Origin of the sequence: Lunatimonas sp. (assembly GCF_020832325.1) — a bacterium.
Taxonomy (GTDB): Bacteria; Bacteroidota; Bacteroidia; order Cytophagales; family Cyclobacteriaceae; genus Lunatimonas.
Genome location: NZ_JAFIEU010000020.1, coordinates 57,672 through 104,711, shown reverse-complemented (window position 1 = coordinate 104,711; position 47,040 = coordinate 57,672). Strand labels below are relative to the sequence as shown.

Here is a 47,040-nt window from a genome sequence, read left to right as displayed (position 1 = left end):
ATCGGGTGATTAAGTCGGAAGTCATTCCGATGTACAGCCTATCGGCCGAGAAGGAATAAAGTACGTAGACGGTGAACATACAAAGAAAAGAAGCCCCAATTTAGGAGCTTCTAAGTAGCGAGGACGGGAGTTGAACCCGTGACCTCAGGGTTATGAATCCTGCGCTCTAACCGACTGAGCTACCTCGCCAAATTACCTAATTTATTAAAACCAACTATATTCGTTGAGTTGCACCCGTGTCCGCCTAGGCGGATATGAATCCTGCGCTCTAACCGACTGAGCTACCTCGCCAAACTATCTAATTTATTAACACCAACTATATTCGTTGAGTTGAACCCGTGTCCGCCTAGGCGGATATGAATCCTGCGCTCTAACCGACTGAGCTACCTCGCCAAATTACCTAATTTATTAACACCAACTACATTCGTTGAGTTGAACCCGTGTCCGCCTAGGCGGATATGCATCCTGCGCTCTAACCGACTGAGCTACCTCGCCAGATTAACTGGTATTTAGATATATCAGGTTAAACCCTTCTATCTATTTTAGTTAAATTATTCGTACCTTCATGCACCGGGCTGCTCTCCTATTTGTCAGTGAAAATTCCCTAAAATATCAGGTTTGAAGCACGGGGAGAATGGTTTGAACGATAGCCCCTCGTTTGGGAATGCAAATATGTGCGTATAAATATTGAATTCCAAGTGGGAATCCTAAAAAAAATGGTTACTTTTTGTCAATTAAAAGCTTTGAGCCATGGTTAAAAATAAATTTATATCTGACTATCAGATAAATACTTCTAAAAAGGTGATTTATCCCTATTTGAGTACAGCCAGTGGGCTTTCGCAGTGGTTTGCAGATGATGTGGTTATCAATGAGGACAAGATTTACAATTTCATCTATGATGGAGAGGATCATTTTGCCCGGCCAACCATCATGAGGATCAACCATCACGTCAAATTTGAGTTTTTTGACCCCAAAGACGAGGACGATGTTGAGGACGATCCATCTTTTATCGAGTTCAAGCTAGACGAGAATGAACTAACTCAGACATTTTATCTGCGGGTGATCGATTACGGTGATACCTATGATAATCAAGAACAAAAGGATATTTGGGAGGGTTTAATCACAAACCTAAAAGAGATAATTGGGGGATAGACTCGGATAATTCCTAAATTTGTCGGACGCTAGCGTAGCAAAGGACGGTGGTCAGTAGCGTCTATTAATTCTATGAAAAAACTCGATAAATTGATATTAGGCTCCTTTATTGGGCCATTTTTATTAACGTTTATTGTCGTGGATTTTATCCTACTCACAGTAAACATGCTCAAGTATTTTGATGAGATTTTTGGCAAAGATTTGCCGTTCATGGTTTACATGGAGCTGATTAGCTATTTTGTCATCAGCATTTCACCAATGGCTTTGCCCTTAGCTGTTTTGTTATCTTCGTTAATGACCTTTGGCAATTTAGGAGAGCACTTTGAATTGACTGCAATTAAAAGCAGCGGCATATCACTGCTTCGGGCTTTGCTGCCTATAGGTGTATTCGTAGCCTTCCTCACCGTGTTTGCATACTTGTCCAATAACTATTTGGTTCCAAGGGTTAATTTGAAGACGTTCAGCTTGCTCTATGATATCCGCATGAAATCGCCTGCTTTGGACATCAAAGAAGGGGTTTTTTATAACGGGATTCCAAATTACAGTATAAAAGTAAATCAAAAGCTAGACGAGGTACGCCTGCGGGATGTGCTAATATATGATCATACTGCCGGTCAGGGGAATATTCATGTAATTACCGCTGATTCGGGGAGGATGGAGCCTTTTTTTAACGACCGGTATATGATGCTTACACTCTATAGCGGTAGTAGCTATCAGGAGGGGCAGAACCAACGGGGTATAAATGAAAAGCCTCCGACCTTTAATCGAACGAAGTTCAGCACCAATGAGATGGTTTTTGATTTGGAGGCTTTTGAGATGAATCGTACACCTGAAAACCTTTGGTCGAACAACCGGTCTATCAAAAATATAGATGAAATCCGGATTGATCTGGATTCCATGGACAGGGAGATCAGTCAGAAGTTGTTTTTTAACTATGCTACGACAGAAGCGTCCTATCCATACTTCGGGAGGGATCGTAAAATTCTGCCGCCTGCGGACCTGGTAAGGAAAAAGCAGGTAGCTGATTCGATTCGAAACTTAAAGTACCAAGAAGAATACGAGCTTACCCATGGGGTAAGACTGGAGGGTGCGGACCTGAACGAACAGAGTGAAGCAGCCCGCCTGCTTGCTGCGGAGAAGCGAGAGGCAGTTACGGACTCAATGGACAGCCGACTAGCGGATGAAGTACCTCCCTTAATCACCTCCGATTCCATTACGGCTAAAGATTCTGTACTTGCCATGGTAGATACGATGGCACCCGTGCCCGCTCCGGAAATTGAAACACCTGTAATCGTTCATTCCAAGGAGACAGAGGTACAGCCCATTGTATTGACTCCAGCCCAAAGAGCCAAGTTGGACTCACTTCGAGGAACCCAGCGCCAAATGGTCTCTGCGGCAGCCAGCGCACTGACAAGTGCACGAAATCTGAAGAATAATTTCACAACGAACCATAATCAAATAGATGCACTGGAAAGGGAGTTCAGGAGGTTCCAGATATCTTGGTTTCAAAAGTATACCCAAGCGCTGGCCTGTTTTGTGATGTTTATGATTGGCGCTCCGCTGGGAGCGATTATTAAAAAAGGAGGGCTCGGTATGCCGGTTTTGGTATCAATCATTTTCTTTATTGTCTATTATATGCTTACAATCACTGGTGAAAAGTGGGCGAAAGAAGGGGTGACAGGGACGCTGTTTGGCACTTCCTTTTCCATATTGGCTTTGATACCATTCGGTTTGTTTTTTCTACGCCAAGCCAGAAAGGACGCAAGGATCTTTGAGGCCGATTTTTATTATGGGTTCTTCCAGAAATTAAAGGCCCTCCTGCCGAAAGTATCTAAGCGGGAAAAGTTGAAGGAAGAATTTTCATAACTTAAAAAATATTTGTACCTTTGTGTCTGTTTTATTAAAATAGCCGTATTAACTTGACTAAGCATGTATTTAAGTAAAGAAAAAAAATCAGAGTTGTTTAAGAATCATGGTCGGTTGAAGTCTGAAAAGGATACGGGTTCTCCTGAAGCGCAGATTGCGTTGTTCACGTATAGAATCCAACACCTTACAGAACACCTAAAGACTAACAAGAAAGACCATTCATCCCGCTTAGGATTGTTGAAGCTGGTAGGTAAAAGAAGGAGCCTGTTGAACTACCTTGTCAAGAATGACATCGAGAGATACCGGTCAATTATTGCCGAGCTGGGAATCCGTAAATAAGATTACTGTAAGGTTCTTCGCATGAGGGACCTTACTTTTTTTGCTTATCCTTTAGTAAACCTTACTTTTAAGACTATTCACCTTACAGAATCATTAGATTTTATGTTACCAAACGTTATTAGTAAATCTATCATATTAGAAGATGGTAGAGAGATCACCATTGAGACCGGAGCGCTTGCTAAGCAGGCGGACGGCTCTGCAGTTGTAAAAATGGGGAAAGCCATGTTATTGGCAACCATAGTCACGAAGAAAGAAGCGGGAGATGGGGTTGACTTCCTTCCGTTGTCTGTTGACTATCAAGAGAAATTTGCCGCATCCGGAAAAATACCGGGCGGATTTTTGAAGAGAGAGGGTAGATTGTCTGATTACGAGGTCCTGATCAGCCGCTTGGTAGACCGTGCGGTACGCCCTTTGTTTCCAGATGATTACCATGCCGATACCAACATAACCATCACATTGATGTCGTCCGACGAAGAGGTATTGCCGGATGCGTTGGCAGGCTTGGCTGCATCTGCCGCTATAGCGGTTTCTGACATACCTTTTAATGGACCGATCTCTGAGGTACGTGTTGCCAAGGTAGACGGAAAATTGATTATCAATCCGAAACCACAGGAGCTAAAGGTAGCCACGTTGGAGTTTATTGTTGCCGGTTCCGAGGAATTTATCTTAATGGTAGAGGGTGAAGCCGATGAGATTGCCGAAGATGAGATGGTAGAAGCGTTGGAGTTAGCCCATCAGGAAATCAAGAGGCATTGTGCCGTTCAAAAGGAACTCACCAAAGAGCTAGGAAAAGAAGTTAAGCGGGAGTATTCCCATGAAAATCATGACGAGGCCTTGCTTGAGCGAATGAAGGGGGAACTTTATGATGCCTGCTACGATGTAGTGAGCCGTCAGATTCCCAACAAGAATGAACGATCTGATCTGATCAAGGCGATCAAGCAAGGGTTTGTAGAAAGCCTGGGTGAGGATCACGGATACGACAGCTTTTTAATTGGCAAGTATTTTGCTAAAATACACAAGGATGCAGCCCGTAACTTCACACTCCATGAAAAAAAGAGACTGGATGGCAGGAATCCGGATGAAATACGTCCTATATGGTCGGTAGTAGACTACTTGCCTTCGGCCCATGGGTCTGCTGTATTCACAAGGGGAGAAACCCAATCCATCACCACTTGTACCTTGGGTACCAAGTTAGATGAGCAGATGGTAGACGGGGCGGTACATTCTGGATACAATAAGTTCTACTTGCATTATAACTTCCCCGGTTTTTCTACTGGTGAGGTAAAAATTAACCGAGGACCAGGCCGTCGAGAGATCGGGCACGGAAATCTGGCGATGAGGGCATTGCGGAGGGTTTTGCCACCTGATGCAAAGAATCCTTATACCATCCGGGTAGTTTCTGATATTTTGGAGTCAAACGGCTCGTCCTCTATGGCTACTGTTTGTGCAGGATCTTTGGCTTTGATGGATGCGGGTGTGCCTATTAAAGCGCCGGTCACCGGGATAGCCATGGGCATGATTTCGGATGCTTCCACAGGAAAATATACCATTCTTTCCGACATTCTTGGAGACGAGGATCACTTGGGCGATATGGACTTTAAAGTGACCGGTACCGAAAAAGGTATCACAGCTTGTCAGATGGACCTAAAGGTGGAGGGATTGGACTACGCAGTGCTGAAGGAAGCATTGTATCAGGCAAAAGACGGCAGGTTACATATATTGAATGAGATCAAAAAGACATTGGCAGCTCCTAGAGAGGATTATAAGCCACATGCACCTAGATCTCAGAACATGGAGATCCCTAAAGAGTTGATCGGTGCCGTAATCGGACCCGGAGGCAAGGTAATTCAGGAAATCCAGAAAGACACGGGAGCGACGATCATCATCGAGGAAGTAGACAACATGGGCAAGATCAATATTTTCGCCAATAACCAGACATCGATGGATGGTGCGATACAAAGAATCAAAGCGATCGTAGCCCAACCCGAAATTGGTGAGGTATATACTGGAAAGGTGAAGAACATCATGCCGTTTGGTGCATTTGTCGAATTCATGCCAGGTAAAGATGGCTTGCTCCATATTTCAGAAATCAAATGGGAGAGATTGGAGTCCATGGATGGCGTGCTGGAATCAGGCGAGGAGATCACCGTTAAGTTGATCGATGTGGATAAGAAGACCGGTAAATACAAGCTTTCGCGTAAGGTGTTGCTTCCAAAGGCGGAAAAATCTGACAAACCGGCTCAAAAATCTTAATTTAGGTTTAAACAATAATCGTTGAATGAACTTATTTTAAAGATAGTTCTGTTATATAAGGCGTTTAAAAAATCAGATACTTGAATGAGGCAGCTTAAAATTAGCAAACAGATTACCAACAGAGAAAGTCAGTCTCTAGACAAATACCTACAGGAAATCGGCAAAGTAGACCTGCTTACCGCAGATGAGGAAGTGGTCTTGGCAAAGCGGATCAGAGAGGGGGACCAACTTGCTCTTGAAAAGCTCACCAAAGCCAACCTGAGGTTTGTGGTTTCTGTTGCCAAACAGTATCAAAATCAGGGATTGTCCTTGGGTGATTTGATCAACGAGGGTAACCTTGGGCTTATCAAGGCTGCGCAGCGTTTTGACGAAACCAGGGGCTTTAAGTTCATCTCATATGCCGTGTGGTGGATTCGCCAGTCCATTCTGCAAGCACTTGCCGAACAATCCCGCATCGTTAGACTACCGCTAAACCGGGTAGGGTCTTTGAATAAGATCAGCAAGACCTTTTCCGAGCTAGAGCAGAAGTTTGAACGGGAGCCCTCTCCAGAAGAGCTTGCAGAGGTTCTGGAGGTTACTGCGGGTGAAGTAGTTGATACCATGAAAATATCTGGACGCCATGTTTCCATGGATGCTCCGTTCGTTCAGGGAGAGGAAAACAGCCTTCTGGATGTATTGGAGAATGATGGGGAAACAAAGCCAGACGACGGCCTGATGAATGACTCGCTTCGCAAGGAGGTACAACGAGCGCTCTCTACGCTAACCCAACGTGAGGCAGATGTAATCACCCTGTATTTTGGATTGAATGGCGAGCACGCGATGACACTGGAGGAAATAGGTGAGAAATTTAACCTTACCCGGGAGCGAGTGCGGCAAATAAAAGAAAAGGCTATTCGCAGATTGCGTCATACATCACGAAGCAAGACTTTGAAGCCTTATCTGGGTTAGAGTTTGGTAGACATATAATAGTTTAGAGGGGTTTAGATACCCCTCTTTTTTTACCTTCATATTGTTAATTTAGGTTAAAAGGCATTTCCTTCTGTGACATTGTTCCTTTGTTTATTAGGTAAAAATGCCAAAATTTGCCCTTCGAAATGACTATAACGCTCATGAATAAAGACATAGAACACGTAAAAGTACTTATAATCGGCTCGGGACCAGCAGGGTATACCGCCGCAATATATGCCGCAAGGGCAGGATTAAATCCAGTTTTATATACAGGGGCACAACCTGGCGGTCAACTCACAATTACCACAGATGTGGAAAATTACCCGGGCTATCCCGATGGAGTAATGGGGCCGGAGATGATGGAAGACTTTCGAAAGCAAGCAGAGCGCTTTGGAACACAGGTTCGTTATGGGCTGGTTACTCAAGTGGATTTCAGCAAAAGGCCACACAGGGTGACCGTAGACGATTCCGTCCAAATTATTGCAGACACGGTGATTATCTCTACAGGGGCTTCGGCTAAGTGGCTTGGGTTGGAGAGCGAATCCAGACTTAACGGCAGAGGCGTGTCAGCCTGTGCAGTGTGCGATGGGTTCTTTTTCAGAGGGCAGGAGGTGGCCATCGTAGGTGGTGGCGATACAGCTTGCGAGGAAGCATCGTATTTGTCCAATATTTGTAAAAAAGTGTACATGATCGTTCGAAGGGATGAGCTGCGAGCGTCGCAGATTATGCAGAAGCGAGTCCTTTCTAACCCCAAAATAGAAATGTTGTGGAATCATGAAACCGTGCAGGTACTCGGAGATGAGGAGGTCAATGGAGTAGAGCTTAAAAATAACCTGACGGGAGAGCATAAGACATTACCTGTCGCGGCCTTTTTTGTCGCCATCGGTCATCAGCCGAATACAGATGTATTTAGTGGGTTTATCGATATGGATGAAAGTGGCTATATACAGACGAAGCCGGGTACTACTAGAACCAATGTTCCGGGGGTTTTTGCCTGTGGAGATGCCCAAGATAACATTTATAGGCAGGCAGTTACGGCTGCTGGGACGGGTTGCATGGCCGCCCTTGATGCGGAAAGGTTTTTGGCTGAGTATGAATTAGCCTAACCATCTCGATGACTAAAGTTCGGATTTGCTGCTTGTTGGGATTGGTATGGTTGCTCCTTTCCCAAGTGTCGGAAGCGCAGGTAAATCCCAGACTGATCAAGCGGTCTCCATCCAAAGATTCGGTTATGCCGGATCAGAAAAAAATCCAGCCTTTCGATGTGCAGGAGTACTTGTCAAACCTGCAGCGAGGAACCGATTCCCTGATATTCAGTGGAGGTGTAGACCTCAAAAAAAGGCTTTCGATTGTCAACGAGGATACCCTTTCTATCGTCTGGGCGCCAACTAATCAGTTGGTTCAGGTGTCTGAAAAGACCATGATCGATAGTATCTGGGTGACCGCTTACGAGTATTTTGCCTCTTGGGACAGTAAGAAAATAGATATTTACGACTTCAACCCAAAGGACTTCAAAGACACTATTCCCGTTAGGTTGTTTGATCCCTATTACGGATCGCTTTGGAGTATGCCTTTAAAAGATAGTCGGGTGAGTTCAGAATTTGGTTTTCGTCGGTACCGGTGGCACCATGGAATAGATTTGCGTCTCAGTGTAGGTGATTCTGTGTATTCGGCTTTTGATGGTATCGTTCGAATGGCCAGCTATGACCGCTATGGATACGGGTATTTTGTTTTGGTGAGGCACAGGAATGGACTCGAGACTCTATACGGGCATTTGTCCAAGATTCTGGTAGAGGTAGGGCAGGAGGTAAGGGCCGGGTCTGTGATAGGGTACGGAGGGAGTACCGGCAGGAGTACTGGCCCTCACTTGCATTTTGAAGTTAGGTACAAGGGGCTTTCTATAAATCCCCAGAATCTGTATGATTTCGAAGGTCATAAAATCAGAAGTCCGCTTTATACGATCACCTCCTCCAGCTTTGATCATGTAATTAAAATGCAGGAGGCAGTAATTCACCGCGTTCGCAGCGGCGAAAATCTTTCCGTAATAGCCCGAAAATACGGCGTGTCTGTTTCACATATTACACGAATGAATAATATTACTACCAGTACCGTCCTACGGGTGGGTATGAGGTTGAAAATACGATGAGCATGATAAAACTGGATATTTTAGCGATAGCGGCCCACCCAGATGACGCGGAGCTTTCCTGTTCTGGAACCATTGCCTCCCATGTGGCTAAAGGCTATAAAGTAGGTATATTGGACCTTACACAGGGTGAAATGGGAACTAGAGGTACTCCGGCGATCCGTCTGGAGGAGTCGGATGCCGCGGCAACGATTTTGGGTCTTAGCGCAAGGGAGAACTTAGCATTCGAAGATGTTTTTTTTTCGGAGGAGAAGAGATATCAGGTCGAAATCGCCAAGATTTTGAGGAAATATCGTCCTGAGATCGTGTTGGCCAATGCGGTCACAGACCGCCATCCGGACCATGGAAAGGGAGGTAGTTTAGCCACAAAAGCCTGTTTTCTAAGCGGACTCCGTCGACTGGAGACAGAATTGGACGGAGTGCCCCAAGAGGCCTGGAGACCACAGGCCGTGTATCATTATATTCAAAATAACTACATTGAGCCAGATTTGGTCGTAGACATTTCCGATTATTGGGAGATCAAAAAGGAAAGTATCCTAGCATTTAAGTCGCAGTTTTTCGACGCAACTAGCCAGGAGCCGGAAAGTTTTATCTCTCGCCCAGGTTTCTTGGACTTTATCGAAGCACGGGCTCGCGAGATGGGACACAAGATTTCTGTCAGGTACGGAGAGGGGTATACTGTGGAGCGAGTTCCCGGCGTGGACAATCTCTTTCACCTTCTTTGATGTATTCGGAAACACTATCTCTTTACAGTAGGGTTTAATTTACTGTTAACTAAGCCTACTTAAGGTGCAAGGCGGGTTATTCTCCACAACTCGTCTTCCAAGGTATACTTTATCCGGTCGTGAAGCCGTCCGGGCCTTCCTTGCCAAAACTCGATTCGATCTGCCAATAGGCGGAACCCGCCCCAGTGAGGGGGCCTTTGGAGCGGCTTTTCGCTGAATTTTCCTTCGTAGTATTTCCGCTGTTCCTCCAGAAATCCGCGGCTTGGTATCTCTTGGCTTTGAGGAGATGTCCAAGCGCCTATCTGACTTTCGGTCGGTCTGGAGAGGAAGTACTCGTCGGATTCTTCTTCGCTCGTTTTTTCCGTCCTGCCCTCTATCCGTACCTGTCGTTCCATTTCTGGCCAAAAAAACGTTAGAGAAGCGTAGGGATGTTCTATCAGCTCTTTGCCCTTTTTACTTTCGTAGTTGGTAAAAAAGACAAACCCGTGGTCGATTCCTTTGAGCAGTACAATACGGGCTGAGGGGCGATTATCCAAGCCGATGGTAGCTAGATTCATCGCATTTGGCTCCATTACTTCAGCTTCCAATGCCTCCATCATCCAGCGTTTGAATTGTTCTATAGGACTTTTTTCGACCTTGTTAATTTCTAATATTTTGGAAGAATACTCCTTTCTGATGTCTGATATTTTCATTTTGTGGTTTTATGAGCGTAAAACTAAATTTAGAAGGTCAAGAAGGTTGGATTTAATTTTTTTTGATTTATATTGAAAGCCCCATACCAAAATGATTTTTGATGTATTTGGATTCTACTATACCGCCACACTCAGGATGCCTGCTTATTTCTGAGCCGTTTCTTCAAGATGAAAATTTTGTTAGGTCGGTGGTACTATTGTGCGAAAATAACGATAAAGGTTCTTTTGGTCTTGTTTTGAACAAACTTTCTTTGTTTAAACTCGGAGACCTGTTGGATGGTTTGCTCAATTTTGATAGCGATGTGTATGTCGGAGGTCCGGTGGAGCAGAATACCTTGCATTTCATTTACTTTGGTGAAAAGAAACTTCAGGACAGCATTTCCCTTCAGGGAGATCTTTGGTGGGGTGGCGATTTCAACGAGCTCATTCAAAAATGCAACAGCGGATCCCTCGACCTAGAAACCTTTCGTTTTTTTATTGGGTATTCAGGATGGACCGGAGGACAATTAGATGAGGAACTAGAGGAAAAAACCTGGATTGTCTGCAAAAATGACTTTACCGACCATATTTTTTTTTCCGATCCGGACGAATTGTGGCGGGTGATATTAAAAAATATGGGAGGAGACTATCAAGTTCTGGCAAATTATCCGATAGACCCAAGATTAAATTAAACCAAAATTACTACTTTTGTTTAGACACCGTTAAGTAGTCAGCACGTTTAGCATATTATGGAGAATGACAAAGAAATGTCTGAAGAAGGCAACAAGGAGACCCAAGAGGTTAATGAAAATCCTGAATTGGGTAAAAAGCAAGAAGTAGAGGATATAGGTTCGGAAGCTGAAGAGGAGCAAAGTGAGGATGGTCAGGAAGAGGAAGTCGTTGATTTTAGCGGCTATTCCAAACATAAACTGCTACATGCGATCAAAGAGATCTTAAAGGATGATCACTATATCAAGCATGATCCACAGGTGAATGATATAAAAAGTCATTATGACGAAATCTACCATAAAGAAAAGGAATCCGCTTTAGAGCAGTTTCTAGCCGATGGTGGCGCTGAAGATGATTTTGAATATAGAGATGCGGAGGAAGACAAGGAATTTTTCGTTTCCTACCACGAATTTAAATCAAGAAGGTCAAAGCAGATTAAAGAAAACGAAAAGGCCAAAGAGCGCAATGCGTACGCTAAAAATGCCGTACTGGATAAACTTAGGGAGCTAGTAGATAGCGAAGAAACCACCTCAAGTATAGACGCTATCAAGTCCATTCAGCATGAATGGAAAACCATAGGTCCTGTTCCTGCCAATCAGAATAAAAATCTATGGGCGTCCTACAATGCCCTGATGGATCGCTTTTATGACAACCGAAGCATCTACTTTGAGCTAAAGGAGCTTGACCGAAAGAAGAATCTGGAAAGCAAGCTGGAAATTTGCGAAAAAGCGGAAGCCCTGAGTTCGGAATCTGATCTGAAGGAAGCCATTAAGCATCTCAATGAATTGCATGAGGAATTTAAGCACATAGGTCCCGTGCCTAGGGAGGAGCAGGAGCAAGTTTGGCAACGGTTTAAGGCCGCTTCTGATGCTGTCTATTCCCGACGCAAGGAATTCTACGAAGAGCAAAAGTCCGTATACAAGGGGAATTTGGAATTGAAATTGAAGCTTATCGAAAAACTGGAGCCCTTCCGGGATTTCAAAGCCGATAGAATTAAGGAGTGGAATGCCAAGACCAAAGAAATGCTTGCCATTCAAAAGGAATGGGAAGTCATAGGGCCCGTTCCCAAGGAAAATGGAAGAGAAGTCAACAAAACTTTTTGGGGCCTTTTCAAGCAGTTTTTTAACCATAAAAACCAGTTTTTCAAGGAACTGGATGAAGTTCGCAAGCAGAATAAGGATAAGGCGGAGCTTTTGATTTTGGAGGCTGACAAACATAAGGATAGCACGGATTGGAAAAGTTCAGCGGACGAGCTGATACGCCTGCAGAAAGAATGGAAGGAGTTAGGGCCTATGCCGGAGAAGAGTCGGGATGATCTGTACGGCCGGTTTAAGGCAGCCTGTGATACTTTCTTTCAAAACCGAAGAAGTTCCAATAAGGAAGCAAACAAGGAGTATGAGGATAACCTGGCCAAGAAGAAGGAGCTTTGCGTTCAGATATCCGATGAAGCAAAACGGGGTACAGATCTGAGTGAGGAACAACTGGAGAGATACATTCAGGAATTTAATGCCATAGGGTTTGTTCCCAGAAAAAATTTGAAGGAAATCGCTTCGACGTTTTCGGATGTAGTGGATACGTATATCGAAAAGTTAGGAGTAAATGGTTCCGATAAAGAAGAGTTTCTATTCAGACTTAATTTGAATAAAATACAAGCTGACCCCAACAGCGCCCGAGTACTGAACAAAAAGGAACACGGTATCCGAAAGCAGATTGCAGATTTAGAAAATAACATCACGTTGTGGAAAAATAATTTGGAGTTCTTTGCTGCATCCAAAACAGCAGAAAAATTGAAGGATCAGTTTGAAGAAAAAATTGAAAAGGCGGAGCAGGAAGTTGACAGACTCAAGAAGAAGCTTTCGATCATCCGTGAATTTTAATGGGCTCATTTATAGGGGGATTTGGATATCCTCCTAAATTTCCTGATTAATTGTTTGAACTTCACCTGTCCAAATTCTATATTTGCACTCGCATTAAGGGAAAAAACGTTTCTCAACCATGTAGGCAACCTAAAGATTAGTTTGGGTTGTGTAAGAAACATCAAATAGTAGGCCTCCTTAGCTCAGCTGGTAGAGCAACTGACTTGTAATCAGTAGGTCGCTGGTTCGATCCCGGCAGGGGGCTCATTCGGGCAGCTATTTTAGCTGCCCGTTTTTTTTTAGTCATTCGAATACGAAAATCACCGTGTCCTTATTTTTTGATCATACAGTTGCTAGCCCTATCCACCTCCGATTCTTTCCTGTCAAGTGTAATTTTCAAAAGCAAATTGACCAAAAAACTTCGTGTCAATTTGCTTTATTGGAATCTTTATTTACATTTGTAATATCTAAAATGCTTTTCAAAATAACTAAACTGTATTTCAATGATAAATATTGTGCTGATTGACGATGATGTGGTGAGCAGTTTTGTGACAGAGAAGTTTATCCAGCGGCATATTCAACAGCCGTTTCGGGTTTTCAAGTTTTCCAGTGCTGCAGATGCGTTGAAGGAAATTTATGCCATCAACCCCAACTATATGTTCGTGGATTTACTGATGCCGCAGATGACTGGATGGGATTTTATTGAAAATCTGGATTCAGTGGCACTTAAATCTGAGATCTATGTACTGAGTAGTTCGGTAGATGAACGAGATATTGAACGGGTAGACGAATCGGGTAAAGTGGTGCGTTTTTTGCCCAAGCAACATGTGCAAAAATCCATACGGGAAATTTTTTCCTGCTAAGCATCTCGTGTATCAGGTCTTTTTAACTTAGTTACTCCAGGAGTTTTAAGAGAAAGTTTCAGCTTCCCTTTTGTCTGACAACCAAATACCAATCATTTTCGAGGGCTAGGTATCCGTAGTCATAGCAATACCCGTACACATTTCCTTTTTTATTTGTATAGGTATGGGTGATGTATTTAAATTGAAACCCTTCCTCCAACAATTTTTGCTTGGTCGTTTTGGCAATCTCCCCCTGTTCACTTAACAGTCCTGCTAAAATGTTTCTGTTTTTCTTTAGGGCGTTGTTAATGTTTCGTACGATTTTGGTGCTAGCTGCCGTACGGAGATTGTTGTAGGCATTCCTGCAATAATCATCACAGAACCTTTTATCCACTCGGCCCTGTAGTGGCTTGCCACAACTCTGACAGGTTCTTTCTATCCCGTTTTCCATAAAAGTGTGTGTTAGCTTAAAAATCACAGGGAATTTACATAAATAATCAGATTTTACAAACGTTTGTAAACGTTTTTAATCGGATAGAAACGAAAAACATACGGTAAAGGGCGATCTTGAGGTGCAACTTTGTAGTGTTCGTTTTAGACGGATGACATCGAAAATTAATTACTAAACCTTTAACGTTAACAAATATGAACGCTCTAAAAAACAAAGTACAGTTGATCGGACGCTTAGGCGCAAAGGCTGATTATCGCACATTGAACTCAGGTACCACCATGGCAAGGTTTAGGTTGGCGACAAATGATTCCTATAAAAACGCAAAAGGCGAACGGGTGGAAGAAACCTACTGGCATTCTTTGGTTGCATTCGGTAAGGCAGCCGATATCATTCACAAATATACCGATAAGGGCTCTGAGATCGGTATAGAGGGCAAGCTGGTAAACCGGTCCTACGAGGACAAAAGTGGTGAAAAAAAATACGTTACTGAGGTGCAGGTCAGCGAAGTTTTGCTGATGGCTGATAGGTCTGTCAAATCTTGATAAATACTTTTTTTCTCGCTATCACCTTCATGGTATTTTGGCGATTTCAGCAAGCGAGCTTTGTCGACCATGTAGGAGGTCAAACCAAGCCCCTGGAATTTATTCCGGAGGGCTTGGTTCCATATAACCTTACCACAGGTGATGGATTTCTTTTTTTATGTATTTTTCATAGATGGCTTTAACTGCATCCATTTGGTACGGTTTAAGTGCGGGGAGTTCCGCTGCTGCTATGTTTTCCTGAACCTGGGCCGGTTTGGATGCCCCCGGGATAACCGTGCTAACTTCGGGAAACATGAGCACCCAGCGCAACGCAAATGCAGCGAGTGAGGCTTGATTTCCTACTAGCAGTTTGAGCTCTTCTGCTGCCTCAAGCCCGAGTTCAAACGGAACGCCTGAAAAGGTTTCTCCCTTGTCAAATGCCTCTCCTTGCCGGTTAAACGTTCTGTGATCATTTTCTGGGAAACTGCTGGAGGGGTGTAATTTGCCGGTAAGCAATCCACTGGCAAGGGGAACCCTCACGATGATGCCACAGTTACTATTTTGTGCAATGGCGAAAAATTTTTCCGAAGGTTTCAGTCGAAACATGTTGAAAATAATTTGTACGGTAGAAACGTTTGGGAATTCGAGGGCCATCTCGGCTTCTTCTACTGTCTCGACGCTCACTCCAAGGTGTTGAATCTTTCCTTCTTCTTTCAATCGGTCAAAAAGCCCAAAGATTTCCGCTCTTTTATATACCGGAGTGGGAGGGCAATGGAGCTGAATCAAATCGATGGTATCAAGCGCCATGTTTTTCAAGCTTGCCTCTACAAATTTTCGCAGGATCTCAGGCGTATAGGCTTCGTGGACGTGCGGTTGGATCTGTCTCCCGCATTTGGTGGCTACATAGATCCGCTCGGATCGCTCTCTAATGGCTTTTCCGACAGCTGCCTCGCTCAATCCTGCATCGTACACATCAGCGGTATCGATGAAGTTAACGCCAGAATCCAATGCGGTGTGTATGATTCGGCTGGCCGTTTGATGGTCAAAGGTTTGGCCCCATCCGCCGCCCACCTGCCAGGTTCCTAGAGCGATTTCGGATACGTTGAAATTCGTTTTGCCTAGTTTTCTATAGTTCATTTGAAAGGGATTGTTTTGGGTAATGCAACACGGTACCTGTCACAAGACAGTTTGTAAACTTACTAGATTTTTTCACTAAGACAAATGAGGTGTTTTTTTTAATCGGTGTTGGCAACGGAAATCATTATATTTGAGCAACGAAAAAAATCTCACACCTCTAATTATGTAATGAATGATTGTACATCAAGTGTTTTTTTGGCTGCATCAGCCTGACAAGGATCTAACAGCTGTGATGGAAGGCTGTAAGAAAATTGGCTCCGTATCCACTGCCAAGGATTTTTCCGTTGGCGTACCAGCTAAAACTCCCAAGAGGGCGGTTATCGACGACAGTTATCATATCGCGTTGACGGTCTATTTTGATAGCGTATCCGATCACGATGTGTATCAGGACCACCCAGACCACCTTCGGTTTATCGAGGATCATAAAGCCAAATGGGCTAAAGTACAGGTCTACGATTTTGAAGTATAAAATATCTACAGGGCTGATGTTTAAATCAACCCTGTAGATATTCTACTAGTTTGAAATTACCTTTTCTACAATGATGTTATGGTTGGTATAAATGCAGATATCAGCCGCAATCCCTAAACTTTCCCTGACCATTTCCTCTGCGCTCAGGTGACTGGCATATTTTTTTAGTGCCCTCGCAGCGGACTGGGCATACATGCTACCTGACCCAATCGTGGCGATGCTCAGATCCGGTTCAATAACATCACCGGTGCCCGAGATTATCAAAATATCCTCAGCATCGGCGACGACCATCATCGCCTCCAATTTGCTGAGCATTCGGTCCGTTCTCCATTCCTTGGCTAGCTCCACAGCAGCACGCTTCATATTGTTACCGTAGGCTCCGAGCTTTTCTTCGAATTTTTCCAGCAGGGTGAACGCATCTGCTGTGGAACCTGCAAAACCGGTTACGATCTTTCCACCCTGAAGTATCCGAATCTTATTGACGCTGCTCTTGGCGATCGTATTGCCCATGGTTGCCTGACCATCGGCTCCAATAACCACTTCTCCATTATGCTTGATTGCGACTACGGTGGTCGATTTTATTTTCTCCATTGATATGTTTGCGACGTGTGGGACTAATTCAGCATTAACGCAAAAAGTCCTAGTTAGTAGGACTTTTTGGTTTTCATGTTTTAAAACTGACTAGATCAAGATCCGGACAGGATCTTCCAGCAGGTTTTTTAGCGTGATCAAAAAGGCGGAACCTACTGCTCCATCGACCACCCGATGGTCGCACGATAGGGTTACTTTCATCACATTTCCAACCTTCATCTCGCCGTTTCTTACAATGACGGTTTCCTTGATCCCGCCAACAGCAAGGATACAGGCATCGGGCGGATTTATGATGGCTGTAAATTCGTCAATTCCAAACATGCCCAAGTTTGAGATGGTGAACGTGTTCCCTTCCCAATCTTTGGGCTGTAGCTCTTTATTTTTGGCTTTGCCGGCCAACGTTTTTGCTTCGTTGGAAATTTGAGATAGAGACTTGGAGTCTGCAAAGCGTATCACGGGAACCAATAAGCCTTCTTCTACAGCTACCGCCATCCCAATATGTACATGCTCGTTGTACCTGATTTTGTCTCCCAACCAGGAAGAATTGGCTTTGGGGTTTTGTTTCAGTGCCACAGCACATGCCTTAATAACCATGTCATTAAAGGAGATCTTAACGGGAGCCACTTCATTCATGCTTTTGCGCGCTTCAATGGCTTTGTCCATGTTGATTTCCATCGTAAGATAGAAATGAGGGGCTGTGAATTTGCTTTCTGCAAGCCGCTTCGCAATCACCTTACGCATTTGGGATACCTTTTCCTCTTTGTAAGATTCCTCTCCAATGCCAACTCCCGAAGATGCGTTTGACGTAGCGACTGTTGGCTTGGCCGAAGCCGGATCAAAGCTTTCCACGTCCTTTTTGATAATTCTGCCATGATCTCCACTCCCTTTGATCAAAGAAATATCCACGCCTTTTTCTTTGGCAATCTTTTTGGCCAATGGAGACGCCTTTACCCTTCCATTTTCGGATGCTGAAGCAGCCGGAGCGGTTGCACTTTGCTTGGCTTCCTCCTTTTCGGTAGGAGCAGATTCCTTGTTTGTACTCTCTTTCTTTTCTTCGGAAGTGCTGCTGCCCCCAGCTGATTTTTGGTTGTGTGCTTTGAGAAGCTTCTCAAAATCCGCTCCTTTTTCACCGATCACAGCAATCACTCCATCCACTTCGATGGAATCTCCGGCTTCCACTCCGATATACAATAAGGTACCGTCTTCGTAGGATTCCAGCTCCATGGTAGCTTTGTCGGTTTCCACTTCTGCAAGAATATCTCCACTCTTTACGGAATCTCCAACTTTTTTCAACCAAGATGCAATGGTACCCTCTTGCATGGTATCGCTCATTTTAGGCATAGCGATAATTGTGGCAGGAACGTCTGAAACGTCTATTTCCTCAGAGGGCGCTTCTTCTTTTTTCGGTTCAGACTTTTTCTCCTCTTTTGCTTCTTTAGGTTCGTCTGAGGATTTAGAACTACTGTTCCCTCCTCCAGAAAGGTCCTTCAAGAGGCTATCTATATTTTCACCTTTTTCTCCCAAAATAGCAATTACACCATTCACTGGAACGGCATCTTTTTCTTCAACTCCGATGTGGAGAAGGATTCCTTCCTCATAAGATTCCAATTCCATGGTGGCTTTGTCGGTCTCAACCTCAGCCAGAATATCTCCGGGTTTAACTTCGTCACCAACTTTTTTCAACCATTGTGCGATCACCCCTTCTTCCATGGTGTCACTCATTTTGGGCATTCGTATTATCTCGGCCATAAGTTAATTTTTCGAATTCTAAATTTCCGCAATTCAAAAATAGTTCTTAAAATATGTTTATTCAAATTTAATAATAGTATTTTCACGACGGGCTAGTTTTAGTAGCGTTGCAAATAATTGAAATGCCAGTAGTCAAAAATCAAAATTATGTTCATCCGGAGTTCCTCTTCGGGGGTCACCTTCAAACGATTGTTCCGTCGGTCTTCCGCACGGTGCCCATCTTACCCTTTGAGAGAGAAAGGATTAGTACACCGGATGGCGATTTTTTGGATTTGGACTGGTTGAAACAGGGGTCGGATAATTTGGTGATTATAAGTCACGGCCTAGAGGGTAATAGCAGGAGACCCTATATGATGGGCATGGCTGATTTTTTTTTCAGCCGAGGATATGATGTCCTTAACTGGAACTTCCGAGGATGCAGCGGTTCGACGAATTTGCAGCCCGTGTTTTATCATTCGGGAGCAACTCATGATTTGCATACGGTGGTATTACGTGCAAAAAGCGGCTACCGGAATATCTTTTTGGTCGGTTTTAGCCTAGGTGGAAATTTAACATTAAAGTACTTGGGTGAGCGAGCGCCTGCCCAGCATGGGGTGCAAAAGGCAGTAGCCATTTCGGTACCTCTGGACTTGGGCGGTGCGTCTGATCAAATATCCCGCCGATCTAACTGGCTTTATTCGTCACGGTTTTTGAAGTCACTCAAGGCTAAGGTAAAGGAAAAAGCTAAAATTTTCCCGGAGAGGATTCCCCTGGGAGATCTGAGTAAAGTGAGGACGCTGCGTGATTTTGACAACTGGTTTACAGGTCCTTTGCATGGATTTCGCGATGCAGACCACTATTATCAGTCCTGTTCCTCGCTAGGGTTTCTAGAAGGGATAGCCATTCCCGTCCTGATCCTCAATGCGCGAAACGATCCGTTTTTGAGCGAAAGTTGCTTTCCTGAAAGGCTTGGGGAGACGCTGAGTGGTGTCTACATGGAATTTCCGACTACCGGTGGTCACGTAGGATTTAGTCCACGAAGGGTTGGGTTCCCGTTCTGGTCTGAAAAAAGGGCATTTGACTTTATCCATTTCGATTAAACAAGTATATTTAAACAAAAAAAGGTTATGTGTGGAAGATATTCCCTAGCCAAAAGCAAGACGGAACTGGAAGAGCGTTTTAAAGCAGAAATGCTGGAGCCATTTCAGCCAAGATATAATATTGCTCCTACCCAGCTTGTTCCGGTCATCACCTCGGATAGTCCCATGGGTTTTTCTCATTTTTACTGGGGTATCACGCCGGAGTTTGCCAGAAACAAACCGGTGGCCCAGCGGTTCATCAATGCAAGGGCAGAAACGATTCGGGAGACTGCTTCCTTCAAGAATTCCTTCCGACGAAAACGCTGCTTAGTGCCTGCGGATGGTTTTTTCGAATGGAAGAAAATGGGCAAAAAGATAAAGATACCCTATCGATTTACCTTGTTGGACGAAAGCTTGTTTGCATTTGCAGGCATTTGGGATGAGTACGAAAATACAGATGGTGTGATTCAGCATACTTTCGTGCTGTTGACGACGACGCCCAATGGAATGGTAAATGAAGTTCATGACCGGATGCCGGTGATTTTGGATAGAGAAGTTGAATCCACTTGGCTTAACCCCAGCACCCCGGAGGATAAGCTGATTTCGTTACTGAAGCCTTTGTCCGATGAAAAAATGCTTTCTTATACCGTTTCGCCGTTGGTAAATCATGTTGTCAATGATTCTGCTTCGGTGATCCGAAAGACCATGCCCATGGATCAATTTGGGAATTACACACTGTTTGGATAAGTTATATGCGAGACGTAGAAGTACTAGATCTCAACTTTCGGAATGCAAGCCAAGCAATAGGTGCTTTTTTGGTAAAAAGCAGTGCTGGTCTCATTCTTGTTGAAACCGGGCCTGAGAGTACCTTTTCTGTATTGAATAGCCAAGTGGAAGCTTTGGGGTACCAGTTATCTGACATTCGTTACGTGCTGTTAAGCCACATTCACTTTGACCATGCCGGCGCAGCATGGAAGCTGGCCCAGGCCGGCGCTCAGGTTTATGTGCATCCGGTAGGTTTACCACACTTGGCATCGCCCGATCGCCTTTGGAATTCTGCCTCTCAAATATATGGCGCAGAAAACATGGGAAAATTATGGGGGAGAATGGAACCCATTCCCGAAAGTGCCATGACAGAGGCTTCCCACGGAGAATCCTTTGTGTTTGGGGATGTGTCGTTTACGGCTTGGCACACCCCAGGTCATGCTTCACATCATATCGCATGGGAGTTTGAAGGGGGGCTTTTTACCGGTGATGTAGCCGGTGTGAAAATTTGCGGTGGACCCGCAGTGCCGCCATGTCCTCCCCCAGACATTCATATGGAAGCTTGGAAAGATTCTCTACAGCTGATCCGAAAAATTGCTCCATCCAGGTTGTACTTAACCCATTTTGGTATGATCGAAATGATAGAACAACATTTGGATGAACTAGAAGAAGCCATGGATTCTTGGGCAATGTGGATTAAGGCCGAGTTTGACAACGGGACTACGGTGGAGGATGCTACACCTCGCTTTATGGAATTTACTCGGGCTCAAATGAATAGCTTGGGAGTGTCCGAGGCAGTCCAATCTTTGTATGAATACGCAAACCCCAGTTGGATGTCTGTGGCGGGACTGATGCGATATTGGAAATTAAAAGCACAGGGCCGCCTGTAACGTTTAGCGGCTGATTACGATACGAATGGGCTTAAAAGGAATTCCCTTCGTGTATACTCGGAGGGTATACGTTCCCGAACATAGGTTTCCTGTATTGATCTCAATAATCTCACGTTGCCAAGGATTCGGGTCTGAGTAGGTATCCTTCAGCGTGCCAGAAGCATCATAGATCTCAATTTTGTCTACTTCCACCGTGTTTCTCATATTTATTTTAAGGACATGGGAGGCAGGGTTTGGATATGCTTGAAGCTTAATTTCAGGTTCTGAATTATTTTGCGAGTAGGCTAGCGTTTCATCCTGTTCCATCTCTCTAAAACCGCGTATCATTTCCCGATACCCTCGAAGGCGGCTATTCATCGGCGCAAAGATTTCCGGTGTGGCAGGTGTAGTTTCACCCTGAAGGTTTCCTCCAGTATTTTTAGCGACGATAGGTGTGATCTTCGTGTTTGGCTTTAGAGGTTTGTCTTTCGATCCTAGGAGTGAATCAGAAGCGGTTATGAGTGGCAAACGAAAAGTTCTTTCCGTAGTGATCTTTTCAGGTGTACCATGTGCCTGGATGGAAAAGATTAATGTAAAAACCAGTAAAGGGACGGAGTAGCAATGCTTCATAGCTTTTTTTTGGTTTCAGGTGATAATCTTCTGGATTTGATAAGTACAAATTTGTGAATTGAATGCGGTTTATTGTGATTGATATTTTAGAATATAAGTAAATGTTTTATGAAATAACTTTAGTAACATTCTTTATTTGAATATGTTTTCCGTAATTAGTTACAAATATTTTTAATAAAAAAGAAGTTTAGTGTTTTTTTATTTTTTTGTACTTAATGGGGAATAGTTGAATTATACCTGATTTTTCGTTGAAATTCATTTTTAGTATTTCAAGGAACAAAAAACATAAGACTGGGCTGCCTGAGAAAAAAGCTGTTTCGTTTCATTGAAAAAACCAAAAATTCTTAAAACTGAAATCGAAAAATTCGGGATGTAAATACCTTGCTTGTAAATTTGGAGAGAAATGGCAACTTTGCCTTGCAAATTGATTTACATATAACCGCTCAAGAAATGAGAAAATCCAAGATAATCGGCGCGGGGCATTACTTGCCTGAACGTATCATGACCAATGATGACTTATCCAAAATGATGAACACCAATCACGATTGGATCGTAGAGCGGACCGGTATTGAGAAGCGAAGGTGGTTTGTTCCTGGCAGGGATTCGGTCACAAGTATGGCGCTGGAGGCATCAAAGATGGCAATAGATAATGCGGGAATCGAAACGGCTGAAATTGACTTTATTATTTTTGCCACTATTACACCCGATTACTTCATTCCGGGTAATGGTGTATTGTTGCAAAGGGAACTCGGATTGCAGGGAGTTGGTGCACTGGATATCCGAAATGCTTGTTCGGGTTTTGTCTACGCTCTATCCATTGCCGACCAATATATAAAGTCCGGCATGTACCGGACGATATTGGTTGTGGGAGCTGAAATCCAATCCTCGGCCTTGGACAAGAGCGATGAAGGCAGATCCAGTGCCGTGATTTTTGCCGATGGTGCGGGGGCGGTAGTTGTAAGGGCTAACCTGGACAGCGATTCAGGGATTCTTTCCACTCACTTGCATGCAGATGGAGACTTCGCGGAGGAGCTCTATGTGAAGGATCCTGGAAGCAGTAGGGAGGTACGTATTTCCCAAGAGATGATCGATGCGGGAGGTTTCAACCTCTACATGAATGGAAATGCGGTGTTTAAACATGCCATAGTTCGATTCTATGAGGTAATCATGGAAGCCCTTGAGGCAAATCAAATGGCGGTTTCTCAGTTGGATCTGTTAATCCCCCATCAAGCAAATCTCAGGATTAGTCAGTATATACAGCAAAAGCTGGGTCTTAGCGATCACCAAGTGTACAACAACATCACCGAATACGGTAATACCACAGCGGCGACGATACCAATTGCCATCAGTGAGGCAGTGGCTGGCGGACGTGTCAAAGACGGAGATATCGTTTGTTTGGCTGCATTTGGCAGTGGGTTCGCTTGGGGATCTGCCTTGATAAAGTGGTGATTGTATCATGGGCGATTTAGAACGCGCTTGGCAGGTGGCAGGACAGCGGCAGCTTTTTGAGGAGATACACCGTTTTAAGGTGCTCTATGAGCAAATCCTATCCGAAGTAGCCAACCGGTTGATGGCTTCTGAGGTAGCAAAGGGATTGCCGGGATTTCGGGGGTGTAAGGTGAGTAAGGGAAATGAATTGGAGCGGTGCCCCTATCAGGTGCTGGATGTCGGCAGGGATTTTGATTCGGCGAGGGGCTTAAACATTCGGGTATTGAATTGGTGGGGACGGGGAGCCTTCGTTTTTCTTTTTGCCGGTACGGCTAATCCTCTGTATACACGTATCTGGGAGGAGCGTGTATTGGGCACATTGAAATCCAATGGGTATCGGTGGGCAGATGCAGATTCTCTTTGGCATTACAAGCAGATTCTCGATGATGGCAATCACCGAGCTTTGTCGCCCGCCATTCGATTAAAGGTGAATAGTGATGCAGGTAGGTTTTTTCAGGTTTTCTGCCCGGTGAAGCTGGAAGGGGAAAAAAGCGATGCAGAGGCAGCGTTGTTTGAATGTGTATATAACCTAATCTCGCTGTTACAGTTAGGAACCCTTGATTGACAGGTTATTGCTTGACAAAAGAGGAAAGTAATTTCCGATAGGTCCGTTCGGCATAAATAATATGGGAAAACTATACATTTTTTTGGGTTTAAGACTTAAATTGGAACCAAGTTTGATATCTGACCGTAAGATTAACCGAATCCAAAAAGCGAAATGATGAGATACCTTTTTTCTGTAGTGATTGGTGTGTGTTTGATGCACGATGTTTTCGCCCAAGGCCAAGCAGTGAACATATACAATCCCGATTCTACCTTGATGGGTTCCGGTGTGATGGTTAATAACAGGATGGATGGTCTTTGGAAGTTCATCGACCCAAGATCAAACCGGTTGATTCAGCAGGGTACTTTTCAAAATGGCGTGAAGGAGGGACAATGGGCTACCTATCACAGCAATAACCAACGACATATCGTTGCCGGGTATAAAAACAACCTATTAAATGGCGCCTATATGGAGTTTGATAGAGACGGGGCAATGATCAAAGAAGCCGTTTTTCAGGACAGTGTATTAGTTGGGCCATACAAAGAATATTATGGCAAAAGCGGAAGACCGAATTATATAGATCCAAAGCAGGTAAAGCAGGAAGGTAGGTTTGTAGATGGAAAGAAGGAAGGAGAGTGGCTTACTTACTATGAAAATGGACAGTTAGCGGTTCGGCAGACCTTTAAAGCAAACCTTAAGGAGGGAAGCTACCTGGAGTATACACCCTATGGGGTGCTTGCGGTAGAGGCTAACTACCGAAACAACCGTCCCCACGGAGAATTCAAACGATTCAGCATGAACAAGCGTGTGATGGAGGAGGGGACCTATCAAAATGGCAGAAGGGTGGGGAAGTGGACCACTTATTTCCCGGAGACCAACGTGGTCGAGTCTGAAAAGGAATTTGATGCCTCGGGAAATAAGACCGGCAATTGGGTGTTTTATTACGAAAATAGACGCGTAGCCCGCAAAGAGCAGTACGAGAACGATATTCCGGTAGGTGTTTGGGAGGAGTTTTTCCCTAATAGAAATCTTTCAAAGCGTATGGAATATCAACTGGGCGTACCTGTGGGAAAGTATGAGGAGAATCATAGTAATGGTAATCCGTCAGTTACTGGTCAATACGAGAGTGGAATGAAGGTGGGCGTTTGGCGTAGTTTCTTTCCCGAGGGTACTCTGTATTCTATAGGGGAGTACCGAAGTGATTTAAAGCATGGCCTGTGGAAATATTTTAATAAAATCGGCATACTTGTTGCAGAGGGAGAGTATAAGCTAGGTAGTGAAGATGGACAGTGGTTTTACTATTATGACGGAGGTCAGTTAAAATCAGTTGGAAGTTACTTCCTAGGGCAAGAGGATGGTGTTTGGGGTTTGTTTTACGATAACAAGCAGCTGACGCAAGAGGAGACTTGGAGATTCGGTCGCCTGATGAATGTGACTGAATACTTCAGTTACGATGGATCAAAAACGCTTGATCCGGGTACTTTGAAAGATGGTAATGGATCGAGAATTACCTATTATGTAGACGGGGTCAAAGAATCGGAGGGAAACTACAAAAATGGGCGTGCTGACGGTCAATGGAGGTATTTTCATGACAATGGACGAACAGCTTCCGAGGGAAATATGGAAGATGGTAAGAAGGAAGGGGCTTGGAAATACTACACCCGGTCAGGTACACTCGAAGATATTATCAATTTCAAAGATGATGAGGTGGTAGATGAAGATGATCCATTGGATGATTTGATGTTTGAGAATTTTAATTGATTCCAAACATTGTTCTGATGCATCAGGTTTACCTAATAAAAAAGCTATGTTTGGATTATTTAAGAAGAAATCAGAAAAAGAGCGATTGGCGGACGAGTACAAGATGTTGATGGAAAAGGCACATAAAATGTCGCATTCGAATAGAAAAGCCGCAGATAAGCTGATGGAAGAAGCTGAAAATGTAGCAAAAAAGATTGATAAGTTAGCCTGAACAGTACGAGCAAGCGTACCTGATTCGTATTAGCCTATAATTTCGATTATAGGCTTTTTTGTTAAATAAAATTCTGTAATTTTTCCCTATATACTTGAAAAAACTATTTTTTTCAATTTTTTTTAGAACATTGTTTTTGTGTTTACGTAAAATACATCAAGTAACCAAACCTGAGAAGCTATGAAAACGTCAAAGAATATTCGGCTTTCGAACACGATCCTGGGTGGATGGATAGCACTGTTACTTTTGGTTTTTTCGGTTAGTCAACCGGCAGAAGCAAAAATGAATGCTATGGGTGTTTCGTTTCAAGTGTTTTACGATGGACTAGCTCCCTACGGAGACTGGGTTCAAGACCCTACACATGGTTTTATTTGGATTCCCTATGTGGAGGCAGGTTTTCAGCCTTACCGTACCAATGGGTACTGGGTGAATTCCCGATTTGGCAATACCTGGGTATCCTTGTACGATTGGGGTTGGGCACCGTTTCACTATGGCAGGTGGTTCTACACGGACTTTTACGGTTGGGCTTGGGTTCCTGGATACGAGTGGGGACCGGCATGGGTAGAATGGAGAACAGGCAGAGGGTATTATGGATGGGCACCGATGTGGCCTCGGGTTGGTGTACATGTTTCGGTTGGTTTTCCGGTCAATCACTGGGTATTTGTGCCCCGACGTCGATTTCTTGCCAGGAATATATATAATTATTACATCCCAGCTAGAAACGTAACGGTGATTTACAATCAAACGACCGTCATCAACAATACCTATGTATATAACAACAGAACATATGTAGCAGGGCCAAGTCGAACAGAATTGCAGCGAGTCACCAGAAACCGTGTCCCTGTATATGAGGTGAGAGATGGACAAAGACCTGGTAGAACAAATTTGGAGAATAACCAAATAACAGTCTATAGACCAGAGATTTCGCAAGCAAGCGCCAGAGGAAATTCTTCCGATGTGAGACCATCCAGGGCATATACATCCAGTGAGTACCAAGAGCAAAGGAGGGCAAATGCTGCTACGCCCTCCACGGTAGATAATAGCCGATCGGCTGCACGGGAGGCACAGAGGTCATCTGCCACTGTCCCCTCTAGTACCAGTCCAAGGGTGGTCGCGGGAGCGGATTTAAGAAGTGAACCAGCTAGGTCTGCGAGGTCCTCTTCTTCTGAGGCCGCAAGTGCAACGAGGTCAACTGAACCAACGAATCGCCCTCAATCTACAGCCAGAAGTGGCGTTGGTCAAGCTCCCTCTGGGGCTCAGGTGAATTCCGGAAGGTCTCAGGCATCTTCTCAAGTCAGATCCGCCCCGGCGGGAGCGCGTGTAGAGCAGACCCCTCGATCATCCGAAGTTCAGCAGAGACAGCAGGTGACACGGCCAAGCAGTGCGCCAACCACACGACAGCCCGTTACAGTGCAACCGCGACAAAACGAGGGGGCTAGGCAGCAGCAGGTGAGACCTTCTGCACCAGGGTCAACTGGCAGGGTGACCACTGCCCCTAGAACAAATCAGAACAGGGTCAGTTCGCCCCAGACCAGAGCTCAACAGCCAAGTCGGGTGGCATCTCCCAGTAGTAGGAGTTCACAAAGCCCCCGGGTGTCTACCAATAGTGCACCGATCAGCAGACAATCTGCTCCTCCAAGGGTGAGCTCGAGTGGCTCCTCTAGAAGTAGCTTAGCGGTTTCGTCAAGCAACCAAGGTAGATCTTCTACTTCGCAAGGACGCAGAGGTAATTGATAAAAGAAGGTAAACTAGAAAAAGAAGCTGTTCTTATTACTGGAACAGCTTCTTGCTTTTTGGATCAAACTACGCGTGACTAGGTGAGAAAATCAGGCTTGTTGATCTTTTGTCCGATTCTGTAGGCAGCATTCATCAATCCCACATGGCTATAGGTTTGGGGAAAGTTGCCCCATTGACTGCCCGTTACATGATCTACATCCTCACTGAAAAGTTTCAAGTGGTTACAGTATTGGGTCAATTTCTCAAAACCCTCAATCGCTTCCTGTAGTCTATTTACGCAGGCCAACGCCTCAATATACCAGAAAGCACATATTAGGAAGGTTGTTTCCGGCTCTCCAAAATCATCGGAATGTTTGTAGCGGTAGAAGAGATAGTCTTTGGCGAGGAGGTCTTTTTCCAGCATTTTCAGGTGATCGTTGGCCCTGTCTAGGTCATCGCCGAAATAGCCCATAGTGATCAATTGTAACGTACTGGCATCCATGTTTCGGCTGCCAATTGCCTGTGCATAGGCCTTTAAGTCAGGTACATAACATTCCTCTATTTTTTCGGCGGCTAAATTTTTGAGATAAACCGCTTTATCCTTCATTTTACTGTCTTTTAGCCTATCGGCAATTTTTATGGCTGCGGAGGCCCCGGCCCAGTGAAATAGAAAGGTATAGCAATGCTGCTGCTGAAGGTTGCGGAATTCCCACAGTCCAGCATCCTTTTCGTCCATGGTTTCCTCTATTTTTAGCAGCAAGTTGTTGATAAACGGCCTGGAATGGCTTTTCTCAGATTCAGTAAAGCGTTTGTCAGCATAAAGGGGCAGCAGACTAACCAAAACCTGCCCGTATAGGTCATTCTGTATATGGGTATAGGCTTGGTTTCCAAACCTCACAGGTTGATTGCCCAGATAGCCATCCAAGTCGCAGATTCGTTCTTCCAGAAGCGCAGAACCGGTGATGGAATAAAGAGGCTGGTAACGGCCCTGACTGTCTGTGGGTAGGTTTTGAATGTATTCGAAGTAGCGCTCCAGTTCTTCAAAGTGTCCTAGATGATTGAAGACATTTAACGTATAGAACGTATCTCTCATCCAGCAGTAACGATAATCCCAATTCCGGGTAGATCCGGGAGACTCGGGCAGGCTCGTAGTAGAAGAAGCGATAATTGCGCCCGTGTCTTCGTATTGATGGATTTTCAGGGCCAAGGCGGATCGGACTACCAGAGTTTGATTAAAATTTGGGATACTCGTAGATTTGATCCATTTCCTCCAATATTTGATAGTCTCCATCAGAAACCGGTCTATAGTGCTTTCTATTGGAGCCTCCAAGGGACTACCATAGGTAAAGACAAGGTAGATTGGTCGGTTTAGCCGGAACTCTTTCTCTTCTAAGATATATGAAATGGAACAGTTTGTGGTAAGTCTTATTTGCTGTTCCGCCCCTGCAAATCGAATGTGGTTGCTTCCTGGAGATGGAGTAAGTGTTTTTTTACCATAGTTGGTGACAGGTTCACATTTGATTTTGATCTTTGGTTCCCCGTCTAGTGGTTCCACCTTACGGACTAGCATTAGAGGTTTGTAGTGTCGGTCGTAATTTTCAAAACGCGGTGCAAAGTCGGTGATGGTGTAGGATTCCCCCATCGAGTTGGTGATTTTCGTCTGGAGTACGTTTGTGTTTTCCAAGTAGCTTTGTTCCGATTCAAAACCTCCGTTCTGAGGAAGAATTGTAAACTCGCCTCCCTTATCGTGGTCCAGCATGGATCCAAAGACAAAGTCGCTGTCGAAGCGGGGCAGGCAAAGCCAACTGATGTTGGAGTTTTTTTCAATGTGGGCGATGTAGGCGCAATTCCCAATCAGTCCCGTTCCGTACAGGTGCTTTTCCATGCAAAGTATGGTTAGATTTAAACAAAAAGGTCTTCGATGATCGGCTAATATATAGAATAAAAATTTGCATAGAAAACCAAGTCAACGTGGAATTGTTCAGCAAGCTTTCAACTAATCTTTGATCACATCCAAATATTTTCTAGGTACGTTGATCAACATATTTTGATTTATTCCAGGAATCCGGATAATGAAATAATCTTGGTTTGATTTCTGAACACATTCACCTTCAAAGCCTTCCAGAGGTCCTCCCAGAATTTTCACTCTTTCCCCTTTTTCGATAGGGTCGGTGTTTACCTCCACGGATACACCCGTTTCAATGACCCTGCGGATGGTGTCAATTTCCGCTTGTGGCACCGTTGCATGTTCTCCCGAAAAATTGACAAATTTTACGGCCCCACTCACCTGCAATGCCTCCCAGAGCCGGTCTTTGGTAAAATTCACAAATAAATAGCCATTAAAAAGAGGCACAACAACTTTCTTTTTTCGGTCGCTCCATTGCCTAACCTGTTCTACCATAGGTAGATAGACCTCGATTCCTTTTTCTTTAAGTCGTTCGGCCACTTTTTTTTCCGCCCGAGGTGCGGTATACATCACAAACCATCGGTTGTCTTCACTCATCTCTAGGGTATTTATAAGCTTTAGGCAAAATTATTCATTTGAGTGCCGATTTCCGAACGTATCTAAGTCAAATATTTTTTATTCCCTGTTAATCTGGCAATGCGAAAATCATTTGGCGGACTGCCACTCGACTTTTATAGATGTATTTAAATATCAAAAAAAATGTAATTTGAATTGTATAAAATGGGTTTCATTATTTTTTATTAGTTTTGCAGCTAGATAGCGGGGGTTTTCTTAACTTTACCCGGTTTATCAACTGATTTGATCCTATTTTGATGACCTTAATTTTTACTTTCTGACATGAGTGTGATTAACGTAATTTTATCCGGTGGGGTTGGAAGTAGGCTTTGGCCCTTATCAAGAAAATCAAGACCTAAGCAGTATTTGCCCCTATTTGAGGGGAGGTCATTGTTTGAACTTACCGTACAGCGGAATCAACCGTTTTGTGAAAAGGTGGTGGTAGTAGGTGGAAAGGACAATTACTTATTGTCGAGGGATTCCTTAAAGAGTCTTCAGGGCAGTCAGTACCGTGAGGTTGTTGAGGCTGCACCCCGGAATACAGCTGCGGCCATTGCGTTTGCAGCCTTTTTGGCTGATTCGGAGGATATATTGTTGGTAACTCCGTCAGATCATCTTATTCAGGAAGGCGATGCATACGCAGCAGCGATTCAGCAGGCAATTCAATTGGCAGGAGACAAGCATTTGGTGACCTTTGGATTGGTACCTACCAAACCAGAAACCGGGTTTGGATACATCGAGTATGCCGGCAACGAGGTTTTGTCCTTTCGTGAAAAGCCCTCGTCCGCACTAGCGGAGGAGTTTATTGCCCAGGGAAATTTCTTGTGGAACAGCGGCATGTTTTGCTTTGCTGCCGGTGTGTTTTTGGATGAGCTCAAACAGTATGAGCCCGAGGTTTATGCGAAATCGAAAAAGGCCTTTGAGCTTTCAAAGGACGGGTTCCTCCCACTTGCTGAAAGCATGGAAATCCCCTCTATCAGCGTTGATTATGCCGTTATGGAACGATCTAAACGGATCAAAGTGGTTCCGGCAAAATTCGATTGGTCTGATATGGGGTCGTTTGAGGCCTTGTACGAGCACACCCCAGCGGACAGTCCTGCCCGGCAAGGGTCTAATTTGGCCATTGGATCGGGCAAGCGGGTGGAGTTTCTGGGCGTTGAAAATGTAATTTTAGTAGAAACGGCAGACGCGGTTTTGGTAATGGACCGTTCGAAGGCTCAAGACGTAAAAAAGATCTATGAACGGTTGGAAAAGGAAAACCCTGAACTCTTATCGTAAGCAGTATGGTTGATAAACATGCAAAGATTTACATTTCCGGCCATCATGGGATGGTAGGTGCGGCGATTTGGCGGTCTCTCGTAAAGAAAGGCTATACTGGATTGATCGGATCCAGCAGCAAAGAATTGGACCTGAGAAATCAGCAGGCCGTTCGGGACTTTTTCAGTGAAAAGAGGCCTGAAGTGGTCATCGATGCCGCTGCCAGAGTAGGGGGAATATTGGCTAACAATAATTATCCCTACCAGTTCTTGATGGATAATATGCTGATTCAGAATAATTTAATAGATAGTTCCCTACAGTCGGGGGTTGAGAAATTTATTTTTTTGGGGAGTTCCTGTATATATCCGAAATTTGCTCCTCAGCCTTTAAAGGAGGAGTACCTGCTTACGTCTGCGTTGGAACCTACCAATGAGTGGTATGCATTGGCCAAAATTTCAGGGGTAAAGGCATGCGAAGCGATCCGTAAGCAGTTTTCCAAAGACTTTATTAGTCTAATGCCCACGAATCTGTACGGGCCTTTTGATAATTTCGATTTAGAGACCAGCCATGTGCTTCCGGCGATGATCCGTAAGTTTCACGAAGCCAAATTAAATGGGCACTCCGATGTGGTTTTGTGGGGCTCAGGCACGCCGATGAGGGAGTTTTTGCACGTGGATGATATGGCTGATGCGGTTATTTTTGCGATGGAACACACATTCGAAGATAACTTGTATAATGTCGGTACGGGTGTAGACCTGACGATCAAGGAGTTGGCTGAGTTGATACAGCGAACCACCGGCCATCAGGGTTCCATTGTATGGGACTCCGAAAAACCGGATGGTACCCCCAGGAAGTTGATGGATGTTTCTAAGATGGCAGAGAAGGGGTGGCGATCCTCCATTACCCTGGAAAAAGGGATCAAAGAAACCTATGAGTGGTTTTTAGCCAATGTGGATCGGGTAAAGGAAGTAAAAATTTAACAATCAATATTTTCGGCAATTTCATTTAATCGTAAATCATGAAGACAGCATTAATTACGGGGATCACAGGGCAGGACGGTGCTTACCTTGCTGAATTACTTTTGGAAAAGGGGTATATCGTACACGGGATCAAGCGTAGGGCTTCGCTTTTTAACACAGACCGTATAGACCATCTTTATCAGGATCCGCACGAGGAGAATAAGAATTTGTTTTTGCATTATGGAGATCTTACCGATTCGATGAACCTGACCCGAATTATTCAGGAGACGAAACCGGATGAGGTTTACAATTTGGCGGCTATGAGTCACGTGAAAGTAAGCTTCGATACGCCGGAGTATACTGCAAATGCGGATGGGATAGGTACCCTGCGAATTTTGGAAGCGGTCCGTCTGTTGGGAATGGAAAAGAAAACCAAGGTGTATCAGGCTTCCACTTCAGAGTTGTATGGACTGGTACAGCAGGTGCCTCAGTCGGAAACGACACCTTTTTACCCCAGATCACCGTATGCCGTGGCTAAGTTATATGGCTATTGGATCACGGTCAATTATCGGGAGGCCTACGGTATGTATGCCTGTAATGGGATTTTGTTTAATCACGAGTCGCCCTTGAGAGGGGAGACCTTTGTGACCCGAAAAATCACCCGAGCGGTGGCCAAAATCGGTTTGGGTCTTCAGACGAATTTATACATGGGAAATTTGGATGCCAAGCGGGACTGGGGACATGCAAAGGACTATGTAGAAGCAATGTGGAGGATTTTGCAACAGGAAGAGGCAGAGGATTATGTGATTGCCACGGGGGTTACTACGACCGTACGTGACTTTATCCGAATGGCATTTGCCGAAATCGGTTTTAAGCTCCGGTTTGAGGGACAGGGAATAGAGGAGGTTGGTATACTGGATAGTATAGACCAAACCCTAGCTAAAGAGGTACTTAAATTAGACAACTTTAAGGTTTCTGTAGGAGACGTTTTGGTAAAGATTGACGCAGCCTATTTCCGTCCCACAGAGGTGGACCTGTTGATCGGAGATCCGACCAAAGCAAAGGAGAAATTGGGTTGGACACCGAAGTACGACCTTCCTATGCTTGTAGCCGATATGGTTTCTTCGGATGTTCGCTTGTTTCAGCGGGATATCCACTTAATCAAAGGAGGCCATAAGGTATTGAACCAAGCCGAATAAACCAGGCTAAAGTGCATTAAGTCATCAGTTTACACCCGGAAATCCATTGTTTGTTTTTTTCAGGTGTGAGTTGATGGCTTTTGTTCTTTTAGGAGGGTAGTATTTTTTGATCTAGGTAAATTCAAGTGGTGCTTTAGTTTGATAATTTCGATACTTTGTATTTTTAAATTTAGAATCTGTATTTTTGTGGCTTGATTTGTGAAAGCCATCATTAAACCCATGGAATTTGCGTCGGCTTTGGGTCGGTTTCTAGGTTGATGTTCCTGTTTGTTTGGGACTGAGGAGGCGAAGCTGTGTCTCCTTTTTCATAAATTTTATTGAGATGGTAATTTGAAAAATCTGCGTAGAATGATCAGACCTCGTTTTTGGGCAATTAGTGTCCTTTCTATAATTTGGATGACACTCCTACATGTGTCGGTTTTTGGCCAGTCGCTGCAGGAAATTCAAAATGTGAAAGTCGATAACTTGTCGGACGCACAGATTGAACAGTTGATAAAGCGTGGCGAAGCACAGGGGTTGAACGAACAGCAAATGCTCAATATGGCCGCTGAAAGGGGAATGCCTGCTGCCGAAGTAGCTAAGCTGCGGCAGCGGGTAAATACACTAAAAAGCGGAGGAAGACCTGAACAGCAAACACAAAGGAGCGGTGTAGGAAGCCAGTTGCGTCAACTTCAGGGCCAGCAAACGCAACCCGATTTGTTTGATTCTTTACGTAAATCGGATCCTTACTACGACCTTACTCCAACGCAGAAGAAGATATTTGGGTACAAGCTATTTCACAACAGAGATCTGACGTTTAATCCAAGCCTAAATGTACCGACTCCTCAGGGCTATGTGGTAGGTGCTGGCGATCAGTTGTTAATCGATGTGTACGGCGCGTCGCAACAAGCCTACGATCTCACCATCAATCCAGATGGCAGGATTTTTATCCCAAATGTAGGACCAATTCAGGTTGGAGGTTCCAGCATTGCTGCGGCTACTGGCAGAATAAAATCAGCTTTAACGAGGATTTATTCCGGTCTATCAGGAACTAATCCCAATACCTTTTTGGATGTCCGGTTGGGCAATATTCGGACAGTTTCCGTTTCGATGGTAGGCGAACTCGTACGACCTGGCACCTATACCTTGCCTTCATTTTCTTCTCCGTTCAATGCACTTTTTGCTGCTGGGGGTCCGAATGAGAATGGTTCTTTTCGGCATATTCAGATTTACCGGGATAACAAGTTGGTAACGGAGGTAGATATATACAATTTTTTGATCGGAGGGGACTTCACAAGTTCGGTAAATCTACAGGACAACGATGTAATTATCGTGCCGCCGGTTCGATCCAGGGTGGAGATTCAGGGTCCTGTACGAAGGCAGGGCCTATTTGAGACCCGGCCAAGTGAAAATTTGGAGGATTTGATACAGTTTGCAGGTGGTTTTTCTAGCCAAGCTTTTCGGGATCGATTGACAGTAACCAGAATGACTGGTAGCGAGATGCGGGTAGAGGATGTCGAAGCGGCGAATTTTCCGGTTTTTTTTCCGAAGGATGGAGATACCTATAGGGTCGGCGAAATTCTCAACCGATTCGAAAACAGGGTACAAATCACCGGAGCATTGATGCGACCGGGAACCTTTGCGCTTAATCAGGGCATGGGGATTAGAGACTTGGTTGCGAGAGCACAAGGACTTAGAGAGGATGCCTTTGTCAATCGGGCCACCTTGTACCGGACCAAGGGTGATTTTTCATTGGAGATTTTGCCGGTGGATATTCGTGCTATCCTGAACGGAGAAGAGGAAGACATTGTATTAAGGAGAGAGGACGTATTGAATATTCCAAGCATCTATGACCTGCGAGAGGAATATTATGTCAAGATCTCGGGGGAAGTCAATAGACCTGGGGCATTCGCTTTTGGCGAAAACATGACTGTAGCCGACTTGGTGTTAAAAGCAGGCGGGTTCAAGGAGTCAGCTACCGCATCAAAAATAGAGGTAGCCAGAAGGGTAAAAGACGATATTTCGGGTAAGTTGGCCGAGATAATTATTCTGGATATAGACAAGGAACTGAAAGTCAGTGGTACCAAAGCATTGGAGCCACTACGGCCTTTTGACCATGTAATCATACGAAGGAGTCCGGGCTTCCAGCGCGAGCAGTTGGTACGGGTAGATGGAGAGGCTTTTTTTCCAGGTGAATACGCCATTGCACGTGCCGATGAGAGACTTTCTGATTTGGTTAGCCGAGCTGGTGGGCTCAATCCCTACGCCTACCCCAAGGGAGCCACCTTGATCCGCAGGAACGAGTTTTACAAAGACCTAAGTGAGGATGAGATAAAAGCGGCTACGCTCACCAAGGTGAAAGCCAATATCAGCAGGGATAGCTTGGACCGGACGGAGTCGGACAAGATTTTGTCCTCCAGAATTGATCGGAAAATTGCCGAGTCCAAATCGAGTGAGCAAGCTGAAAGGGAATCTATGGACGTTGGAGATTTCCGACAGCAGTCGATTATGGACCTTGGAGAGGCGCAGGAGGGGGTCGGTCAGATCCAAATCAAAGATACAGAACTCATAGGTATCAACTTGGAGGCCATTCTGAGAAATCCCTATGGTTCTGATGATTTGATCTTGCGTGAAGGGGATGTGCTCAGTATTCCTCGTGAATTACAGACGGTAAGGATGCGCGGGGAGGTCTTGTATCCTACATCCGCTAGGTATAGAGTCCACTCGGGCTTCAAGGATTACATTTCCCGTGCGGGCGGCTTTACCGAAAAATCCAGACGAGGCAGGTCCTATGTGGTATATGCCAACGGAGATGTACAACGTACGAAGAAATTTTTATTTATTAATTCCTATCCCCCTATTGAGCCGGGAGCTGAAATTATCGTACCCACCAAACCCGAAAGAGAACCGATGAGTGTACAGGGATGGGTTGGGTTGGCGACTAGTTTGACTACGTTGGTGATATTGATTGATAGGGTTCGGAACTAGTTGTTTTTATAGTTTCTACCCTATTTTTGAAAGTTTACGTCAGTTAGCCAGCCTGATGAAAGCGGATTCGCTGATTGGGTCGTTTCCATGCAGTAAATAGTAAACAGAAAAATATTTCCGGGCGGTAATCCGTTTATGAACTGCTCGGTTTAGATAGAATTCATGTCACTTAAAAAGGAAGCAGGTAAAGGAATCATTTGGGTGGCTGCTGAGAGGTTTGGTCAGCAACTAATTCAAATTGTGATCTTTATTGTCCTAGCGAGGCTGCTATCTCCTACTGAGTTTGGTTTAGTAGCCATGGTCATGATCGTTTTTGAGGTGTCGCAGAGTTTTATCGACAGTGGAATGGGGCAGGCTTTGATTCGGGAGCGGTCGATTACCGATATTGATCGATCAACTGTTTTTTGGCTCAATATCCTCCTTTCTGGTTTATTTTACATCCTAATATACTTTACGGCAACGCTTGTAGCCGATTTTTACGATCAACCCGATCTTATTCTGCTGATACGTGTGATGGGTTTGTCTGTGTTTTCATCTGGCCTCAGTATTGTTCAACGTGCTGAAATGACTCAGCGAATGGAATTTAAAAAGCAGGCAATTGCTCAAATTCCGGCGGTGCTTGTTGCTGGGATAGTTTCTATTTTGTTGGCCTATTTTGGGGCAGGAGTTTGGTCTTTGGTAGCTCAGTACTTACTCGTATCGATGATTGGTGCCATAGTTCTATGGAAGGTAAACCCAATTCGGATTAGGTTTATTTTTAATATTTCTGCATTTAAGAGGTTGTTTGGGTTTGGCTACAAGTTGCTTTTATCTGGATTATTGGCTACCATATTCAATAATATATATAAGCTGGTAATTGGGAAGTTATATGCGGCATCAACACTCGGTTTATACACTCAAGCTAAAAAGATTAAGGATTTAGCAAGTCTAAACCTTATTAGTGTCATTCAGAAAGTAACGTACCCGTTATTAGCAAAAACACGGGATAATCCCGATCGGTTGCGAGTGGCTTATCGTCAGATCATATTGGTAAGTTCATATGTGATAGTTCCGTTGATGGTTTTTTTAATTGTTTTTGCTGCTCCTATTATGGAGTATGTACTCGGGCCTCAGTGGATTGAAGCTACGTCGTTTTTGCAACTAATCTGTATAAGTGGTGCTTTGTTTCACCTCCACTCTATTAATTTAAATCTATTAAAGGTCTACGGTAGATCTGATCTATTTTTGAAATTGGAGGTTTATAAAAAAATAATTATCTCTATCGCTTTATTGATAGGAGTTCAGTTTGGTATCTATGGAGTGTTAATTGGTCAAGTAATTTCATCCTATATCTCACTATTTATTAATACATATTATACTTCAAAATTTTTAAAATATTCCGTATTTCAACAAGTCTTTGATGTTTTAAAGGTTGGGCTATTTTCATTTCCAATGGCAGTTGTTTTGCTCGCCGGTGTTTTCTTTTTTTCAGTTAACTCATTAGCGGCTTTAATTGCTTACATTGGTTTAGGTTTTCTAGTGTATGTCCTTACCAGTCTATATTTTCGAGGGGAATCATTTAATTACATCCTTTCCATTGCTCAGCCATATATTCCAATCAAACTCAAGTTTTTTCTGAAAATATGATACCAGTAACAAAGCCGTTTCAACCACCGTTGGGTGAATATTGCACATTTCTAGAGGGGATCTGGGATAGAAATTGGTATACTAATAACGGTCCATTGGTCAACGATCTGGAATTAAAATTAAAACAGTATTTAGGAATCAAACATCTCCTATACCTATCAAATGGGACAGTAGCTATTCAAATTGCTCTAAAGGCGCTGGATATTACAAAGAAGGTTATTACAACACCATTTTCGTATGTAGCTACCACCAGCAGTGTCGTTTGGGAAGGTTGTGAGCCTGTTTTTGTGGATATAGATCCTGATACGCTAAATATTAATCCAGATTCAATTGAGGAGGCCATTACGAAAGATACAGAAGCAATATTGGCAACTCACTGTTTTGGAAACCCATGTGATGTAGAGGCGATTCAAAAGATAGCCAATAGGTTCAACTTGAAGGTTATTTACGACGGTGCGCATTGTTTTGGTACACTATATGATGGGGAGAGTATTTTTAATTGGGGGGACGTTTGCACCACTAGTTTTCATGCGACCAAGTTATTTCACACCGTAGAAGGAGGTGCAGTATTCACGAGGAATCCGGAGCTACTAAGGCGGATGGCCTATTTAAGAAATTTTGGCCATGATGGCCCTGAAAAATTTAGTGGCGTTGGAATTAACGGAAAAAACTCGGAATTTCATGCAGCTATGGGTGTCCTAAATTTGCGATATATTAGTGAAATTTTAGCCAGTAGGAAAAAGCAATCCCATGCCTACGATCAGCTCTTGGCAAAGGTAGGATTCCCCAAGTTGAAAGTGTTGGATAGGGCAACGGTAAATCATTCCTATTACCCGGTGTTATTTAAGAGTGAAGCAGAAGCCTTATTGGTTAAGTCTAATTTAGAAGTTAAAAGGGTATTTACTAGACGTTATTTTTATCCAAGTTTAAATACTCTCGGATATTTGAAGCCTAGTTCTGCCCCAATTTCTGAAGATATTTCCAAGAGAATTCTGTGTCTTCCTTTGTATTTTGGTTTGAGTTTTGAAGAGCAAGAGCTGATATGCAGAAGTATTTTAAGAACGCTTAAATATTCCTAATAGTTAAATTGTTTGTTTTGGATACAACGCAAGAACAAAACCGATGTCTGATAATTTTTTCTGGGTTCAATGATAGAGCTGTAATAGCGCTATGTAGACAGTGTAATGCTTTTAAGGTTCCTTTTTTAATCGTTTCCGCAGGAGAATTTGACCGAATTTACTTGACTAAGTATTCAAAAAACGTCATTCACCAACGTAACGCAGACAATTTAACCCTTGAATTAATTCTTCATATTTTCAATGAGATAAAGGCTCAAACGAATTACAATCATTTCGTGATAGCTCCTAGTACGGAGTATTTAAACAGGTTTTTTTTAAAGGAAAGAATTGCGCTCGAGAAGATTAATGTTCAAATTCCCCTTGTAAATGAAGAGCTGTATTCAAAAGTATCCGATAAATCTAGCTTTGTTCGGCTTTGTAAGGATAATGGGTTAAGGGTTCCCTACGAGACAACAGATTACCTTGAATTGGAGTTTCCTTTTGTCATCAAACCTAATACGTATTTTGCGAAAAATGGTGAAGTTCAAACTAAGCCTATTATTGTATATAACGAAAGTGTATTAAATTCGATTAAGGGTGAATACCTATTCGATGATTTTTTCTTTCAAGAGTTTGTTCCCGGGAAGTGCCTTTATCTGTTATTTTATATTTCTACATCTAAGGAATTAACCGTTGCGGTCTCACAAGAGAACTTGATTCAGCAGGCAAATGGAGGCTCTATGGTGGCCGCTCGGGTGTTAAACAGCAACTATTATGCTATTACCAAGAAATATCTCGACCTATTTGAGCTTATCGGCTTCACTGGTCTCGTGATGGTAGAGCTGAAAATGCATAACGGAGAGTTTTTTATGATAGAAGCAAACCCAAGAATGTGGGGCCCAAGTCAGCTTTTTGTTGATGCGGGCTTCCCTATCTTCAGAAACTTTTTAATAGATAATGGTTTTGAGGTTAGTGATTTTGAGATTCCCTTTAATCCCAACGCGATATATAGTTGGTTTGGTGGATTAGTAGCAAATTCTACGAAGGGTGGTACGTCGGTTTATTACGATTATTCATCAACTCAGTTTATGGACGAAATTAGTTTATGGATGGAAAGCGACGTATATAACCGGAAAGACTCCCGTGATTTATTTAATTTTGAAATTAGCCCCCACTCTCTAAATGAATCAAACTGATCATAAGGTGCCGTTATGCCAGCAGGTTTGGGAAGACGATACGCCTCCTTTGGTTAGTATCAATTGTGCTGCATTCAATCACAGTGAGTTTATACAAGCCACGCTAGAAGGCTTTTTGTGCCAAGAAACCAATTTTAAAGTTGAAATTCTCATTCATGATGACGCCTCCACAGACGGTACATCAGAGATAATTAGGTCCTACGAAGATAGATTTCCGGGTATCATACACGGTATATACCAGAGCGTCAATCAGTATTCAAAGGGTAATAAGCCTTCGAGAATTAATAGAGATCGAAGTAAGGGAAAATACATTGCCTTGTGTGAAGGGGATGATTACTGGACAGACCCTCAAAAACTTCAGATACAGGTTGATTTTTTGGAAGCCCATCCCGATCTTTCGCTTTGCTATCATTCGGTTGTGATTTCGGATGGACGATTTGTGGAGAATTTCTCTAGGGACAAGGACGTTCGGTTCTCATTTGTTGATTCTCTTCGGTTAAAACAAGGGTCAACTTTAAGCATGGTATATCGTCGGATGCTACTTGATGAGACTTTTCAGAATCTTATTGTGGGTTTGCCAATCGGAGATTGGCCGCTGGAGGCATATCTGCTTACTAAAGGAGATGGGTATTACTTTTCTGCACCAATGGGGTTTTATAGGAAACATCATTCCGGTCAAACTATGCTTGCGGGATTTCGACGAAAAAGCATTCAAACTAAGATGGTCTTTTTAAGCCGGCTATTGAAAGTTAAGGGTGTTAGCAAGCGATTTCCGATGATCATGTACATCCTTCTGAATTACTTCCGATTGGTTAGGTTAAAGCTGAATGGTTAATTTACTTGTTTGACAAGTTTAGTTATTTTGGACAAAATTCACTTAGTTGGTTTGTAACATATCATGATGAAAAAACCTCCCTCGTCTGTGCCACACAGAATTAGAATGATTGCTAAATCCAACAGAAAGTATATTTTTGGGTCTTTCGTAATCGCCTTTTTGTTTGGGCTGATTCTCTATTTGGGTACCCCAACCGAATACAAAGTGGAGGTCAAGCTGCTCCCTGAAGCAGCCAATAGGGACTCAAATGATCTGTTGAGGCAGCTGGGAGGGGGAGCTGGTGCATTGATGGGTGGTGGGCTAGCCAGGTCCCAGAATGAGTTGATCGACCCGATATTGTATAACGAAATCCTGGCCTCAACGCCATTCCTGTTTAACCTACTAGAGGATACGTATAAGCATTCGGAGTTTGGCGAGATGACCCTCCGGGAGTTTTATGACAATCACAAAAAGGACGATATTTTCACGCTCATAAAGAGGTATACGATTCAATTGCCCAGCCAATTCAATAGAAAGCCCCATGGCCTTTCAGATGAGGAATTGCGCCGTGTTTTCGAGGACGAGGGTATTCTTCAATCGTCCGACGCACGTGCTGTTGGTGATCTAAAGGACAAGTTTGCCATATCGTATAAGCCTAACCTAGGTTTGGTTAGTTTTTCGGTTACGTTTTATGACCGGTCGATGGCAAAACAACTGGCTGAAAAAGCTACCCAGTCCATCATCGAATACCTCGTCGAATACAAGGCTGGGAAAGCCGGACAAAATCTAAACTTCGTCCAAAAACGGCACGATGAGGCGAAAGCGCTATTTTTCAAATCCCAAGAAGCACTGGCTACATTCAGAGATGCCAATTTTAATATTCAGTCTTCGTCCTACAAGATACGAGAAGAACGTTTGGTTGCGGAATTCAACCAAGCTACCAGTCTTTATAATACGCTGATTCAGCAATTGGAAATGGCAAAGGTGAAACTACAGGAGGAGACTCCTGTTTTTTCTGTCATCGAACCAGCCATCATGCCCAGAGCCAAATTTAAGCCAAACGGTTTATTAATTTCCGCCGCAGCTATTTTCCTGGCTGTCATTCTTTCATTTTCCATTGTCTATTTAAGGGAGGTCGTTTTTGGTTACCAAGAAGACTAGCATTCTTTTATGGGCACCACTGGGTTCAGGAACCCATTATTGGGGACCTGGGATCAGTGCGTTCAATTTGTTACAGGGGGTTGACAAGGAGAAGTATGAAATCCACTTGGCACATGGTTTTCCAGCACAAGCCAAGTATCCCCTTTTTGATTCCATCTCATTTGTAAGAAAACTCATTTTTAAAGATAAAGTGAGTATGACCCTTTTCATCCTGTGGTCTTATTTTTGGATGAAGAAGAATGCAAAAAAGTACGACATATGCTATAACCTATCTCCTCATCATATTGGATTGTTGCCAGGAGTATGGTTCAAAAAATTTGGGGGCAAGAAAACATTTGTTAAGATGACTGCCCTAAACGATGGGTTCAATGATAATTCAAGGGTGTCGAAATTACTCGGACTGCCTCAACAACGGTTGAGGATGGCAAAGGAGGTAGATGGCTTTATAGCCCTTAGCTCAGAAATTGTAGAAGAGCTTAAGGAAAAAAACATAGGTGCTAAGCAAATCATCCGAATTCCAAATGGGGTGGATACTCGGAAGTTTGTACCGCTGAAATTGGAGAGTAAGGTACTGGTCAGGGAGAAGTTTGGGTTGAAGGAATCTGATTTTGTTATTGTTTTTACAGGCGGAATATCGCAACGCAAAGGACCTTCGCTGGTCCTTCGAGCGATAGAAGGGATGATAGGAAGGTTTCCGCAAATCCAACTGTTGATTATTGGTCCGGATCGGGACAAGGGAAAGGAAAAGCAGGTGTTGGAAGAATTGTTGTCAAGTAATACTGTTCTGCAAAATCATACGCATATCATTGACCACACCTCCACTATTCTCGCCTATTATCAAGCTGGAGACCTATTCGTTTTGCCTTCATTAAACGAGGGAATGTCAAACTCCATGTTGGAAGCCATGTCCTGTGGACTTCCCGCCATCGTTACCAAGGTGTCCGGTGCCGCAGACGTGGTAGACCATGGAAGAAACGGTTACCTCATTGATCGGGAGGTATCGCAACTTGCTGAGTGTATTTTGGTTTATTTGGAAAACACGGAGCTTCGCACGAGGCATGGCATACAGGCCAGAAACAAAATTTTAGCCCAGTTTGAGAGTAATTCAGTTCTAAAGAAACATTTAGAATTGTTCCGAGTGGATGAGTGATCAGGCATACCTTAAGGAAGCACATCTCCCGTTTACCTGGGTAGTATTTGCTACGTTGTCCCTCCCTAGTTTGAAGCTGATCTACTCGTCTCCCCTGCTCAACGTGGGACTGATGGCTTTATATGGGTTTTTTTTATTGCATTTTTACGTCAGCAGTCCTACACCGGTTTTTTTGGGGATAAGGCAGAGGATCTTTCTTTTTCTGTTTATATGTTTGATGCTGTTAGTCTTTATTTCTTATTTTGTTTTTCCCTTTAGCTATTTTTCTTTCGATAAGTTAGTTAAATATGCCTTCATTTTTATTGCCGCACTTACCACTGCGACCTTTGTAGAGCGTGTGCATATTCGTCTTTTGGTAAACCTGCTGATTGCCTGGGGTCTAATCTTGTGTGTTTGGAAGCTGACGATCGGGATCAGTCTGAATTTTGAAAAAGGCCAAACCTACTTAACCTACGGAATGCCCATAGGATGTTCCCTGATGCTGTTGTTGATTAGGGTATTTGAAAAGCTGTCTTCGACGCAAATACTGGTTTTGCTGGCGTTCATAGGGTTAAATATTTTTGTTATTCTGACCTCCAGAGGACGATCGTCTATCATTTTTCCCTTTCTCTCATTTGGGGTCGTATTGACAGCCGCTTTATTCAGTATAAGGAATAGAAAGGTCGCCGCTAAGGTGTTGCTTGCGGGGGGTGTTTTCTTCCTTGCAGTAGGTTCTTACGTGCTCGCCAACCTCGAGACTTTTAAGTCTCTTGCCAGAGTGATTGCATTGGTTGAGTCCGGCGGCGAAGATAACCGACTGGACTTGTGGCTTCCAGCCGTGGAAGCCATTTCGAGAAATCCCTTTGGGTATGGAACTGATGCACACGAATACATTCTCATTCATTACCCTCACAATATATTCTTAGAAATCGGTTTGGCCTATGGGATAATTGGGGTTTTGTTGTTTCTAGGAATTCTATTCCTTACGGCTCAGAGGTTTAGGGAGAATATTCGTAAAAACGTATACTACATTAGTATTTCTGCTATCGGCCTTTATTTTTTGTTAAGCTGGAACACCTCCCACGATTTTGCGACAGCCACCATTCCTTTTGTTGCATTTGCATTGGCTTTAAAGGCTTAAGATGAAATCGAGCATGAAGCAGGCGGCAAACACCGGGATGACTATCAACCATGCGAGATTCCCCCGAGCGATCGGGGCAGGCTATTCCGATAGACCGGGACAAGTTGTGACCTTTTGAAAATAATTATAGAGGCATGAAACCTACCGTTTCCGTTATAATCCCGACATTCAATAGGCCGGATGATCTAAAGCGAGCCATAGAGAGCGTGTATGCCCAAACCCATCAAGTTGATGAGGTGTGGGTAATCAACGATGGAGATACCTATGCTAGCTTTTTGGATTTGAAAACCCGTTTTGGCGGGGTGAATATTTTGCACACCGGGAAAGGCAAAGGAGCCAATTTTTCCAGAAATTTGGGCATTAAAAATGCAATATCTGATATCCTGATGTTTCTGGACGATGACGACTGGTGGACTAAAGACAAAGTGGATCGCCAGTTGCGCCTTTTTGAAGCGGATGACTCGCTTGGGTTGGTTTTTTCCGGCAAGCAGGTAGTTTTTGATCACACGCCTGAAAAGGTTCAATATCAGATCACTGCTAAGGACGTTCAATATCCCCTTAAGGCCATATTGAAGGATAATTTTATAGGCACCACTTCTTCCGTTGCTGTCAGAAGAAATTTGGTGATAGAGGCTGGCTTGTTTGACGAATCCCTGCCAGCCATGCAGGACTACGACTTGTGGATTCGGATTTGTAAGCGCGCAAAAGTCAAAAGTGACAGAGGATACCATGTCTTTTATACTGTCAATAAGAGCAGTCAAAAGATCCAAATCAGTAAGTCCGGTATCAATCAATTAAAGGCAAGTGAGATTATTTTTGAAAAGTATACAGGAGACTTTTTGGAACAGGGTATCCGCCTCAGTAGGAGAAAGGGTCAATTTTATTTTAAAATTGCAAAATCCATAAGGTATAGAAGTTTTTGGAAAGCCGTACCTTGGATTGCTAAATCTTTTGTGTTATATCCGAGTATTAAAGCGATATACCTACTTATTTCGACGGAAAGGCCATTTTAGGAAGGATGCGGAGCGGTAGAAGAAAGTTTTTAATTAAAAGTGCCTGCTTGACCTTTGGTACTGGGCTGTTTGTGCAGGCCATTTCAAAAAGTCAGTATGAGCATCGATCACTAGACCGTAGACCTTCGTTAATCAAGGGACAAGTGGCACAACGATCCTCACTGGAACAACTCCGGAATGTTACCGAGGCAGATTACGTGGTGATTTTAGAGGGGGAGACGTTCGACGGTTTGTACCAAAACAAAGGAGGTGATTGGCAAATTTTATCCCATACATCCATAAATCTTGCGTGGTTTGAGGAGGATTTTAAAGTAACAGCATTAAAGAGAGTCCTTGCCATCAACAAATCGAAGGACCTAGGCTATGCGGTTTATTTTGGGGACACAAATCTGGTGATCAGCGAATACTTGGTCTGTGACCGTCAAGTGTTTTGGGGAGGAGGGAAGATTTGCCCAGATGCTTCCCAGAATGATTTTGCGCTTAACGTGTCCGGTGATCACAACGTTTTTTTGGACTTGGTATTTGAAGAGAAAACTTTCTGCAAAGTCTTATTGGAAGTAAATGGAAATCATAATCGTGTGGAAAATTGCCAATTCTTAAAAGCACGGAAAAGTACTTCCACGAGAGTAATTTATTCGGATAGATTTCTAAATATCAGTAATAGGAAGGGCAAGGGCAATAGGGTGCTGTCCTGCAAATTCGATAACGGTAGAATAGGGGTAGCTCTAGAAGGGAACTATCAAATCCGGGACTGTGAGGTGAGTAACTGCATCATGGGGCTGTTATTGCGCCCCAGTTCGATTGGGTCAGAAATATGCCATAACCTCATCAAAGACAACAATGTAAACCACAAGTCAGGAGCGGATGGAATTCTCGCACAAAGAAATGTGACACAGCTTCACATTCACCACAACACCATTCTTAACTCCGGAGAGCACGGGATTTATTTCCAAGGTGACAACAGTGTCTTGGAGAAAAACATCGTTCAGGATAATTTCAAGTCAGGTATAAAGTTGGCAAGTTATAACACCAATTTATACCCCCATGAGGGAATGGCTCCAAGATTTTATGTGGGGCATGCGAACAAAATTTTAAACAATTCATGCGAGAATAACTGTCGGGACACAAAAGACCAATCAAATGCAGGGATTTATCTACAGGCACCTCTTATAAACATACAGACGAAAGGTAATTTCTGTTCAAACAACACCTATGGTATCAGGTCAACTTCCTTGGCAAAATTAAAGCCTGAGGAATTCGATACAAAAGCCCAGTTAAGAGATTTAATTTTTGATGGCAATGAGGCATTCAATACCAAAAAGAGCTCTTTTTACATTGAAGGAGAAACCGGGATTGTCATACAAAACAATCGAATGGACTCCCTATTGACCAACGCAAAGTCCACGAAACATCGAATTCAGGCTGTTTTAGTAAAGGGTAATTTGATTCAAGAAGTACTTGTGTTAAATAGAGCGGAGAAGGCCCAAATTACAAATAATTCAATCGGTAAAATTT

At 43.7% G+C, this 47,040-nt stretch carries 42 protein-coding genes and 2 tRNA genes (1 of these 44 cut by a window edge); 35 read left to right on the top strand and 9 right to left on the bottom strand.

Annotated features, from left to right (window positions below):
- Window positions 1-115: 115 nt before the first annotated feature.
- A tRNA-Met gene (locus tag JJU34_RS08135) sits at window positions 116-189 on the bottom strand.
- A 561-nt stretch (window positions 190-750) separates the two neighbouring features.
- Here JJU34_RS08135 and JJU34_RS08130 point away from each other — a divergent pair.
- The 8 genes from JJU34_RS08130 to bshB1 all read left to right on the top strand — a co-directional run bounded on the left by JJU34_RS08130 (window position 751) and on the right by bshB1 (window position 9,426).
- On the top strand, window positions 751-1,152 hold the full coding sequence (locus tag JJU34_RS08130; protein ID WP_228691846.1) for an START-like domain-containing protein: 402 nt from the start codon (window positions 751-753) through the stop codon (window positions 1,150-1,152).
- 72 nt (window positions 1,153-1,224) lie between these two features.
- Window positions 1,225-3,018 (top strand): LptF/LptG family permease, encoded by a 1,794-nt coding sequence (locus JJU34_RS08125; RefSeq protein ID WP_228691844.1) that lies wholly within the window; start codon window positions 1,225-1,227, stop codon window positions 3,016-3,018.
- A 63-nt stretch (window positions 3,019-3,081) separates the two neighbouring features.
- On the top strand, window positions 3,082-3,357 hold the full coding sequence (gene rpsO / locus JJU34_RS08120) for a 30S ribosomal protein S15 (protein WP_228691843.1): 276 nt from the start codon (window positions 3,082-3,084) through the stop codon (window positions 3,355-3,357).
- Between the two features lie 102 nt (window positions 3,358-3,459).
- Window positions 3,460-5,610, top strand: coding sequence for a polyribonucleotide nucleotidyltransferase (gene pnp / locus JJU34_RS08115; RefSeq protein ID WP_228691841.1), 2,151 nt, complete (start codon window positions 3,460-3,462; stop codon window positions 5,608-5,610).
- A gap of 84 nt (window positions 5,611-5,694) precedes the next feature.
- Window positions 5,695-6,558 (top strand): sigma-70 family RNA polymerase sigma factor, encoded by an 864-nt coding sequence (locus tag JJU34_RS08110; protein ID WP_010853621.1) that lies wholly within the window; start codon window positions 5,695-5,697, stop codon window positions 6,556-6,558.
- A gap of 161 nt (window positions 6,559-6,719) precedes the next feature.
- On the top strand, window positions 6,720-7,664 hold the full coding sequence (trxB, locus tag JJU34_RS08105; RefSeq protein WP_228691839.1) for a thioredoxin-disulfide reductase: 945 nt from the start codon (window positions 6,720-6,722) through the stop codon (window positions 7,662-7,664).
- Between the two features lie 8 nt (window positions 7,665-7,672).
- A complete protein-coding gene (locus JJU34_RS08100) occupies window positions 7,673-8,704 on the top strand; it encodes a peptidoglycan DD-metalloendopeptidase family protein (protein WP_228691838.1) in 1,032 nt (343 codons plus the stop codon).
- Between the two features lie 5 nt (window positions 8,705-8,709).
- Window positions 8,710-9,426 (top strand): bacillithiol biosynthesis deacetylase BshB1, encoded by a 717-nt coding sequence (gene bshB1 / locus JJU34_RS08095; RefSeq protein ID WP_228691852.1) that lies wholly within the window; start codon window positions 8,710-8,712, stop codon window positions 9,424-9,426.
- Window positions 9,427-9,485: 59 nt separating this feature from the next.
- On the opposite strand, the gene pdxH is transcribed toward bshB1, so the two are convergent.
- Complete coding sequence (pdxH, locus tag JJU34_RS08090; RefSeq protein ID WP_228691837.1) at window positions 9,486-10,118, bottom strand: pyridoxamine 5'-phosphate oxidase; 633 nt, start codon at window positions 10,116-10,118, stop codon at window positions 9,486-9,488.
- Window positions 10,119-10,219: 101 nt separating this feature from the next.
- On the opposite strand from pdxH, the gene JJU34_RS08085 reads away from it, so the two are divergent.
- The 4 genes from JJU34_RS08085 (at window position 10,220) to JJU34_RS08070 (ending at window position 13,545) form a co-directional block, all read left to right on the top strand.
- A complete protein-coding gene (locus JJU34_RS08085; RefSeq protein WP_228691836.1) occupies window positions 10,220-10,789 on the top strand; it encodes a YqgE/AlgH family protein in 570 nt (189 codons plus the stop codon).
- Window positions 10,790-10,846: 57 nt separating this feature from the next.
- Complete coding sequence (locus tag JJU34_RS08080) at window positions 10,847-12,703, top strand: DUF349 domain-containing protein (RefSeq protein WP_228691835.1); 1,857 nt, start codon at window positions 10,847-10,849, stop codon at window positions 12,701-12,703.
- A 171-nt stretch (window positions 12,704-12,874) separates the two neighbouring features.
- A tRNA-Thr gene (locus tag JJU34_RS08075) sits at window positions 12,875-12,947 on the top strand.
- Window positions 12,948-13,185: 238 nt separating this feature from the next.
- A complete protein-coding gene (locus JJU34_RS08070) occupies window positions 13,186-13,545 on the top strand; it encodes a response regulator (RefSeq protein WP_228691834.1) in 360 nt (119 codons plus the stop codon).
- A 58-nt stretch (window positions 13,546-13,603) separates the two neighbouring features.
- Here the strand turns inward: JJU34_RS08070 and JJU34_RS08065 are convergent, their stop codons facing one another.
- Entirely contained in the window at window positions 13,604-13,975 is a 372-nt protein-coding gene (locus JJU34_RS08065; protein ID WP_228691833.1) for a hypothetical protein, read from the bottom strand.
- Window positions 13,976-14,169: 194 nt separating this feature from the next.
- Here JJU34_RS08065 and ssb point away from each other — a divergent pair, with 194 nt between their 5' ends.
- The gene (ssb, locus tag JJU34_RS08060; protein WP_228691832.1) at window positions 14,170-14,517 is read left to right on the top strand and encodes a single-stranded DNA-binding protein; all 348 of its coding nucleotides are present in this window, start codon (window positions 14,170-14,172) and stop codon (window positions 14,515-14,517) included.
- Between the two features lie 129 nt (window positions 14,518-14,646).
- Here ssb and JJU34_RS08055 read toward each other — a convergent pair whose 3' ends face one another.
- Complete coding sequence (locus JJU34_RS08055) at window positions 14,647-15,633, bottom strand: aldo/keto reductase (protein ID WP_228691830.1); 987 nt, start codon at window positions 15,631-15,633, stop codon at window positions 14,647-14,649.
- A gap of 172 nt (window positions 15,634-15,805) precedes the next feature.
- On the opposite strand from JJU34_RS08055, the gene JJU34_RS08050 reads away from it, so the two are divergent.
- Window positions 15,806-16,102: a Dabb family protein gene (locus JJU34_RS08050; protein WP_228691828.1), complete on the top strand. Its 297-nt coding sequence runs from the start codon at window positions 15,806-15,808 to the stop codon at window positions 16,100-16,102.
- 45 nt (window positions 16,103-16,147) lie between these two features.
- Here the strand turns inward: JJU34_RS08050 and hslV are convergent, their stop codons facing one another.
- Together hslV and JJU34_RS08040 are read right to left on the bottom strand one after the other, a co-directional pair.
- Entirely contained in the window at window positions 16,148-16,693 is a 546-nt protein-coding gene (gene hslV / locus JJU34_RS08045; RefSeq protein WP_228691827.1) for an ATP-dependent protease subunit HslV, read from the bottom strand.
- A 90-nt stretch (window positions 16,694-16,783) separates the two neighbouring features.
- Window positions 16,784-18,442, bottom strand: a complete 1,659-nt coding sequence (locus JJU34_RS08040; RefSeq protein ID WP_228691826.1) for a pyruvate dehydrogenase complex dihydrolipoamide acetyltransferase — start codon at window positions 18,440-18,442, stop codon at window positions 16,784-16,786.
- A 122-nt stretch (window positions 18,443-18,564) separates the two neighbouring features.
- Here JJU34_RS08040 and JJU34_RS08035 point away from each other — a divergent pair, with 122 nt between their 5' ends.
- Genes JJU34_RS08035 through JJU34_RS08025 form a run of 3 tightly spaced genes read left to right on the top strand, consistent with a single transcriptional unit; the run spans window position 18,565 to window position 21,155 of the window.
- Window positions 18,565-19,521, top strand: a complete 957-nt coding sequence (locus JJU34_RS08035) for an alpha/beta fold hydrolase (RefSeq protein ID WP_228691824.1) — start codon at window positions 18,565-18,567, stop codon at window positions 19,519-19,521.
- A gap of 27 nt (window positions 19,522-19,548) precedes the next feature.
- A complete protein-coding gene (locus tag JJU34_RS08030; protein WP_228691822.1) occupies window positions 19,549-20,247 on the top strand; it encodes an SOS response-associated peptidase in 699 nt (232 codons plus the stop codon).
- 5 nt (window positions 20,248-20,252) lie between these two features.
- Complete coding sequence (locus JJU34_RS08025; RefSeq protein ID WP_228691820.1) at window positions 20,253-21,155, top strand: MBL fold metallo-hydrolase; 903 nt, start codon at window positions 20,253-20,255, stop codon at window positions 21,153-21,155.
- Between the two features lie 3 nt (window positions 21,156-21,158).
- Here JJU34_RS08025 and JJU34_RS08020 read toward each other — a convergent pair whose 3' ends face one another.
- A complete protein-coding gene (locus tag JJU34_RS08020; RefSeq protein ID WP_228691819.1) occupies window positions 21,159-21,764 on the bottom strand; it encodes a T9SS type A sorting domain-containing protein in 606 nt (201 codons plus the stop codon).
- A gap of 450 nt (window positions 21,765-22,214) precedes the next feature.
- On the opposite strand from JJU34_RS08020, the gene JJU34_RS08015 reads away from it, so the two are divergent.
- The 5 genes from JJU34_RS08015 (at window position 22,215) to JJU34_RS07995 (ending at window position 27,502) form a co-directional block, all read left to right on the top strand.
- Window positions 22,215-23,213: a beta-ketoacyl-ACP synthase III gene (locus JJU34_RS08015; RefSeq protein WP_228691818.1), complete on the top strand. Its 999-nt coding sequence runs from the start codon at window positions 22,215-22,217 to the stop codon at window positions 23,211-23,213.
- A gap of 7 nt (window positions 23,214-23,220) precedes the next feature.
- A complete protein-coding gene (locus JJU34_RS08010) occupies window positions 23,221-23,817 on the top strand; it encodes a hypothetical protein (protein WP_228691817.1) in 597 nt (198 codons plus the stop codon).
- Window positions 23,818-23,973: 156 nt separating this feature from the next.
- Entirely contained in the window at window positions 23,974-25,557 is a 1,584-nt protein-coding gene (locus tag JJU34_RS08005) for a toxin-antitoxin system YwqK family antitoxin (RefSeq protein ID WP_228691851.1), read from the top strand.
- Complete coding sequence (locus JJU34_RS08000; protein ID WP_366512685.1) at window positions 25,541-25,768, top strand: Lacal_2735 family protein; 228 nt, start codon at window positions 25,541-25,543, stop codon at window positions 25,766-25,768. The genes JJU34_RS08005 and JJU34_RS08000 overlap by 17 nt, the downstream gene beginning before the upstream one ends.
- Before the next feature lie 180 nt (window positions 25,769-25,948).
- A complete protein-coding gene (locus tag JJU34_RS07995) occupies window positions 25,949-27,502 on the top strand; it encodes a DUF6600 domain-containing protein (RefSeq protein WP_228691815.1) in 1,554 nt (517 codons plus the stop codon).
- A 79-nt stretch (window positions 27,503-27,581) separates the two neighbouring features.
- On the opposite strand, the gene JJU34_RS07990 is transcribed toward JJU34_RS07995, so the two are convergent.
- Window positions 27,582-29,369, bottom strand: a complete 1,788-nt coding sequence (locus JJU34_RS07990; RefSeq protein ID WP_228691814.1) for a glycoside hydrolase family 15 protein — start codon at window positions 29,367-29,369, stop codon at window positions 27,582-27,584.
- Window positions 29,370-29,480: 111 nt separating this feature from the next.
- The gene (locus JJU34_RS07985; protein WP_228691813.1) at window positions 29,481-29,987 is read right to left on the bottom strand and encodes a UpxY family transcription antiterminator; all 507 of its coding nucleotides are present in this window, start codon (window positions 29,985-29,987) and stop codon (window positions 29,481-29,483) included.
- 300 nt (window positions 29,988-30,287) lie between these two features.
- Between JJU34_RS07985 and JJU34_RS07980 the strand changes: the two genes are divergently transcribed.
- The 13 genes from JJU34_RS07980 to JJU34_RS07920 all read left to right on the top strand — a co-directional run.
- On the top strand, window positions 30,288-31,283 hold the full coding sequence (locus JJU34_RS07980; RefSeq protein ID WP_228691812.1) for a sugar phosphate nucleotidyltransferase: 996 nt from the start codon (window positions 30,288-30,290) through the stop codon (window positions 31,281-31,283).
- Window positions 31,284-31,288: 5 nt separating this feature from the next.
- On the top strand, window positions 31,289-32,242 hold the full coding sequence (locus tag JJU34_RS07975) for a GDP-L-fucose synthase (RefSeq protein WP_228691811.1): 954 nt from the start codon (window positions 31,289-31,291) through the stop codon (window positions 32,240-32,242).
- Window positions 32,243-32,280: 38 nt separating this feature from the next.
- Window positions 32,281-33,420 carry a GDP-mannose 4,6-dehydratase gene (gmd, locus tag JJU34_RS07970; protein WP_228691810.1) on the top strand — a complete coding sequence of 380 codons (1,140 nt, stop codon included), beginning with the start codon at window positions 32,281-32,283 and terminating at the stop codon, window positions 33,418-33,420.
- Between the two features lie 396 nt (window positions 33,421-33,816).
- Complete coding sequence (locus tag JJU34_RS07965) at window positions 33,817-36,387, top strand: SLBB domain-containing protein (RefSeq protein WP_228691850.1); 2,571 nt, start codon at window positions 33,817-33,819, stop codon at window positions 36,385-36,387.
- Between the two features lie 162 nt (window positions 36,388-36,549).
- Window positions 36,550-38,013 carry a lipopolysaccharide biosynthesis protein gene (locus JJU34_RS07960; protein WP_228691809.1) on the top strand — a complete coding sequence of 488 codons (1,464 nt, stop codon included), beginning with the start codon at window positions 36,550-36,552 and terminating at the stop codon, window positions 38,011-38,013.
- Window positions 38,010-39,092, top strand: a complete 1,083-nt coding sequence (locus JJU34_RS07955) for a DegT/DnrJ/EryC1/StrS family aminotransferase (RefSeq protein WP_228691808.1) — start codon at window positions 38,010-38,012, stop codon at window positions 39,090-39,092. The genes JJU34_RS07960 and JJU34_RS07955 overlap by 4 nt, the downstream gene beginning before the upstream one ends.
- Window positions 39,093-39,109: 17 nt before the next feature.
- Window positions 39,110-40,267 carry an ATP-grasp domain-containing protein gene (locus JJU34_RS07950; RefSeq protein ID WP_228691807.1) on the top strand — a complete coding sequence of 386 codons (1,158 nt, stop codon included), beginning with the start codon at window positions 39,110-39,112 and terminating at the stop codon, window positions 40,265-40,267.
- Window positions 40,254-41,102 carry a glycosyltransferase gene (locus JJU34_RS07945; protein ID WP_228691806.1) on the top strand — a complete coding sequence of 283 codons (849 nt, stop codon included), beginning with the start codon at window positions 40,254-40,256 and terminating at the stop codon, window positions 41,100-41,102. The genes JJU34_RS07950 and JJU34_RS07945 overlap by 14 nt, the downstream gene beginning before the upstream one ends.
- Before the next feature lie 105 nt (window positions 41,103-41,207).
- Window positions 41,208-42,242: a GNVR domain-containing protein gene (locus JJU34_RS07940; protein ID WP_228691805.1), complete on the top strand. Its 1,035-nt coding sequence runs from the start codon at window positions 41,208-41,210 to the stop codon at window positions 42,240-42,242.
- Window positions 42,223-43,392, top strand: coding sequence for a glycosyltransferase family 4 protein (locus JJU34_RS07935; protein ID WP_366512684.1), 1,170 nt, complete (start codon window positions 42,223-42,225; stop codon window positions 43,390-43,392). The genes JJU34_RS07940 and JJU34_RS07935 overlap by 20 nt, the downstream gene beginning before the upstream one ends.
- Window positions 43,385-44,512 carry an O-antigen ligase family protein gene (locus JJU34_RS07930; protein WP_228691803.1) on the top strand — a complete coding sequence of 376 codons (1,128 nt, stop codon included), beginning with the start codon at window positions 43,385-43,387 and terminating at the stop codon, window positions 44,510-44,512. Before JJU34_RS07935 ends, JJU34_RS07930 begins: the two co-directional genes overlap by 8 nt.
- 134 nt (window positions 44,513-44,646) lie before the next feature.
- On the top strand, window positions 44,647-45,525 hold the full coding sequence (locus tag JJU34_RS07925) for a glycosyltransferase family A protein (protein ID WP_228691802.1): 879 nt from the start codon (window positions 44,647-44,649) through the stop codon (window positions 45,523-45,525).
- Window positions 45,526-45,668: 143 nt separating this feature from the next.
- Window positions 45,669-47,040, top strand: partial view of a right-handed parallel beta-helix repeat-containing protein gene (locus tag JJU34_RS07920; RefSeq protein WP_228691801.1) — the 5' portion only. Its footprint extends 71 nt past the window's final position; 1,372 of the gene's 1,443 nt are visible here — the first part of the coding sequence; the start codon lies at window positions 45,669-45,671; the stop codon falls past the right edge of the window.

Excerpts from the sequence above, each read along its gene's own strand:
- JJU34_RS08130 (WP_228691846.1), top strand. The coding sequence starts at position 751 with ATGGTTAAAAATAAATTTATATCTGACTATCAGATAAATACTTCTAAA.
- JJU34_RS08125 (WP_228691844.1), top strand. The coding sequence starts at position 1,225 with ATGAAAAAACTCGATAAATTGATATTAGGCTCCTTTATTGGGCCATTT.
- rpsO (WP_228691843.1), top strand. The coding sequence starts at position 3,082 with ATGTATTTAAGTAAAGAAAAAAAATCAGAGTTGTTTAAGAATCATGGT.
- pnp (WP_228691841.1), top strand. The coding sequence starts at position 3,460 with ATGTTACCAAACGTTATTAGTAAATCTATCATATTAGAAGATGGTAGA.
- JJU34_RS08110 (WP_010853621.1), top strand. The coding sequence starts at position 5,695 with ATGAGGCAGCTTAAAATTAGCAAACAGATTACCAACAGAGAAAGTCAG.
- trxB (WP_228691839.1), top strand. The coding sequence starts at position 6,720 with ATGAATAAAGACATAGAACACGTAAAAGTACTTATAATCGGCTCGGGA.
- JJU34_RS08100 (WP_228691838.1), top strand. The coding sequence starts at position 7,673 with ATGACTAAAGTTCGGATTTGCTGCTTGTTGGGATTGGTATGGTTGCTC.
- pdxH (WP_228691837.1), bottom strand. The coding sequence starts at position 10,118 with ATGAAAATATCAGACATCAGAAAGGAGTATTCTTCCAAAATATTAGAA.
- JJU34_RS08085 (WP_228691836.1), top strand. The coding sequence starts at position 10,220 with ATGTATTTGGATTCTACTATACCGCCACACTCAGGATGCCTGCTTATT.
- JJU34_RS08080 (WP_228691835.1), top strand. The coding sequence starts at position 10,847 with ATGGAGAATGACAAAGAAATGTCTGAAGAAGGCAACAAGGAGACCCAA.
- JJU34_RS08070 (WP_228691834.1), top strand. The coding sequence starts at position 13,186 with ATGATAAATATTGTGCTGATTGACGATGATGTGGTGAGCAGTTTTGTG.
- JJU34_RS08065 (WP_228691833.1), bottom strand. The coding sequence starts at position 13,975 with ATGGAAAACGGGATAGAAAGAACCTGTCAGAGTTGTGGCAAGCCACTA.
- ssb (WP_228691832.1), top strand. The coding sequence starts at position 14,170 with ATGAACGCTCTAAAAAACAAAGTACAGTTGATCGGACGCTTAGGCGCA.
- JJU34_RS08055 (WP_228691830.1), bottom strand. The coding sequence starts at position 15,633 with ATGAACTATAGAAAACTAGGCAAAACGAATTTCAACGTATCCGAAATC.
- JJU34_RS08050 (WP_228691828.1), top strand. The coding sequence starts at position 15,806 with ATGATTGTACATCAAGTGTTTTTTTGGCTGCATCAGCCTGACAAGGAT.
- hslV (WP_228691827.1), bottom strand. The coding sequence starts at position 16,693 with ATGGAGAAAATAAAATCGACCACCGTAGTCGCAATCAAGCATAATGGA.
- JJU34_RS08040 (WP_228691826.1), bottom strand. The coding sequence starts at position 18,442 with ATGGCCGAGATAATACGAATGCCCAAAATGAGTGACACCATGGAAGAA.
- JJU34_RS08035 (WP_228691824.1), top strand. The coding sequence starts at position 18,565 with ATGCCAGTAGTCAAAAATCAAAATTATGTTCATCCGGAGTTCCTCTTC.
- JJU34_RS08030 (WP_228691822.1), top strand. The coding sequence starts at position 19,549 with ATGTGTGGAAGATATTCCCTAGCCAAAAGCAAGACGGAACTGGAAGAG.
- JJU34_RS08025 (WP_228691820.1), top strand. The coding sequence starts at position 20,253 with ATGCGAGACGTAGAAGTACTAGATCTCAACTTTCGGAATGCAAGCCAA.
- JJU34_RS08020 (WP_228691819.1), bottom strand. The coding sequence starts at position 21,764 with ATGAAGCATTGCTACTCCGTCCCTTTACTGGTTTTTACATTAATCTTT.
- JJU34_RS08015 (WP_228691818.1), top strand. The coding sequence starts at position 22,215 with ATGAGAAAATCCAAGATAATCGGCGCGGGGCATTACTTGCCTGAACGT.
- JJU34_RS08010 (WP_228691817.1), top strand. The coding sequence starts at position 23,221 with ATGGGCGATTTAGAACGCGCTTGGCAGGTGGCAGGACAGCGGCAGCTT.
- JJU34_RS08005 (WP_228691851.1), top strand. The coding sequence starts at position 23,974 with ATGAGATACCTTTTTTCTGTAGTGATTGGTGTGTGTTTGATGCACGAT.
- JJU34_RS07995 (WP_228691815.1), top strand. The coding sequence starts at position 25,949 with ATGAAAACGTCAAAGAATATTCGGCTTTCGAACACGATCCTGGGTGGA.
- JJU34_RS07990 (WP_228691814.1), bottom strand. The coding sequence starts at position 29,369 with ATGGAAAAGCACCTGTACGGAACGGGACTGATTGGGAATTGCGCCTAC.
- JJU34_RS07985 (WP_228691813.1), bottom strand. The coding sequence starts at position 29,987 with ATGAGTGAAGACAACCGATGGTTTGTGATGTATACCGCACCTCGGGCG.
- JJU34_RS07980 (WP_228691812.1), top strand. The coding sequence starts at position 30,288 with ATGAGTGTGATTAACGTAATTTTATCCGGTGGGGTTGGAAGTAGGCTT.
- JJU34_RS07975 (WP_228691811.1), top strand. The coding sequence starts at position 31,289 with ATGGTTGATAAACATGCAAAGATTTACATTTCCGGCCATCATGGGATG.
- gmd (WP_228691810.1), top strand. The coding sequence starts at position 32,281 with ATGAAGACAGCATTAATTACGGGGATCACAGGGCAGGACGGTGCTTAC.
- JJU34_RS07965 (WP_228691850.1), top strand. The coding sequence starts at position 33,817 with ATGACACTCCTACATGTGTCGGTTTTTGGCCAGTCGCTGCAGGAAATT.
- JJU34_RS07960 (WP_228691809.1), top strand. The coding sequence starts at position 36,550 with ATGTCACTTAAAAAGGAAGCAGGTAAAGGAATCATTTGGGTGGCTGCT.
- JJU34_RS07955 (WP_228691808.1), top strand. The coding sequence starts at position 38,010 with ATGATACCAGTAACAAAGCCGTTTCAACCACCGTTGGGTGAATATTGC.
- JJU34_RS07945 (WP_228691806.1), top strand. The coding sequence starts at position 40,254 with ATGAATCAAACTGATCATAAGGTGCCGTTATGCCAGCAGGTTTGGGAA.
- JJU34_RS07940 (WP_228691805.1), top strand. The coding sequence starts at position 41,208 with ATGATTGCTAAATCCAACAGAAAGTATATTTTTGGGTCTTTCGTAATC.
- JJU34_RS07930 (WP_228691803.1), top strand. The coding sequence starts at position 43,385 with ATGAGTGATCAGGCATACCTTAAGGAAGCACATCTCCCGTTTACCTGG.
- JJU34_RS07925 (WP_228691802.1), top strand. The coding sequence starts at position 44,647 with ATGAAACCTACCGTTTCCGTTATAATCCCGACATTCAATAGGCCGGAT.